The 57,671-nt window shown below is 65.1% G+C and carries 44 protein-coding genes (2 of these 44 cut by a window edge); 22 read left to right on the top strand and 22 right to left on the bottom strand.

Annotation, left to right across the window (positions count from 1 at the left end; genetic code table 11):
- The 7 genes from urtC to UNPF46_RS00795 form a co-directional block, all read left to right on the top strand.
- A protein-coding gene (gene urtC, locus UNPF46_RS00765) for an urea ABC transporter permease subunit UrtC (RefSeq protein WP_174719200.1) crosses the window boundary here: on the top strand, positions 1-26 show its 3' end. It extends 1,120 nt beyond the left edge of the window; only the last 26 of its 1,146 coding nucleotides appear in the window; its start codon lies beyond the left edge, outside the window; its stop codon occupies positions 24-26.
- Positions 27-90: 64 nt separating this feature from the next.
- Positions 91-846, top strand: a complete 756-nt coding sequence (gene urtD, locus UNPF46_RS00770) for an urea ABC transporter ATP-binding protein UrtD (RefSeq protein ID WP_142248697.1) — start codon at positions 91-93, stop codon at positions 844-846.
- A gap of 10 nt (positions 847-856) precedes the next feature.
- Positions 857-1,546: an urea ABC transporter ATP-binding subunit UrtE gene (gene urtE, locus UNPF46_RS00775; RefSeq protein ID WP_097661593.1), complete on the top strand. Its 690-nt coding sequence runs from the start codon at positions 857-859 to the stop codon at positions 1,544-1,546.
- Positions 1,547-1,574: 28 nt separating this feature from the next.
- Positions 1,575-2,804 (top strand): formamidase, encoded by a 1,230-nt coding sequence (fmdA, locus tag UNPF46_RS00780; RefSeq protein WP_018316778.1) that lies wholly within the window; start codon positions 1,575-1,577, stop codon positions 2,802-2,804.
- A 97-nt stretch (positions 2,805-2,901) separates the two neighbouring features.
- On the top strand, positions 2,902-3,279 hold the full coding sequence (locus UNPF46_RS00785) for an FmdB family zinc ribbon protein (RefSeq protein WP_100180160.1): 378 nt from the start codon (positions 2,902-2,904) through the stop codon (positions 3,277-3,279).
- Positions 3,280-3,315: 36 nt separating this feature from the next.
- A complete protein-coding gene (locus tag UNPF46_RS00790; protein WP_142248698.1) occupies positions 3,316-4,356 on the top strand; it encodes an aliphatic amidase in 1,041 nt (346 codons plus the stop codon).
- A 316-nt stretch (positions 4,357-4,672) separates the two neighbouring features.
- Entirely contained in the window at positions 4,673-7,552 is a 2,880-nt protein-coding gene (locus UNPF46_RS00795; protein WP_246668573.1) for an autotransporter outer membrane beta-barrel domain-containing protein, read from the top strand.
- A gap of 66 nt (positions 7,553-7,618) precedes the next feature.
- Here UNPF46_RS00795 and UNPF46_RS00800 read toward each other — a convergent pair whose 3' ends face one another.
- Positions 7,619-8,452 (bottom strand): MlaD family protein, encoded by an 834-nt coding sequence (locus UNPF46_RS00800; RefSeq protein WP_142248699.1) that lies wholly within the window; start codon positions 8,450-8,452, stop codon positions 7,619-7,621.
- A gap of 152 nt (positions 8,453-8,604) precedes the next feature.
- The gene (locus UNPF46_RS00805) at positions 8,605-10,824 is read right to left on the bottom strand and encodes an acetate--CoA ligase family protein (protein ID WP_142248700.1); all 2,220 of its coding nucleotides are present in this window, start codon (positions 10,822-10,824) and stop codon (positions 8,605-8,607) included.
- 213 nt (positions 10,825-11,037) lie between these two features.
- Between UNPF46_RS00805 and UNPF46_RS00810 the strand changes: the two genes are divergently transcribed.
- Positions 11,038-12,684 (top strand): glycosyltransferase family 2 protein, encoded by a 1,647-nt coding sequence (locus UNPF46_RS00810; protein WP_246668574.1) that lies wholly within the window; start codon positions 11,038-11,040, stop codon positions 12,682-12,684.
- An 11-nt stretch (positions 12,685-12,695) separates the two neighbouring features.
- Here the strand turns inward: UNPF46_RS00810 and UNPF46_RS00815 are convergent, their stop codons facing one another.
- From UNPF46_RS00815 to UNPF46_RS00825, 3 genes are all read right to left on the bottom strand, one after another.
- On the bottom strand, positions 12,696-13,688 hold the full coding sequence (locus tag UNPF46_RS00815; RefSeq protein WP_142248702.1) for a glycosyltransferase family 2 protein: 993 nt from the start codon (positions 13,686-13,688) through the stop codon (positions 12,696-12,698).
- A 162-nt stretch (positions 13,689-13,850) separates the two neighbouring features.
- Positions 13,851-14,420 carry a class GN sortase gene (locus tag UNPF46_RS00820; protein WP_142248703.1) on the bottom strand — a complete coding sequence of 190 codons (570 nt, stop codon included), beginning with the start codon at positions 14,418-14,420 and terminating at the stop codon, positions 13,851-13,853.
- Positions 14,421-14,523: 103 nt separating this feature from the next.
- Entirely contained in the window at positions 14,524-16,785 is a 2,262-nt protein-coding gene (locus UNPF46_RS00825; RefSeq protein WP_142248704.1) for a marine proteobacterial sortase target protein, read from the bottom strand.
- Positions 16,786-16,971: 186 nt separating this feature from the next.
- Here UNPF46_RS00825 and UNPF46_RS00830 point away from each other — a divergent pair, with 186 nt between their 5' ends.
- Together UNPF46_RS00830 and UNPF46_RS00835 are read left to right on the top strand one after the other, a co-directional pair.
- Positions 16,972-17,742 carry a helix-turn-helix domain-containing protein gene (locus UNPF46_RS00830; RefSeq protein ID WP_142248775.1) on the top strand — a complete coding sequence of 257 codons (771 nt, stop codon included), beginning with the start codon at positions 16,972-16,974 and terminating at the stop codon, positions 17,740-17,742.
- A 52-nt stretch (positions 17,743-17,794) separates the two neighbouring features.
- The gene (locus UNPF46_RS00835) at positions 17,795-19,327 is read left to right on the top strand and encodes a glycosyltransferase family 2 protein (protein WP_246668575.1); all 1,533 of its coding nucleotides are present in this window, start codon (positions 17,795-17,797) and stop codon (positions 19,325-19,327) included.
- 67 nt (positions 19,328-19,394) lie between these two features.
- On the opposite strand, the gene UNPF46_RS00840 is transcribed toward UNPF46_RS00835, so the two are convergent.
- Complete coding sequence (locus tag UNPF46_RS00840; RefSeq protein ID WP_142248705.1) at positions 19,395-20,618, bottom strand: ABC transporter substrate-binding protein; 1,224 nt, start codon at positions 20,616-20,618, stop codon at positions 19,395-19,397.
- 84 nt (positions 20,619-20,702) lie between these two features.
- Positions 20,703-22,253 carry an acyl-CoA synthetase gene (locus UNPF46_RS00845; RefSeq protein ID WP_142248706.1) on the bottom strand — a complete coding sequence of 517 codons (1,551 nt, stop codon included), beginning with the start codon at positions 22,251-22,253 and terminating at the stop codon, positions 20,703-20,705.
- A gap of 267 nt (positions 22,254-22,520) precedes the next feature.
- On the opposite strand from UNPF46_RS00845, the gene UNPF46_RS00850 reads away from it, so the two are divergent.
- From UNPF46_RS00850 to UNPF46_RS00880, 7 genes are all read left to right on the top strand, one after another.
- On the top strand, positions 22,521-23,657 hold the full coding sequence (locus tag UNPF46_RS00850; protein ID WP_142248707.1) for an acyl-CoA dehydrogenase family protein: 1,137 nt from the start codon (positions 22,521-22,523) through the stop codon (positions 23,655-23,657).
- Between the two features lie 124 nt (positions 23,658-23,781).
- Entirely contained in the window at positions 23,782-24,945 is a 1,164-nt protein-coding gene (locus tag UNPF46_RS00855; RefSeq protein WP_100180172.1) for an acyl-CoA dehydrogenase family protein, read from the top strand.
- Positions 24,945-25,601 (top strand): glutathione S-transferase family protein, encoded by a 657-nt coding sequence (locus UNPF46_RS00860; RefSeq protein ID WP_142248708.1) that lies wholly within the window; start codon positions 24,945-24,947, stop codon positions 25,599-25,601. Before UNPF46_RS00855 ends, UNPF46_RS00860 begins: the two co-directional genes overlap by 1 nt.
- 235 nt (positions 25,602-25,836) lie before the next feature.
- Entirely contained in the window at positions 25,837-26,637 is an 801-nt protein-coding gene (locus UNPF46_RS00865; RefSeq protein WP_100180174.1) for a helix-turn-helix domain-containing protein, read from the top strand.
- Between the two features lie 198 nt (positions 26,638-26,835).
- Positions 26,836-27,702 (top strand): beta-keto acid cleavage family enzyme, encoded by an 867-nt coding sequence (locus UNPF46_RS00870; RefSeq protein WP_142248709.1) that lies wholly within the window; start codon positions 26,836-26,838, stop codon positions 27,700-27,702.
- A 99-nt stretch (positions 27,703-27,801) separates the two neighbouring features.
- A complete protein-coding gene (locus UNPF46_RS00875) occupies positions 27,802-29,418 on the top strand; it encodes an acyl-CoA carboxylase subunit beta (RefSeq protein WP_142248710.1) in 1,617 nt (538 codons plus the stop codon).
- A complete protein-coding gene (locus UNPF46_RS00880; RefSeq protein ID WP_142248711.1) occupies positions 29,415-31,403 on the top strand; it encodes an acetyl/propionyl/methylcrotonyl-CoA carboxylase subunit alpha in 1,989 nt (662 codons plus the stop codon). Before UNPF46_RS00875 ends, UNPF46_RS00880 begins: the two co-directional genes overlap by 4 nt.
- Positions 31,404-31,408: 5 nt before the next feature.
- Here the strand turns inward: UNPF46_RS00880 and UNPF46_RS00885 are convergent, their stop codons facing one another.
- Positions 31,409-32,011 carry a hypothetical protein gene (locus UNPF46_RS00885; RefSeq protein WP_246668576.1) on the bottom strand — a complete coding sequence of 201 codons (603 nt, stop codon included), beginning with the start codon at positions 32,009-32,011 and terminating at the stop codon, positions 31,409-31,411.
- Between the two features lie 108 nt (positions 32,012-32,119).
- On the opposite strand from UNPF46_RS00885, the gene UNPF46_RS00890 reads away from it, so the two are divergent.
- A complete protein-coding gene (locus tag UNPF46_RS00890) occupies positions 32,120-32,869 on the top strand; it encodes a hypothetical protein (RefSeq protein WP_181769716.1) in 750 nt (249 codons plus the stop codon).
- 21 nt (positions 32,870-32,890) lie between these two features.
- On the opposite strand, the gene UNPF46_RS00895 is transcribed toward UNPF46_RS00890, so the two are convergent.
- The 7 genes from UNPF46_RS00895 to UNPF46_RS00925 all read right to left on the bottom strand — a co-directional run bounded on the left by UNPF46_RS00895 (position 32,891) and on the right by UNPF46_RS00925 (position 41,554).
- Complete coding sequence (locus UNPF46_RS00895; protein ID WP_142248713.1) at positions 32,891-33,886, bottom strand: ABC transporter ATP-binding protein; 996 nt, start codon at positions 33,884-33,886, stop codon at positions 32,891-32,893.
- Positions 33,883-34,890, bottom strand: a complete 1,008-nt coding sequence (locus UNPF46_RS00900) for an ABC transporter ATP-binding protein (protein WP_100180180.1) — start codon at positions 34,888-34,890, stop codon at positions 33,883-33,885. The genes UNPF46_RS00895 and UNPF46_RS00900 overlap by 4 nt, the downstream gene beginning before the upstream one ends.
- A complete protein-coding gene (locus UNPF46_RS00905; RefSeq protein WP_100180181.1) occupies positions 34,890-35,783 on the bottom strand; it encodes an ABC transporter permease in 894 nt (297 codons plus the stop codon). The genes UNPF46_RS00900 and UNPF46_RS00905 overlap by 1 nt, the downstream gene beginning before the upstream one ends.
- A gap of 9 nt (positions 35,784-35,792) precedes the next feature.
- A complete protein-coding gene (locus UNPF46_RS00910; RefSeq protein ID WP_100180182.1) occupies positions 35,793-36,740 on the bottom strand; it encodes an ABC transporter permease in 948 nt (315 codons plus the stop codon).
- 127 nt (positions 36,741-36,867) lie between these two features.
- A complete protein-coding gene (locus UNPF46_RS00915) occupies positions 36,868-38,466 on the bottom strand; it encodes an ABC transporter substrate-binding protein (RefSeq protein WP_142248714.1) in 1,599 nt (532 codons plus the stop codon).
- Positions 38,467-38,831: 365 nt separating this feature from the next.
- Positions 38,832-40,382: an AMP-binding protein gene (locus tag UNPF46_RS00920; RefSeq protein WP_142248715.1), complete on the bottom strand. Its 1,551-nt coding sequence runs from the start codon at positions 40,380-40,382 to the stop codon at positions 38,832-38,834.
- A gap of 17 nt (positions 40,383-40,399) precedes the next feature.
- Positions 40,400-41,554 (bottom strand): iron-containing alcohol dehydrogenase, encoded by a 1,155-nt coding sequence (locus UNPF46_RS00925; protein WP_174719202.1) that lies wholly within the window; start codon positions 41,552-41,554, stop codon positions 40,400-40,402.
- Positions 41,555-42,092: 538 nt separating this feature from the next.
- Between UNPF46_RS00925 and UNPF46_RS00935 the strand changes: the two genes are divergently transcribed.
- The 3 genes from UNPF46_RS00935 (at position 42,093) to UNPF46_RS00945 (ending at position 47,977) form a co-directional block, all read left to right on the top strand.
- A complete protein-coding gene (locus UNPF46_RS00935) occupies positions 42,093-43,298 on the top strand; it encodes an efflux RND transporter periplasmic adaptor subunit (RefSeq protein ID WP_181769717.1) in 1,206 nt (401 codons plus the stop codon).
- On the top strand, positions 43,295-46,462 hold the full coding sequence (locus UNPF46_RS00940) for an efflux RND transporter permease subunit (RefSeq protein WP_142248718.1): 3,168 nt from the start codon (positions 43,295-43,297) through the stop codon (positions 46,460-46,462). The genes UNPF46_RS00935 and UNPF46_RS00940 overlap by 4 nt, the downstream gene beginning before the upstream one ends.
- A gap of 321 nt (positions 46,463-46,783) precedes the next feature.
- On the top strand, positions 46,784-47,977 hold the full coding sequence (locus UNPF46_RS00945; protein ID WP_142248719.1) for an ABC transporter substrate-binding protein: 1,194 nt from the start codon (positions 46,784-46,786) through the stop codon (positions 47,975-47,977).
- A 99-nt stretch (positions 47,978-48,076) separates the two neighbouring features.
- Here UNPF46_RS00945 and UNPF46_RS00950 read toward each other — a convergent pair whose 3' ends face one another.
- Genes UNPF46_RS00950 through UNPF46_RS00965 form a run of 4 tightly spaced genes read right to left on the bottom strand, consistent with a single transcriptional unit; the run spans position 48,077 to position 52,677 of the window.
- On the bottom strand, positions 48,077-48,463 hold the full coding sequence (locus UNPF46_RS00950; protein ID WP_100180188.1) for an MAPEG family protein: 387 nt from the start codon (positions 48,461-48,463) through the stop codon (positions 48,077-48,079).
- 29 nt (positions 48,464-48,492) lie between these two features.
- The gene (locus tag UNPF46_RS00955; protein WP_142248720.1) at positions 48,493-49,575 is read right to left on the bottom strand and encodes a lipocalin-like domain-containing protein; all 1,083 of its coding nucleotides are present in this window, start codon (positions 49,573-49,575) and stop codon (positions 48,493-48,495) included.
- Positions 49,565-52,027 carry an ABC transporter permease gene (locus UNPF46_RS00960; RefSeq protein ID WP_142248721.1) on the bottom strand — a complete coding sequence of 821 codons (2,463 nt, stop codon included), beginning with the start codon at positions 52,025-52,027 and terminating at the stop codon, positions 49,565-49,567. The genes UNPF46_RS00955 and UNPF46_RS00960 overlap by 11 nt, the downstream gene beginning before the upstream one ends.
- A complete protein-coding gene (locus tag UNPF46_RS00965) occupies positions 52,024-52,677 on the bottom strand; it encodes an ABC transporter ATP-binding protein (RefSeq protein WP_142248722.1) in 654 nt (217 codons plus the stop codon). Before UNPF46_RS00965 ends, UNPF46_RS00960 begins: the two co-directional genes overlap by 4 nt.
- A 145-nt stretch (positions 52,678-52,822) precedes the next feature.
- Here UNPF46_RS00965 and UNPF46_RS00970 point away from each other — a divergent pair, with 145 nt between their 5' ends.
- On the top strand, positions 52,823-54,172 hold the full coding sequence (locus UNPF46_RS00970; protein WP_100180192.1) for an MFS transporter: 1,350 nt from the start codon (positions 52,823-52,825) through the stop codon (positions 54,170-54,172).
- 183 nt (positions 54,173-54,355) lie between these two features.
- Here UNPF46_RS00970 and UNPF46_RS00975 read toward each other — a convergent pair whose 3' ends face one another.
- The 3 genes from UNPF46_RS00975 to UNPF46_RS37245 form a co-directional block, all read right to left on the bottom strand.
- On the bottom strand, positions 54,356-56,071 hold the full coding sequence (locus UNPF46_RS00975) for an N-acyl-D-amino-acid deacylase family protein (protein WP_142248723.1): 1,716 nt from the start codon (positions 56,069-56,071) through the stop codon (positions 54,356-54,358).
- Between the two features lie 237 nt (positions 56,072-56,308).
- Positions 56,309-57,517 carry an MFS transporter gene (locus tag UNPF46_RS00980; RefSeq protein ID WP_100180194.1) on the bottom strand — a complete coding sequence of 403 codons (1,209 nt, stop codon included), beginning with the start codon at positions 57,515-57,517 and terminating at the stop codon, positions 56,309-56,311.
- Between the two features lie 125 nt (positions 57,518-57,642).
- Positions 57,643-57,671, bottom strand: the 3' portion of a protein-coding gene (locus UNPF46_RS37245) for a hypothetical protein (protein ID WP_181769718.1). It continues 139 nt past the right edge of the window; the window shows 29 of its 168 coding nt (coding positions 140-168); its start codon lies off the right edge, out of view; it ends in the stop codon at positions 57,643-57,645.

Raw genomic sequence — 57,671 nt, forward strand, 5'->3', positions numbered from 1 at the left:
CCGACGGCGCAGCACCGGCGGAGTGAGGAGATCGACATGCTCGTTGGACACCACGACGCCGATGCCACACTGACAGTAAGGAGATAGATCGTGCTCATCGGTCATCAGCCCAAGGATTTCCTGCTCGCGGTCTCCGGACTCACCGTCTCGTTCGACGGCTTCAAGGCGGTCAACGACCTCTCCTTCTACGTCGAGGAGAACGAGATCCGCGTCATCATCGGTCCCAACGGCGCCGGCAAGACCACGGTGCTCGACCTGATCTGCGGCAAGACCAGGGCGACCTCGGGCTCGATCCAGTTTCGCGGCAAGGAGCTCACGAAGATGCGGGAGAACGAGATCGTGCAGACCGGCGTCGGGCGCAAATTCCAGACGCCGTCGGTGTTCGAGGACCTCACCGTGTTCGAGAATCTCGAGATCTCGTTCCCGCGCGGCCGCACCGTGTTCGGCTCGCTGACCTTCCAGCGCGACCAGCTGGTGAAGGACCGGGTCGAGGAGGTCGCGGAGATGATCTTCCTCAAGGACAAGCTCAACACCTATGCCGACGAGCTCAGCCATGGCCAGAAGCAATGGCTCGAGATCGGCATGCTGCTGATCCAGGATCCCGACCTCCTGATGCTGGACGAGCCGGTCGCCGGCATGAGCGTGTCCGAGCGCGCCAAGACCGCCGAGCTGCTCAACCGCATCATCAAGAACCGTTCGGTGCTCGTGATCGAGCACGACATGAAGTTCGTCGAGGACATCGCGCACAAGGTCACCGTGCTGCACCAGGGCCAGATCCTCTCGGAGGGGACCATGGAGAAGGTGCAGAACGATCCCAAGGTCATCGAAGTGTATCTCGGCCACTAAGGAGCACGCGATGCTGGCAATTTCGGATCTTCACGTCGCCTACGGCCAGAGCGAGGTGCTGCACGGGCTCAACGTCAAGGTCGCGCCGAACGAGATCGTCGCGATCATGGGCCGCAACGGCATGGGCAAGACCACGCTGATGAAGTCGCTGATGGGCATCCTGCCCGCGAAGAGCGGATCGGTGACCATGGACGGCGCCGAGCTCGGTGGCCTCAAGAGTTATGAGCGCGTCGCCAAGGGCCTCGCCTATGTGCCGCAGGGCCGCATGATCTTCTCCACCATGACGGTGAAGGAGAACATCGAGACGGGCCTTGTCGTTGCGGGCGAATCCGAGGTGCCGGGCGACATCTACGAGCTGTTTCCGGTGCTGCTTGAAATGAAGGGCCGCCGCGGCGGCAATCTCTCAGGCGGCCAGCAGCAGCAGCTCGCCATTGCCCGCGCACTCGCGACCAAGCCGAAGGTGCTGCTGCTGGACGAGCCGACCGAAGGCATCCAGCCCTCGATCATCAAGGACATGGCGCGCACCTTGAAGCGCATCCGCGACGAGAAGGGGCTCTCGATCGTCGTCTCAGAACAAGTCTTGAGCTTCGCGCTCGAGATCGCCGACCGCGTGCTGGTGATCGAGAACGGCGAGATCGTCCGCGATGATCCGCGCGACGCCGTCGATGCCGCACAGGTCTCGAAATATCTGTCCGTCTAACCAACCGTAGTCAAAGGGGAGCATCTCGATGCCAGAGACACTGATCAAGGTCGATCTCACCAAGTCGGCCTATGAAAATGACATGGTGCACAACCGCTGGCACCCCGACATCCCGATCGTGGCCTGGGTCAATCCCGGCGACGATTTCATCATCGAGACCTATGACTGGACCGGCGGCTTCATCAAGAACAACGATTCCGCCGACGACGTGCGCGATATCGACCTGTCGATCGTGCACTTCCTGTCCGGTCCGATCGGCGTCAAGGGCGCCGAGCCCGGCGATCTCCTCGTCGTCGACCTGCTCGACGTCGGCCCGATGAAGGAGAGCCTGTGGGGCTTCAACGGCTTCTTCTCCAAGCAGAACGGCGGCGGCTTCCTGACCGACCATTTCCCGCTGGCGCAGAAGTCGATCTGGGACATCAAGGGCCTCTACACCTCATCGCGCCACGTGCCCGGCGTGAACTTTGCCGGCCTGATCCATCCCGGCCTGATCGGTTGTCTGCCCGATCCGAAGATGCTGGAGACCTGGAACAAGCGCGAGGCCGAGCTGATCTCGACCAATCCGACCCGCGTGCCTGGCCTCGCCAATCCGCCCTTCGCGGCGACCGCCCATGGCGGCCGCGCCAAGGGTGACGTCAAGGCCAAGATCGGCGCGGAGGGTGCGCGCACCGTGCCGCCGCGCGAGCATGGCGGCAATTGCGACATCAAGGATCTCTCGCGCGGCTCGAAGATCTACTTCCCGGTCTATGTGCCCGGCGCCGGTCTGTCGATGGGCGACCTGCATTTCAGCCAGGGCGACGGCGAGATCACCTTCTGCGGCGCCATCGAGATGGCCGGCTGGCTGCATCTGAAGGTCGAGGTGATCAAGGACGGCATGTCGAAATACGGCATCAAGAATCCGATCTTCAAGCCGTCGCCGATCACGCCGAACTACAAGGACTACCTGATCTTCGAAGGCATTTCGGTGGACGAGGCCGGCAAGCAGCACTATCTCGACGTTCACATCGCCTATCGTCAGGCCTGTCTCAACGCCATCGAGTACCTGAAGAAGTTCGGCTATTCCGGCGCCCAGGCCTATTCGATCCTCGGCACCGCGCCGTGCCAGGGCCACATCTCCGGTGTGGTCGACGTGCCCAACGCCTGCGCCACGCTATGGTTGCCGACGGAGATCTTCGACTTCGACGTGATGCCGTCGGCAGCAGGTCCCATCAAGCACATCACCGGCGATATCCAGATGCCGATCTCGCCGGACAAGTGATCCCTGCGCGACGGGATGCGGGACGGCTGGCGTTTCTGGTCGCCCCGCATCCGCCGCCAGGCGTGTTGAACAGGCAAGAGCGTTGGGGATGATGTAAATGCCGGTCTACGAATATCTCTGTGACGATTGCGGACCCTTCAAGGATCTGCGCCCGATGGCGGAATGCGACGATCCGCAAAGCTGCCCGCATTGCGAGACGATGGCGCCGCGGGTGATCCTGACCGCACCGAATTTCTTCTGCATGCCGGCGGACAAGCGCAAGGCACACGCCGTCAACGAGCGCAGCTCGCACGCGCCGCAGACGCTGGCGCAATACAAGGCTTCGCATGGTCCCGGCTGCGGCTGCTGCTCGTCGGGCAAGACGGTCAAGGACAAGAGCTCGGCGGACAAGAAGAAGCCGGCGCGGCTGGTGACGAAGACGAAGAGCGGCGCCAAGGGCTTCCCGACGGCGCGGCCCTGGATGATCAGCCACTGACGCACCTCAAACCAAGAGAAGACAGGAGCGCCCAACATGCTTCATGGTGACATTTCCAGCAGCAACGACACGGTCGGCGTCGCAGTCGTCAACTACAAGATGCCCCGCCTGCACACCAAGGCCGAGGTGCTCGACAACGCCCGCAAGATCGCCGACATGATCGTCGGCATGAAGGTCGGCCTGCCCGGCATGGACCTCGTGATCTTCCCGGAATATTCCACGCAGGGCATCATGTACGACTCCAAGGAGATGTACGAGACGGCCTCCGTGGTGCCGGGCGAGGAGACCGCGATCTTCGCCGAGGCCTGTCGCAAGGCGAAAGTATGGGGCGTGTTCTCGCTGACCGGCGAGCGCCACGAGGAGCATCCGCACAAGGCGCCCTACAACACCTTGATCCTGATGAACGACAAGGGCGAGATCATCCAGAAGTACCGCAAGATCATGCCCTGGGTGCCGATCGAGGGCTGGTATCCCGGCAATTGCACCTATGTCTCCGAGGGACCGAAGGGCCTCAAGGTCAGCCTGATCATCTGCGATGACGGCAACTACCCGGAGATCTGGCGCGACTGCGCCATGAAGGGTGCCGAGCTGATCGTGCGCTGCCAGGGCTACATGTACCCGGCCAAGGAGCAGCAGGTCATGATTTCGAAGGCGATGGCGTGGGCCAACAACGTCTATGTCGCGGTCGCCAATGCCGCCGGCTTCGACGGCGTCTACTCGTATTTCGGTCACTCCGCGATCATCGGCTTCGATGGCCGCACGCTCGGCGAATGCGGCGAGGAGGATTACGGCATCCAATACGCGCAGCTCTCGAAGCATCTGATCCGCGACGCGCGCCGCAACGGCCAGTCGCAAAACCATCTCTACAAGCTGGTCCACCGCGGCTACACCGGCATGATCAATTCCGGCGACAGCCCGCGCGGCGTCGCGGCCTGCCCGTATGATTTCTACAAGAACTGGATCAACGATCCCGAAGGGACGCGCGACATGGTGGAAGCCATGACGCGGTCGACGCCCGGCACGGCGGAATGTCCGATCGACGGCATTCCCAACGAGTCGGCTTCGTCCAACTACTGAGCGGCTGCGCGAGCCGGTCGATCGGCCCGCACCGCGTTTTGCTCGGTGAGGAGGCGTTCACCGATGTGAACGCCTGTCCATAACAATGGACGTTTTGCCGCCGCCGACCTGCGCAGATCGGGAGGCAACGCGCCAAAAGCGTGACCCGGTTGCAACATAGGCCGGCAGAGTCGGTACGATTGTGACCTGGGCAGGTCGATCGGCCGATTCCGTAGTTTCACGGGCGAGCCCAGTCCCCTAATTTGCCGGCGGCGCTGCTGAGGGCGCCGGAGTTCGGGGCTTCGTGGTGGTGTATCGATCGCGATCGAGGGGACAGTTGCGGCCGCGCATCGCGCTGGCGGCTACGTGTCTCGCGGCGGTGCTGTCCGGCGTCGGTCTTCCGACCACGCCGGCCCGCGCGCAATGCGCGCCCGATCCGGCAGCGAGCGGCCAGACCGTCACCTGCAGCGGGACCGACACCAACGGCTTTGCCGCCGGCGGCGGCGTCAACGGGCTCACCGTCAATGTGCTCGCGGGCGCCACCGTCAACGACAACGGCACCGCGGCGATCAGTGTCAACGACGGCAACACCATCACCAACGCCGGCACGCTGTCGGTCGGCGCATCGGGGACGGCTATTTTCGGTGGCCAGAACAACACCGTCACCAACACCGTGACCGGATCGATCACGGGCTTGGCCGATGCGATCGGCGTCTATCTCTTCGGCGGTGCGACCGTGACCAATGCCGGCTCCATTGCCGTCGGCAATTCGTCGGGCGGGCCGTCGGGCGGCATCCTGGCGATCAACGATAGCAACAGCGTCACCAACACGGCGACCGGCACCATCACGGTCGGGCAGAACGCCGTCGGCATCTTCATGCAGGGCAATTTCGAGACGGCGACCAGTCTCGGATCCATTACCGCAGGCACCGGCGGCGCGGGCATTGCCGTGCTCGGCGACGATGCCAAGGTGACCAATGGCGGTTCGATCACGACGGGAAGCGGCGGATCGGCCGGCATCTCGGTGCAGGGTAACCGGGCCGAGGTCAACCAGAATGGAACGATCAACGTCGGGCTGGGCGGAGCAGGCATCCTCATCACCGGAGCCAGTGTAACCATCGTCAACCGCGGGCAGATCTCGGGCGTGGGGTCGGCCGAAGGCATCGTCGTGCTCTCGGATGACGGCAGCATCGTCAACGCGGGGACGATCACTGTCGGCGCGTCCGGCGTCGGGATCGACGTTACCACGCTGAGCACGACCAACGGGATCGTGAATACCGGGACCATCACCGTCGGTGCAGGCGGCACGGGCATCATGCTCAGCGGCGGCGGAACCGTCTTCAACTCCGGCACGATCAACGCCGCGACAGGTGCTGCGGCGATCGAGCTCTGCGGTTGCGGCGGCAATACGCTCACGCTCGGTCCCGGCAGCGTCATCAACGGAACCGTGTTCGGCTCCGGCACCGACACATTCCAGCTCGGCGGCCTCGGCAAGGACAGGTTCAACCTCGACCTGATCGGACCTGGTCTCCAATATGACGGCTTCTCGACGTTCAACAAGGTCGACAGTTCGACCTGGACCGTGACGGGCACCGGCAACCAGGACTGGAACGTGCTGGGCGGCACCCTGCTGCTCTCGGGCACGATCAACGGCACGGTTTCGGTCGCTCCGGGCGGCACGTTCGGCGGAAGCGGCACGGTGACCGCCGTTTCCGTCAATGGCGGCGCGTTTGCGCCCGGCAATCCGACCGGCGCGCTGAACGTTGCGGGCAATCTCACCTTCACGTCGGCGTCCAGCTACGTCGTGCAGGTCTCGGGGGCGAGCAACGGCCTTGCGATCGTGGGCGGCACCGCGACGCTGGCCGGCGCCACCGTCGTCGTGGTTCCGACCGGCACGATCACGAAGCACTACACCATTCTCAATGCAGCCACGCTGCCCGACACGTTCAACCCCGTGGTCGCCGGACTGTCGCCCAACTTGCACGCTACGCTGAGCTACGATCCGAACAACGTCTTTCTCGATCTTGCGTTGGGTTATGGCAGCGGGCTCAACATCAATCAGCAAAATGTCGCCAACGTGCTGACCAACTATTTCAACAGTACCGGCGGCTTGCCCGTGGCGCTCGCCAATCTTTCGCCGGCGGGCCTGAGCCAAGCCTCCGGCGAGTCGGTAACGGGGTCTCAGCAGACGACCTTTGAGGCGATGAACCTGTTCATCAATCTGCTGACCGATGTGTTCGGCTCGGGGCGCAGCGGCTCGCCCGGGGCGCCCCCCTTTGCCGATGACCCGAGCGCGAGTGCCTATGCGGCGACCCGCACGAGCGCGCGCGACGCGTTCGCTTCAATTGCCCGCAAGGCTCCGGCTGCATCGTTCGAGCAGCGCTGGGATGTCTGGGCAGCCGGCTACGGCGGCTCGCAGACCACCGATGGCAATGCAGGCCTCGGCTCGAGCAACACCTCCAGCAGCGTCTATGGCACCGCCGTGGGCCTCGATTACCGCTTCTCGCCATCGACGATTGCGGGCTTTGCGCTCGCGGGCGGCGGGACCGCCTTCAATGTCAACGGTCTCGGTTGGGGCCGCTCCGATCTGTTCCAGGCTGGCGCGTTCGTGCGTCATACGGCGGGGCCGGCCTACATCACGGCGGCGCTCGCCTATGGCTGGCAGGATGTCACGACCAACCGCGTCGTGACGGCGGCCGGCTATGACCAGTTGCGGGCACAGTTCAACGCCAATGCGCTCTCGGGCCGCATCGAGGGCGGCTATCGCCATGCCATGCAGTGGGCGGGCGTCACACCCTATGCTGCGCTGCAGGCCACCTTGTTCAGCCTGCCATCCTATGCCGAATCGGCCGTGGTCGGCAGCAACGTCTTCGCACTCAACTATGCCGCCAAGGACGTGACCAGCACCCGCACCGAGCTCGGTCTGCGCGCGGATCGGTCATTTGCCGCGGCCGGCGGCCTGGTGACCCTGCGCGGCCGCCTGGCCTGGGCGCATGATTACAATCCGGACCGCACGGCAGCAGCGGTGTTCCAGACGCTGCCGGGGTCGGCCTTCGTCGTGAACGGCGCGGCCCAGGCGCGCGATTCAGCTCTGACTACTGCATCAGCACAGATGAACTGGATGAACGGCTGGTCCGCATCGGCGACCTTCGAGGGCGAGTTCTCCAACGTCACGCGCTCCTACGCCGGCAAGGGCCTCGTGCGCTACGCCTGGTGAGACATCGTCGCCGCTGGATCAAGCGGGACGGCCATCCTCCTCCAGGGGAGGATCAGAAAGAGGCCGCTACTGCTTCTTCTGCGGCGGCTTGCGCGGGGGGCGCGGGGCCGCAGCGGCGGGGGTTGGCGTCCCACTCATCTTGTTGGCGGCCTCGCTGACGTCGAGCAGCGAGCGACGAATGTCCTCGAGATAGCCCGCCGATTTCTTCTTCATGACGTCGGCAAGCTCGTGTAGCCCCTTGATCTTCTCGAACAGCTCGTCGGCCTTGCCGTCGACGAAGCCGGGCATCACACCCTCGATCTTCGTGACCGCCTTGTCGAAACCCGCGAAGGCGCTGTCGACCTTCGCCATGACGGAATCGATCTCGCCGCCCTTGCTCCGGAGATCGGCGGTGTAACTTTCGAACGTGCGCAGGCCGTCCTTGATGGCGGGGGCATTGCTGACGATCGTGCGATCGACGCTGTGCAGCGTCTCGACGATGGATTCGGCGTCGCTGAGGTCGGCGGTCAGCACGGGGATGCCGTCCGCGTCCAGCGGCACCGGGGGCGCGGTGGGAGCGCCTCCGATCAGCGAGATCGCGGCAACGCCGGTGAGACCCTGGAACTCGATGCCCGCCACGGTGTCCTTGCGGATCGGCGCGGTGTTGTCGAGCATCACCAGCGCCACGATCCTGCGCGGACTGTCCAGCTTGATCGACAGGATCTGGCCCGCGGGCACGCCGTCGAAATTGACCGGTCCGCCGCGGCGCAGGCCGCTGGCGGACCCGCCCTCGAACACCACGCGCAACTGGCTGCGGCTCTGGATGGTGCGCCATTTCTGCACGCCGAGCAGGCCACCGAACGCCACGGCGATCACCGCCAGCGTCGCCGTTCCGATCACAAGATTGCTCGCGCGTGCCATGCAGCTGAGTCTAAGGCCAAAGCAGGGAAGTTGGAAGAAGGCCGCGATGGTAAGTAGGGCGGGTTAGCGAAGCGTAACCCGCCGCCTTCTTCTCCACTCGTCAAATGCGGCGGATTACGCTTCGCCAATCCGCCCTACGGGCTTTAGGCGTCTCAATGCCCGGCCGCGCGTCTTGCCGCGGCGTTGTTGAGGACGATCAGGGCATCGACCGCGACGCCCGTCCTGGCGTTGATCAGGAACGGGTTGATGTCGATCGAGGCGATTCGGTCGCCCGCATCCGCGATCAGATTGGACAGGCCGACCAGCGCTTTCACCGCGGAGGCCTCGTGCAGGGCCGGCTTGCCGCGGTAGCCGCGCATCTTGATGCCGGCCTTGGTGCGGCCGATCAGGAGCCGTGCCTCGGCCTCGTCCAGTGGCGCGCCGGCGAGCGCGACGTCCTTCATCAGTTCGATGTCGATGCCGCCGGTACCGAACAGCACGACCGCTCCCATCTCGGCATCGAGCGAGGCCCCGACGGCGAGCTCGAGCTCGGCCTTGACCTGTTGCGCGATCAGGATGCCGTCGAGCTTCGGCTTGCCCTTCAGCTTTGCGACCCGTGCGGTGATGTCGGCGAATGCCTTCTTCACCTCGGCCGCGCTGTTCAGGTTCAACACCACGCCGCCGATGTCGGATTTGTGCAGGATCTCGGCGCTGACGACTTTCGCCACGACCGGGAAACCGATCTGCTTGGCGATCTTCGCGGCCTCCGCTGCCGTCTGCGCAATCGACTCCTTGGAGATCGGAATGCCGTAGGCCTTCAGCAGCTTCTTCGAGGCGACCTCGTCGAGCGCGGCGCCGCTGGCCGATCTCAGCGCCTTCTCCAGCACGGCGCGCGCGGCGGGCTTCGAGCTGGAGACGATGTCGGGCACTTCTTTCCGCAGCTTCGCATAGGCGAGCAGAGATTTTATCGCGGTCACCGCCCGGTCCATGCCCTGCATGACGGCGAGATGCGGCAGCGACTTGCGCAACGACTTGGTGAACTCGGTGAAGCCGATCGACATCGCGCTGACGTAGATCAGGGGCTTGCCGCCCTGGCGCGCCATCTCGTCGACGATGCGCAAATTGCGCTCGCGCAATTCGTGCGGCGCCTTCGGCAGCTCGGCATCGACGATGACGATGTCGATGTCGGGATCGTCGATCATCAGCTTGATCGACTTCATGTAGACGGAGGGATCGACCACCGCGGCAAAGCCTGCGTCGAGCGGATTGCCGACGATCGACCCCGGCCCAAGCATCTTCGCCAGCTCGGAGCCGACGTGTGGGCTGAGCGGCGCAAAGTTCAGGCCCTCGGCATAGAAGGCATCCAGCAGCATGCCGCGCTTGCCGCCGGACAGCGTGACGGCAGCGAGCCGATCGCCCCTGGGAACGGCGGAGTGAACGAAGCACTCGGTCGTTTCGATCAGCTCGTCGAGTCCGCCGACCCGGATCACGCCTTCACGCGTCGCGATCGCGTCGAACGTCTCGATCGAGCCTGCCAGCGCGCCGGTGTGCGCCATCGCCGCGGCGCGCCCGCCCTCGGAGGCGCCGAGCTTGAGCGCGATCACGGGCTTGCTCGCCGCGCGCGCCGCCTTGCAGGCTTCGCGAAAGGCCCTGGTGTTGCGCACCCCTTCGAGGTAGACGACGATCACCTTGATGCTCGGATCCTCGGCGAAATACCGCATCAGATCCGGCGTCTCGAGTCCGGCCTCGTTGCCGGTCGTCACCATGTAGCCGACGCCGACACCCCGATCTTCCAGCGCTTGCCGGATCGCCATGACGATGGCGCCTGATTGCCCGGCGATCGCCACCGCACCCTGCTCCATGGTGACGATGCGGTCGTCGATATTGGTGAAGAGCTTTTCGCCGGCGCTCAGATTGCCGAGACAGTTCGGCCCGGTGACGGCAAGCCCCGTTTCGCGTATGGCCGCCTGCAATTCGGCGGCGAGCTTCTGGCTTTCCTCATCCTGCAGCTCGCTGAAGCCCGAGGTGACGATGGTGGCCGAGCGCGCGCCGGCTGCGGCGGCATCGCGGATCACCTGGACGGCGAAGCGGGCCGGCACCAGCACCAGGACGTGATCGGGCTTCTCCGGGAGGCTGGCAAAATCCTTGTAGCAGGTGACGCCCCAGATCGCGTCGCGCTTGGCGTTGACCGGATAGAGGCCGCCCTCGTAACCGTACTTGATCAGATTATTCCAGATGCGTTCGGCATAATTGCCGGGCTTGTCGGTCGCTCCCACCAGCACGATGTTGTGCGGGTGCAGCATGGCGTGGATGCCCTTGACGATGTCTCCGGCATCGGGCGGTGGAGACCATGGGCGCCGAGAAACCGATGCGGCAGGCACTTGAGCTTCCATGCGCTTCCCTCACTTCTTGTTCTTGTTGCAACGCGCTGTCGTGCGCCGGCTTCGGAGGCTGATCGTAGCGGGCTCCATGCCGCGCGGCGGAATGGGCAAGGCCTGACGACAAGACCTGATCATGAGGCTAGCATCACGAGACTTTTGGCGAAAGTGCGAACGGTCCGGCAAGATGCTAGGAAACCGTGACGCATATTCTCTCAAATGGTGATCATGCCGCTTCTGTCCATCGTGGTGCCGACCCTCGATCGTCCCGACACGCTTCGCCACGCGCTCGCGACCATGGCGTGCCAGCCTGCGCAAGCCGATTGCGAGTTCATCGTTCAGAACAATGGCGGCAATCCCGAGATCGCGAAGATGGTCGCAGACCTCCAGGACGGGCGTTTCAGGCATTTTGCCAGCGAGACCGTCCTGACCATGACCGACAATTGGGAGGCAGCGCTCGGCCATGCTTCGGGCGAGTACATCGCCTTCCTCGGCGACGACGACGGATTGATGCCCTATGCATGCGCCACGGCGTCGAGCGTGCTCGCCGACCGAAAGATCGATCTCCTGAGCTGGGATGCCTACAGCTATTACTGGCCGGGCTACTATCATCCGGCCTTCCGCAACCGGCTGCTCGCCGAGATCGACCTGACGTCGTCGGCAAGGCGCGTCTCGTCGCGAAGCGAGCTGGCGCGCATCTTCGGCTTCCAGGCTCACTATGCGCATCTGCCGATGATCTACAATTCGTTCGTCCGCCGCAGCGTCGTCGACCGGATGCGCGCGGCCTGCGGCCGCTACTTCATCGGCCTCTCGCCCGACGTCGCATCCGGTATCGCCAACGCCGCGCTGACAGAGAGTTTCGTCCGGCTGTCACGGCCTCTGAGCATGGCCGGCTTCTCGCAGCACAGCACCGGCCACGCGCTGTTCTTCGAGACCACGAATCTGCTCGAAACGCCGCGGGGGGCGCGCGATTTCGGACCCATCGACGACGATCGTCAGCTCCCCGATCTGAATGCTCTCCAGCTCTTCATCGCCAAGGACATGCTCGACCTCAAACGTCTTCTGCTGGCGGATGACGACGGGGTGCGGCTCGATTTCAAGGCTCTGGCGCAAGCGCTCGCGACCGACATCAACAATCGGCCGCCCTTGTATGACCGGACCGTGCAGACCATCGGCGAACTCGCCCGCATGCACGGATTCGACGTCGCCGACATCATCATTCCTGCCCGTCTTGCGGATCGGCCTCCCCCCGGAAAGGGTATTTCCGTCATAGGACAGAACCGCGTGCTCTACGAGCTGGATGGTTCTGCGCTCGGGCTCAGCTCGATCGCGGATGCCGTGCGCGTGATCGCTCAGTTCGTTCCGGATCAGGCGCCGTTCGATCCGGCTGCCCTGGAGGCTGCCGTGCCCGCGCCGGTGCTCGGCCCGGAGGAGCTCGATTTCAGCCGCGGCGGGGCCGGTACCGCCGCGCTGATCGAGGGGTGGAGCGAGCCGGAGCAATGGGGCACCTGGTCCATCGCCAGGAATTGCGTGCTCCGCTTCGCGATCGATCCCCTTCCGTCACGGCCGGTCGCGCTCGTGATGGCGTGCCGGGCGTTCGTTTCGGATGGAAATCCGCGACTGCAGGCGATTTGCCGCGTCGGCGACGGACCGCAGCAGCAATTGTCGTTTTCGAAGGGTTCGTTCGCGGGCCAGCGCAGGTTGATGCTCGATCCCGCCGCGATTTCCGCCGACGGGACGCTGACCATCAGCCTGTCGCTATCCGATCCGCGCTCGCCCGCTGATCTCGGATTGAGCTCCGACGCGCGCCCCCTCGGCATCGGCCTTGAGCGGGCCTGGCTCGATGACGATGCCCGTGCGTCACCAAGCCGCTGATGGCCGCCGGCTCAGTAGCGCAACAAGCTCAGCTTGTGGGCGTAGTGGAAGACGGCCTGCCTCGCGAGATAGGGCGCGATGGCGCGGCGGATCTGCATCTGCGTCGGGTCGAAGCCGAGCACGCGGCGCCGCAGGATGCCCATCTCCCTGACACCGATCGCATAGGTCGACGCCGTCTTCTGGGCATCATGGATTCGGAAGCAGGCGAGAAATCGCGGCAGGCGCACGAACTTGAAACCCGCTTCCTGCGCCCGCAGGATGAAGTCCCAATCCATGGCATAGTGGAAGCTTTCGTCGATCGGTCCGATCTTGTCCCACACGCGCTTGCGCCAGAACATCGTCTCCTGCGGAATGTAGTCGGCATATTGCAGCGCGCGTCCGTCATGGGGCGGCAGCACGGCACGGCCGACCTCGAGCCCTTCGCGATCGACGAAGACGCGATGGCCGTAGACGATGTCGACATGCGGATGCGACATGAAATAGTTGGCGACATAGGCCAGCGTCCCCGGCAGCAGCATGTCGTCGCTGTTGAGATAGGCCATGATCTCGCTGTCGACGCCGGCGAAGCCGAGATTGATGGCGTTCGACTGCCCGCTGTCGGGTTCGCTCTTCCAGCTGATGCTCTCGCCGCGGCTCTTCAGGAGATCGACCGTGCCGTCGATCGAGGCGCCGTCCTGCACGTGATAATGCAGGTTCGGATAGTTCTGGCCGACGATGCTCTCGATCGTGGCGCCGAGATATTGCGCCTGGTTGTAGCTCGGGGTCACCATCGCGATCCGCGGCGCATTCTCGCCGATCGAGGGGGCCGGCGGGAAAGTCGTCAGGTTGAGCAGGCGCGGCGGATATTGCTCGAAGGTCCACATCGGCGGGCGCCGCCACAGGCTCCGGAGCGAGGATCGCCTTTGCCCGGCGGCGATGAGATCCAGATTCCTTTCCAGGAGCGCGACGCGATTCTCGAGCTGCTCCAATCGCTGTTCGAGGCGCTGCCTGAACTCGTCGTCCATCTATCGTTCTTTCACAAAATCACAACGTGCAAAATCAATGGGCCATTCTTACAGGTCTCCGGTCGGCAGCGCCAGTTCACGGTCCCGTCAACGTGATCTCCCGGCAGGTCCGGCGTGATTTGAGAGGACTCGATCGACCCGTAACGGGCGGATTGCGAACGGCTATTCACCTGTTTCGATCGAGGTGGCGTGCAGGACATAGCGCTCCGGGCCGGGCGTGATCGCGTCGAACGGCCAGCATGTCGTGAGCACGAGTTCCACACCCTGCGCCGAACGATCGATGCCCGACGCGTCGGCATCGACAACGGCCGAATAGTCCGCCCGGTAGCGGAAACGCTTTCCGTCGCGGCGGGTGATCTCAATGACGTCTCCGACGGAAACGTTCCGCAGGAAGCGGAAATGCGTGTCACGATGTGCCGCATATACGGCAACCCCGCGCTCGCCGGCGTCAGCCGTTTGGGGGATATGGCCGGGCCCGAAAGCGAGCGCCTGGCCGCTGGTGCCTTCCAGAACGATGGCGCTGGCGCCGATCCGCTTCACCTCGATCCGCGCGACCGGCCAGGTGTCGGCCCATGACCATGGCTTGACCACCTCGCCCGTCGCAACGCTCCTGTCGAAGGCGCGCTCCAGCAGCCTTTGGGCAAGCCACGCCTTGGCGTGGATGTAGGCGCCGTCGCCGAACAGTATGAGTCCGATCAGGGCAAGAACCAGAGGAGAGACGAGGCGGGGCATTTGTGTCTGCGCTCGCAATGACCCAAAAAAGACGCGCGCGGCCGTTGTGTACGGGACGGGCGACCGCGCGCGCTAAACAGAGGAGTTCGGGGAAGCTCCTCTCTCAAGCAGCGTCGGTGAGCAAGGGCCGACGCCGGTTGAACACGAACAGGATCAGGGCGAGCGCGATCAGGATCAGACCCGCGATCATCTTCAGCTCGGCCGAGGTTGCCGTCTTGGGTAGCCGGATCGCATCGGGCGCGGCAGGCGCCGGACGCCGCGCGGCCGGTGAAGTCGCCGCATCCGCATGGCGCTCGCGCAATTGCGTTGGGAGCTGCGGGCGCTCGCCAAACACTTTCTCGAAATCCCAGCCGGCGGGCAGGTTGATCGGCAATTCGCTGAGCTTGAGGGCTGCGCCTTCGGGGCGGCTCGGCGTCTTGTCGACGGCGACAAGGCTGGTCAGGCGCGTGACGATCTGGTGGTCGAGTGCCAGCGCCAGGATCGCCTTGTCGGCCTCCTCCGGCGTAAGCTCCCGCATGGTGCGCGCCACCTCGGCGTCACCGATCTTGCGCCTGGCCCAGAGTTTCGACAGGCCCTTGCCTTCGGCGGCATTTTGCAGCGGCAGCGTCACCGACCATGGACGGTCGCCGACGCGCCCCTTGATCTCGAGCGAGCCTGCAAGCTTGTCGAGCTTCGCCGCCAGCACCAGCGGCTCGTCGCGATAGACGTCGGGAATGATCGCAGGCGTGACGTCGGCCTTGGCCTCCGAGAATTTCGCGGAGAGGCCGGTCACGGCCGGGTTTTCGAGCTTGGCAAACAAGCCGCGCATGCGTTCCTCGACCTGCTCGACGGAGCCGATATGGGTGAAGGCGCCACGGCCGAGCTCGGCCGCACGGGTCATCAGATAGGTGTTGGGCGCCGACCCGATGCCGACCATGAAGACGCGCGAGCGGCCGCGCATCGCCGTGATGGTTTCGAACAATTGCTGCTCGTTGCCGATCGCGCCGTCGGTCAGGAACACGACCTGGCGAACCATCGCGCTGTCGCCGAGCTTGTCGGCCAGCGCGGCGCGCATCGCCGGCACCATCTCGGTGCCGCCACGCGCCTGCAACGCGCTCACGAACGAGGTGGCCTCGCCGACATGTGCGGCGTCTGCCGGCACGGAAGCTGGAAACAACACGTCCATGGTGTCGTCGAAGCGGATGACGTTGAAGCGGTCGGCCGGCTGAAGGCGGGAGAGCGCGTAAGTGAGGCTTGCTTTGGCCTGGACGATCGAGGTGCCGCCCATCGACCCCGAATTGTCGATCACGAACACGACCTCTCGCGGCAGCGGCTTTTGTGTCGTCTGCTCGGCGCTGGGCGGGGTGACGAAGGCGAGCAGATAATCGGAATCGCCGACATGCTCGCGGAACAGGCCGATCGACGGCGCCTTCTCGGCGGCGGGCTTCCAGGTCAGCTCGAAGTCGCGGTCGGCTGGGGCGACACCGTCGGCAAGCGTGACGACGCGTGCCATGTTGTCCGGACTCTCGATCTTGACCTTATGATGGGAGCTCTTGACCTCGCCCAGCGCGAAGCCTGCCTTCAGGTGCACCGTGATGGTGGTCGGATTGACCGGAGCAGTCTTGGCGGGATCAAGCACGGGCGGCGAGATGCGGTCGCGGTCCGGCACCGGGTCCGAGGTCGCCGCGCCCCAGCCCGATCCGTCCTTGCGGAAGTCGACGCTCTGGACGATCGGCGCCGGATTGTAGCGCGGTCCGACCACCAGCGGCAGACGGAGCGAATATTCGTTGCCGGATTGATGCACGGGCTCCTGATATTCGATCTGCACCAGCACGGTTTCGCCGGGACCGATATTGGCGACCGAGTTGGTGAAGATGTTCGGCCGTTCCTGCTCGGTGAGCGCGGCCTTCTGACCGGCGCGGCGCGCTTCCTCGTAGATCACGCGCGCCTGTTGACGCTCCTTGATGTCGCCGACGATGATATGATCGCCGACCACCATTTTCAGCGTATCGACGGCGCCGCCGGTCGCGAGCGGATAGACATAGGTTGCCGCGACCCAATCCCTGGTCGGGTTGCGGAAGATCTGTGTGACCCGGGCGCGCAGAGTCGGGCCCGATACCGTGACGTCGACGTCGATACCGAGGCGGATCGCCTCCGTGGTGACGCCGTCGTCCTTCAGGAGCAGCGTGCCGGACCGTGCATCGCCGGGCTGGAGCAGGCTGGCCTGATCGGTCGTTGCCGACCAGCTCGTCCCGAAGCTGACGAGCAGGGCCACGAAGGCCATCAGCATCACCGCGACGCCCTGCGCGAGAAGAAACAATCCAAGCTTGATCAGCCCCCTCAACACGGGATGATCGTCGATGTCGGCTGTGTCGTAGGTGTCCATTTGGCTTGCTCCCGAAGGACGTTTGCTGGCTCCGAGCATTCGCCGGGAGGGCCCGATGTCGCGAGCAGAATGATCGGCAATGTTCCGCCACGGCCGGCCGGGAGCACCAAAGCCGGGGCGGCCATGTGCGGTTTTGTGCTGGTTTGTCCGGCCTGCTAGAATGGCCCTCCCAAGGCAGGGCCAATGATGCAGACGCAGGACAAATTCACCGACAAGCAGCTTTCGGACGAGCAGAGCCGCGAGATCGCGGAGACCATTCGCGAGGAGCTTGCGAGGCGCCGGATCTCCCGGCAGACGCTGGCCGAGCAGGCCAAGCTCAGCCTGTCGACGCTGGAGAAGGTGCTCGGCGGCCGGCGGCCGTTCACGCTGGCGACGACGGTCCGGCTGGAGCAGGCGCTGGGCGTTTCCTTGCGCAAGAGCCCCGTCGTGGTGGCGCCTCAGCCCGCCAATGACGTCGCTCCCGACAGTCTCGGCTCCTATGCGCATCGCGCCGTGACCTGGATCGAGGACGTCTACATCACGTTGCGGCCATCGTTCGGCGACAAGGACGCCATCTTCGCCTACCGCACCGAGATCGTCTGGGAGCCGAAGGTCTCCTCACTGGTTTTCCGCGAGGGCGACCGGACCGACGCGGCCTACGAGCATACCGGCGAGGTCGCCGTCCCTCATCAGTCCGGCTTCATCTATCTCGTCATCATCAAGCACGGCCAGCACCGGGTGATCACGGTGTCACGGCCGACAGTGTCCGGCGAGATGTACGGCATCATCTCGACGCTGCGCGCGGGCCCCGGCTCGCAGCTCACGCCCATCGCGGCACCGATCGCCTACGTGCCGCTCCGGAACGTTCCGAAGCCGACATTGGGACGGATTGCAGCGGATGATGCCAACCATGCCCTGTATCGAAAACATTTGCGTCGCACGGTCGAAGAGCCTTTCGCGCTGTTTTTGACGCTATAGTCCGCAAGAAATAGTCCTGCAGCGGCGTCGCATGCGTCTATAAGGATCAACCATGCAGGACGTGCCCGCGCGACATGGCGGCGGATCACCGCTATTCTCCATCATCATCCCGCTCGAATATCACCGCGGGCAATGGGAGCAGTCCTGGCTCGGCTGGACCTCACAGACCGCGGACAAGTCCCTCTACGAGATCATCCTGGTCGTGCCGCCCGAGTTCAAGGGGCGCGAGGAGTTGAAGGCGCTGGCCGGCGACGAAGCCCGCCTCGAGTTCACCGATTCCGAGCACGACATCGGTCTGTGCGCATTCGGTGCAACCAAAGCCCGAGGCAGCCATCTGTTCTTCACGGAGTCGCATTGCTGGCCCGAGGCCGACGTGATCGAGCAGTGCATCCGTGCCATCGAGATTCATCCCGACTGGGCCGGCTTCTCCTGCCATTCGATCCCGATCTGCCACAATCGGCTCTCGAAAGCCGAGGCTGCGATGTACCAGGCCGACATCGAGTTCGGCATGACGCAGCATCCCTGGCGCAAGGTGCTCGATCAGTGCTTCGTGACGCGGCGTGACGTCTATTGGGAATGCGGGGGCCTGCGCGAGGAGCTCGGTCATTTCGCCGAATGGGTTCTGGCTGCGGCCTATCACGCGAGAGGCCATACTATCGGTTATCTGCAAGAGGCACGCTTCCACCACTATTACATCGGCGAGATCGGCGAGCTGAAGACGTTCACGCTCGATTTCGTTGAGGGCGAGATCCGCTATCTCGGCGAGGCGCGCCGCGATCCCGGCAGCGAGCTGCTCGAAGTGCCGGTCGAATGGGTCGAATGGGTGGGTTTCGACCGATCGCTCGCGCGTGCGGCGATGAATGCGCTCGCGCATTACAGCCTCGCGGGCCGAGGCTGGAAGCGGCCTGGCGAAAAACTGCTCGCGTTCTGGCAATGGGGTACACTTGCTCTATGCGGCGATCTTCCGGCGCGCCTCGCTGCGCGCCTGGCGGTGATGCAGGCGCAGGCCGGCCTGAGCGCATTGATCCTGATCGGGTCGAGCGAAGCGATCGCGAAATGGATGAGGCGCTACATCGCCTCGCTGATCCATCTGCAGAGGCTTGAATGCATCCGTCGCCTTCGCGGCCAGGCCGGGCCCGCGGCGAGATTCCTGGGAGGTCGCGTTCTCGGGCAAGCCGGTTTCCATGCGCTCGAATCGTCGGCGGGACACAGCTTCCGCTGGAGCGAGCCGCAGGCCGCCGTTCGGATCCGGGGCAGCGAAGGTCGCAACATCGTTCGGATTCGAAGCCCGGCCTTGCGCGCATCGCTGCGCGAGATCGGTCCGCATTTCTATCTCGACGGTGCACGCGTGGGTGGCGCCGCGATCGCAATCGGGACCGACGTCTACACGATCGAACTCGATCTGCCGGCCTCAGGCACCGCCATTCTGGCGTGGTCGTGCCCCCTGCTCAGGGGCATCGGTGATACCCGCCGCCTCGGCCTTGCCGTGGAATCGATCGAGGTGAGCCGGGACACCGGGTCTTCGATTCAGTCCGAGCCGGGCCAGCAAAGCCGAGTTGTCGCCGGTCCGCTGGAGCCGGATTGAGATGGCATGGCCTTCACACCGATGCGGAGCCGCTTCCCCAGGGAAGCGACTCCGCCCGTGAGGAGAGCTAGCCCCCGGTTTCGGCGCTGATGACGTCGCCGAACAGGTCCCATTTGCCGCCTTTGAACTGCATCATCTTGAGCTGCTCGATCGGAGCAAAGTCGTTCGGGCTGGTGTTGATCTTGATGCCGGGGATCAGCGTGTCGGGCGCGAAATCCTTCAGGCTTGCGGCCTGCTTCATCACGTTCTCGCGCGTCAGGTCGTCCCCGCACTGCTTCAAGGTCTGCACCAGCGTCTGGGCGGCGGCATAGCCGTAGACCAGGTTGGTGTCGGTGATGTCCGCACCCGGCATGTACTTGCCGACAAACGCCATGAATTTCTTCATGCCCTCGTCGTCCTTCCACTGCGGATCGGCCGCATCCTTCAAATAGCCGGCGGACAGCACGCCTTCCGACGCGTCGAGGCCCGCCGGCTTCATCACGGCGCCGATCGAGATCGAGACGTCGGTCATGACATGCATCGGCTTCCATTCGAGCTCGGCGATCTTCTTGATCGCCTGGGCCGCGAATTTCGGGGTCGAGATGTTGACGAAGACGTTGGCGCCGGTGCCCTTCAGCTTGACGATGTGGGAATCGATCGACGGCTCGGTGGTCTCGTAGCTCTCCTCGGCGACGATCAGCGAAGAGGCCTTGGCGCCGAAGATCTCCTTGATGCCGGCGACGTAGTCCTTACCGAAATCGTCGTTGGCATAGAAGATCGCGACCTTCGCGTCAGGCTTTGTCTGCAAAATGTACTTGGCGAAGATCCGCGCCTCGACCCGGTAGCTGGGCTGGAAGCCCATGGTCCACGGAAAGTTCTTCGGGTCGTTCCACTTGCTGGCGCCGGTAGCGAGGAACAGCTGCGGCACCTTCTTGGCATTGTGATATTTCTGCACGGCGGTCTGGGTCGGGGTGCCCAGCGCGTTGAACACCAGGAACACCTCGTCGCTCTCGATCAGCTTGCGGACCTGCTCCACGGTCTTGGGTGGCGAATAGCCGTCGTCATAGGAGATCCAGTTGATCTTGCGGCCGTTGATGCCGCCCTGGTCGTTGATCATCTTGAGATAGGCTTCCTCGGTCTTGCCGATGATGCCGTAGGCGGAAGCGGGACCGGAATAGGCCTCGACATTGCCGATCTTGATCTCGGTGTCGCTGGCGCCGGTGTCGTATTTCTTCTGCGCGAAAGCGCCCTGGGTGGAGAGCACTGTCAGGGCGGTTACCGCGGCGAGCAGGGCGAGTTTCTTGTTCTTCATGGAAATTCCTTGGGGTTTCTTTGGGTTTCTTCTGGGTTGGCAGGCACGTCAAAAACAAAAAAGCGCCCGCGAGGGGCGCTCCGATCAGGCGTTGGCGACTTTCTTGTCGACCTCGGAGGCGACCGAGAATTCCTTGCGCAAGGTCGGCTTGTGGATCTTGCCGGTGGCGTTGCGCGGCAGCGCGTCGACGAAGCGGATCTGCCGTGGACATTTGAAGCGCGCCAGATTGGCCGTGCAATGCGCGAAGACGTCGGCCTCGGTCAGCTTCTGGCCGGGCTTGACCGCGACGATGGCAAGGCCGACCTCGCCCCATTGCGCATCAGGGACGCCGATCACGGCGGCTTCGGCGATCGCGTTGAGCTGGTGCAGGACGTTCTCGACCTCGGCCGGATAGACGTTCTCGCCGCCGGAGATGTACATGTCCTTCCAGCGGTCCACGATGTAGTAGAAACCTTCTTCGTCGACGCGCGTCGCATCGCCGGTGTGCAGCCAGCCGTCGGTGAAGGAGGTCTTGTTCGCCTCCGGCCTGTTCCAGTAGCCCGGCGTGATGTTCGGACCCTTCACCCAGAGCTCGCCGAGCTCGCCGATTTCGGCATCGCTGCCGTCGGGCCGCACGATGCGCACCTCGGTGTGCAGCACGGGCTTGCCGGCGGAGCCGGCCTTGCGAGCCGCATCCTCGCGGTCGAGCACCAGCACGGCCGGCGAGGTCTCGGTCATGCCGTAGCCCTGCTGCAGCGCGACGCCGCGCGCTTCCCACACTTTGAGCAGCGGCACCGGCATCGGGGCGCCGCCGACACCGCCGACGATCAGGCGGGAGAGGTCAGTCGTCGCGAAGGCGGGGTGTTGCGCCATGAACTGGTAGATCGCGGGCACGCCGAAGAACACGTTGATGCCTTGCGCGGGATCGTTGATCAGGCCGAGCGCGATGCCGGGGTCGAAGACGCGCATGATCATCACGGTGCCGCCGGCGTGCAGCACCGGATTGGTGTAGCAATTGAGCCCGCCGGTGTGGAACAGCGGCAGCACCGTCAGCAGCACGGAGGCGGGTCCGATGCAGGCTGGGCCGCCGAGATTGACGCAATTCCAGAAAGTCATGCCATGGGTGATGGTGGCGCCCTTCGGATGGCCCGTGGTGCCCGACGTGTACATGATGGTGGAAACGTCATCGAGCGTGACCTCCTCGGCGCGGACGAGCGGCTTGGCCGCCGCGATGCCGGCCTCGTAGGATCCGCCGGGGCCGAGCAGCAGGCTGGTCGGGATGTTGCAGAGTCTTGCCACGCTCAGCGCCGTCTCGGCGAGATCGGTATCGTGGATCATCACCTTCGGTGCGCAATCGCCGGTGATGAACTGGAGCTCGGGAACGGTGAGGCGGGTGTTCAGCGGCACGAAGATCGCGCCCAGGCGGCCGCAGGCGAATTGCACCTCCAGCGTATCGGTCGTATTCAACGCCAGCACGGCGACACGGTCGCCGCGAGCGACATTGAGCGTGTGGCGCAGGAACGAGGCGAGGCGCGAGACGCGGCCATCGAGCTGCGAATAGGTGAAGCGGCGCTCGCTCGCGAGGTCGATCACCGCGACCTTGTCAGGTGTGCGGCGGCCATGGTGAATGATCCAGTCGTAGTAACGAACGGCCAAAATTCCTCCCTCGGCGGTCTTTTGCCGCCCGCCTTCTTGTTGTCCGTGCACCAAGCCCGGCGTGGCCCTGGGGCCAGCCGGAGTCTGTGCAGCAACGTTTTTTTGCGCCAGAGTTGGCCTGCGTGCGGGGAAAATCGTCTTGCGTTGAGTTGCTAGGCTGCTTCCACGCCAGGGGCCTCCGCACCAGTCAGCCACTCCGCGCAAGTGAGCCGCCAAGGTTCCAGCCATGGTTGCCGCGACGAATCCGCCCCGGAAGGCAAGTGTGCCATGATGAGCCCGTTCTATACCGCCGAGCACGACGCCTTCCGCGACGTCATGCGCCGCTTCGTCGAGAAGGAGATCACCCCCTTCGCCCATGAGTGGGACGAGGCCGGCGAATTCCCGCGCGTGCTCTATCGCAAGGCGGCCGAGATCGGCCTGTTGGGGCTGGGATTCCCCGAGGAATATGGCGGGATCGCCGCCGACCAGTTCATGAAGATCGTGGCAAGCCAGGAGCTGGCGCGAGCCGGCGCCGGCGGCGTCAGCGCCAGCCTGATGAGCCACACCATCGGCTCGCCGCCGATCGCGCGGGCCGCACGCTCCGAGGTGAAGGCCCGCGTGCTGCCGCAGGTGCTGTCGGGCGACAAGATCTCGGCGCTTGCGATCACCGAGCCCGGCGGCGGCTCCGATGTCGCCAACCTCGCCACAAAAGCGCGGCCCGACGGCGATCACTACGTCGTGAGCGGCGAGAAGACCTTCATCACGTCAGGCATGCGTGCCGATTACCTGACCGTAGCCGTGCGCACGGGCGGCGAAGGTGCCGGCGGCGTCAGCCTGCTGCTGATCGAGGGCGACACGCCCGGCCTGTCCAGGACGAAACTGAAGAAGATGGGCTGGTGGGCCTCCGACACCGCGACGCTGCATTTCGACGAATGCCGCGTGCCGGCCGAAAATCTGATCGGCGAAGAGGGCCAGGGCTTCAAGATCATCATGCAGAACTTCAACAGTGAGCGCATGGGCATGGCGGCAGGCTGCACCGCCTTCGCCCGTGTCTGTCTCGACGAGGCGATCGCTTACGCCAAGGAGCGCAAGACCTTCGGCAAACCGCTCGCCCAGCACCAGGTCATCCGTCACAAGATCGTGGACATGGCGCAAAAGGTGGCAGCTTCGCAAGCGATGCTGGAGATGCTGGCTTGGCGGCTCGAGCAGGGTGAGAGCCCGGTTGCGGAAATCTGCATGATGAAGAACCAGGCGACGCAGACCATGGCGTTCTGTGCCTCGGAGGCCGTGCAGATCTTCGGCGGCGCCGGCTTCATGCGCGGCATCAAGGCCGAGCGCATCTACCGAGAGGTCAAGGTCAACGCCATCGGCGGCGGCACCGAGGAGATCATGAAGGATCTGGCGTCGCGGCAGATGGGGTTGTGATGGACGCCGTCATTCCGGGGCGACGCGAAGCGTCGAGCCCGGAATCCATCGAGCTCCAGACACCGTAGGGAAATGGATTCCGGGTTCATCGCTGCGCGATGCCCCGGAATGACGAGAGGGCAAAATGCTATTCACCGCCGACCACGACGACATCCGCCGCAGCTTGCAAAAGTTCATCGCCAACGAGATCAATCCTCACGTCGATGACTGGGAGAAGGCCGACATCTTCCCGGCGCACGAGCTGTTCAAGAAGATGGGCAGCCTCGGCTTCCTCGGGCTGAACAAGCCGGTCGAATTCGGCGGCTCCGGTCTCGACTATTCCTATGCGCTGATGATGGCGGAGGAGCTGGGCGCCATCACCTGCGGCGGCGTGCCGATGGCGATCGGGGTGCAGACCGACATGGCAACGCCGGCGCTGGCGCGGTTCGGCTCGGACGAGGTGCGGCGCGAATTTCTGGCGCCGTCGATCGCGGGCGATTTCGTCGCCTGCATCGGTGTCTCCGAACCCGGCGCGGGATCTGACGTCGCCTCGATCAAGACGCAGGCGCGCTCCGATGGCGACGATTACGTCATCGATGGCGGCAAGATGTGGATCACCAACGGCACCCAGGCCGACTGGATCTGCCTGCTCGCCAACACCGGCGACGGCCCCGTTCATCGCAACAAATCGCTGATCTGCGTGCCCATGAAGAGCAAGGGCGTCACGATCGCCCGCAAGCTCGACAAGATGGGCATGCGCTCGTCCGACACCGCGCAGATTTTCTTCGACAATGTCCGCGTGCCCAAGCGCAACCGGATCGGCGAGGAGGGCAAGGGCTTCACTTACCAGATGATCCAGTTCCAGGAGGAGCGGCTCTGGGGCGCGGCAGCCTGCCTGAAGGCGCATGAATACATCATCGAGCAGACCATCGAATACACGCGCAACCGCAAGGCCTTCGGCCAGAGCATCCTCGACAACCAGGTCGTGCACTTCAAGCTCGCGGAGATGCAGACCGAGGTCGAGCTCTTGCGCGCGCTGATCTATCGCGCCGCGGAGCAGCTGGTCGCCGGCGAGGACGTGACGCGGCTGGCCACCATGGCCAAGCTGAAGGCCGGCCGCCTCGGACGCGAGCTCACCGACGCCTGCTTGCAGTATTGGGGCGGAATGGGCTTTACCAACGAGACGCCGGTCAGCCGCGCCTATCGCGACAGCCGCCTGACCTCGATCGGCGGCGGCGCCGATGAGGTCATGCTGATGGTCCTGTGCAAGATGATGGGTACGCTGCCCGGCAGCAAAGGAAGCTCCTGATGATCACGCTCTATCACTGCGACGCCGCACGCTCGTTCCGTCCGCTCTGGATGCTGGAGGAGATGGGGCTATCCTATGAGCTGAAGATGCTGCCGTTCCCGCCGCGGGTCTTTGCCAAGGAATATCTGGCGATCAATCCGCTCGGCACGATCCCCTTCATGGTCGACGGCGAGACGAAGATGACGGAGTCCTCCGGCATCTGCCATTATCTCGGTATCAAGCACGGGCCGACCCCGCTGATGGTCGGCCCCGAGGATCCCGCCTATGGCGGGTTCCTGAACTGGATGTATTTCAGCGATGCCACGTTAACCTTTCCGCAGACGCTGGTGCTCAGATACACCCAGCTCGAGCCGGAGGAGCGGCGCAATCCGCAGGTCGCCACCGACTATGCGAAGTGGTTCCTGGGACGCCTGCGCGCCGTCGAGGCAGCGACGGCGAATGCCGAAACCTTGTGCGCCGGCCGCTTCACCGCCGCTGACATTGTCATCGGTTATGCGCTTCGGCTGGCCGACAATATCGGGCTCGCCAAGGATTTTGGGCCAAATGTCGCAGCCTATTGGGCACGCCTCCAGCAGCGCGAGGGCTTCAAGCGCGCGGTTGCTGCGGAGCAGAAGGCCGGCGCGGAGCAGAATGTTGCGCCGAGAGTGAGGGCGTAAGGAAGTAAGGGAGGCTGTCATTCCGCGGCGCGCAATAGCGCGGACTCGGGTTCGCATTTGCGCACCCGAGAAGCTCGAAGTCGTAGCGAGAGGTTCCGGGGCCGTCCTTTGGCTGTCCCGGAACGACGTTTTTTTGCGCGTCCATGACAGCGCTATCCCGTCGTGACAGCGCCCAAATTTCCGCTAAGGTGACCTCCGTCCGCAGCGGCCAGAGAGCCGCGCGAGGAGGAGCCCAATGGAATATAACGGTCGCGAATCCGACCATCTCATGCTGATCACGCCGGAGCGGGTGTTTTACGCGGGCCTGCTCGGTCGCCCCCGCAAGCGAACCCCGGGCTGTTGCCATGTCTATGTGGCGGTGAAGGGCAATCTGCACCTGACCATCGACGACGCCCTCGCCACCGGCGAGCTGTTCGTCACCCTGCCGAACCAGCGGCATTCCATCGCCAGCGATTATCGCACCGCGATCAGCGTGACGCTCGAGCCCGAGAGCATGCCGGATGGCGTGATCGAGGCTTTGGCCAAACGGCTGACCGGGCCCGATCAGGCCGTCTACGCCCGAAAAATCCTTGCCGCTTACACATTGCTGCGCCAGCGTCGCTATGGCGACATCACCACCGCCGAGTTCGACGAGATGTGCTTTGGCGAGGCGCTGCCGCGCCGCGTGCTCGATCCTCGCGTGATGCGCGCGGTTGCGCGCATCGGGCGCTTCTCCGGCGAGCCGGTGACGGCGGACACCTGCGCGGCCGAAGCGGGCCTTTCGGCCTCGCGCTTCCTGCATCTGTTCAAGGAGGAGACCGGCATCTCGTTCCGCTCCTTCCGCGCCTGGAAGCGTGCGCGGCATCTGCTGCACTTCGCCAACCAGGATCTCAACCTCGCCCATCTTGCGCAGGACATCGGCTATCCCGACTCGACCCATTTCAGCCACTCGATCCGTCGCTTCTACGGGTTGAAGCCGCGCGCGATCTTCGTCGGCTCGCGGGATCTTGCGATCTATCGCAGCACCGAGACGGTGCGGCTCGCCGAGGCGAGCTAGCTCGCTCTCGCAGGGTGGGCAAGGGCGCGCTTGCGCCGTGCCCAACACCTCTCGGAAAACGGGTAAAGACGTGGGCACGCTTCGCTTTGCCCACCTACGAAAGCTCGTCCTGTCTTCAGCTTCTCCGCGCAAGAAGCCGCATGCCACCCATCACATGATCGCAGCCGTTGAATTCTCAACGTGCGAGATATTTTTGGCATGAGCGACAAGGCCGTCATCACCTGCGCGCTGAATGGCGTGCTCACCGATCCGAAGCAGCACAACGTGCCCGTGACGCCCGAGCAGATGGCGCGCGAGGCCAAGGCTGCGTTCGATGCCGGTGCGTCCATCATGCACATCCATCTGCGTCAGCAGGCACCGGGCAAGGGACATCTGCCGTCCTGGGAGGTCGCGGTCAGCAAGGAGATCCAGCAGGCGATCCGCGAGGCCTGCCCCGGCGTCATCATCAACCACACCTCGGGCGTCTCAGGGCCGAACTATAGCGGCGCACTCGACTGTATCCGCGAAACGAAGCCGGAGATCGCGGCCTGCAACGCCGGCTCGCTGAATTACCTGAAGGTCAAGGCCGACAACACCTGGGCCTGGCCGCCGATGATGTTCGACAACGCCGTCGAGAAGGTGAAGGACTATCTCGACGTCATGAACGCGGTCGGTACCATTCCGGAGTTCGAGTGCTTCGACGTCGGCATCGTCCGCTGCGTCGGCATGTACACCCAAGTCGGTATGTACAAGGGCCCGCTCGAATACAATTTCGTCATGGGCGTCGCCTCCGGCATGCCCGCTGATCCCGAATTGCTGCCGATCCTGATCAAGTTGAAACGGCCCGAGGCGCATTTCCAGGTCACCGCCATCGGACGCGAAGAGATCTGGCCACTGCATCAGCGCTGCGCCGAACTCGGCGGTCATCTGCGCACCGGTCTCGAAGACACCTTCTATCTCGCCGACGGCAAGAAGGTGACGTCGAACGGCCAGCTCATCGAGGCGATCGCCGCCTGCGCGCGCCGTGCCGGCCGCGAGATCGCGAGCCCCGCCGAGGCGCGGAAGATCTTTGGGACGAATCGCTGAGTAGCCCCGTCGTTCCGGGGCGATGCGCAGCATCGAACCCGGAACCTCGAGATTCCGGGTTCACGCTTCGCGTGTCCCGGAATGACATCAAGGTCTGTCATGTCCATTCTCGAAAACACCATTTCCCCCGGCAGCGCGGCCTACCACGCCAACCGCGATGGCATGCTCGGATTGATCGACCGCATGCGCGCGCTGGAAGAGCGCACGCGTGCGGCGTCAGCGGCGGCAAAGGACCGTTTCCACAAGCGCGGCCAGCTGCTGCCGCGCGAGCGCGTCGCGCTGGTGCTCGATCCCGGTGCGCCCTTCATCGAGCTGTCGACGCTCGCCGGCTACTTGTTCGACGTGCCGGACGCCAACAAGAGCGTGCCGGGCGGGGGCGTCATCGCCGGCATCGGCTTCGTCTCGGGCATCCGCTGCATGGTCAGCGCCAATGACGCGGGCATCGATGCCGGCGCGCTGCAGCCCTACGGTCTCGACAAGACGCTGCGGGTGCAGGAGCTCGCGCTCGAGAACAAGCTGCCTTATGTCCAGCTCGTCGAGAGCGCCGGCGCCAATCTCCTGCGCTACCGCGTCGAGGATTTTGTCCGCGGCGGCAACATCTTCCGCAATCTCGCACGGCTCTCGGCCGCCGGCCTGCCTGTCGTCACCGTGACGCATGGTTCATCCACCGCTGGCGGTGCCTATCAGACGGGTCTCTCCGACTACATCGTCATGGTGCGCGGTCGCACCCGCGCCTTCCTTGCCGGGCCGCCGCTGCTGAAGGCCGCGACCGGCGAGATCGCGACCGAGGAAGAGCTCGGCGGCGCCGAGATGCACACACAGGTGTCCGGCCTCGGCGATTATCTCGCCGAGGATGACCGCGATGCCTTGCGCATCGCCCGCGAGATCATGGCGGCGCTGCAATGGGAGCGGCCGGGCAAGCCGTCCCTGCAATTCAAGCCGCCGCGCTACGACCAGGACGAGCTGCTCGGCATCATGCCGATGGACCACAAGCGCCCCGTGGACATGAAGCAGGTGATCGCGCGCATCGTCGACGATTCCGATTTCACCGAGATGGCGCCGAACTATGGCCCGGCAACCGTCTGCGGCCACGCCCGCATCGAGGGCCAGGCCATCGGCATCATCACCAACAACGGGCCGCTCGATCCCGCCGGTGCCAACAAGGCGACGCATTTCATCCAGGCCTGCTGCCAGACCCGCACGCCGATCCTCTATCTCAACAACACCACCGGCTACATGGTCGGCAAGGCCTATGAGGAAGCCGGCATGATCAAGCACGGCTCCAAGATGATCCAGGCCGTGACCTCGGCGACGGTGCCGCAGATCACCATCTATTGCGGCGCCTCGTTCGGCGCCGGCAATTACGGCATGTGCGGCCGCGGCTTCCACCCGCGCTTCTGCTTCTCGTGGCCCAATGCCAAGACTGCCGTGATGGGCGGCGAGCAGGCGGCCGAGACCATGGCCATCGTGACCGAGGCCGCTGCCGCGCGCCGCGGCAAGCCGGTCGAGAAAGAAAAGCTCGACGCGATGAAGGCGCAGATCATCGGCGTATTCGACGGCCAGATGGACGTTTTCTCCACCAGCGCCCGCGTGCTCGACGACGGCGTGATCGATCCGCGCGATACCCGCGCAGTACTGTCCGAAGTGCTCGCGATCTGCCGCGAGGGTGATGCGCGTACGCCGCAGCGGATGCAGTTTTCGGTGGCTCGCCCATGAGGAACGGATCAGTGCAACACCACCCGTTCTTCAAAGTTCTGGTTGCCAACCGCGGCGAGATCGCACTACGCGTCATGCGCAGCGCGCGGCAGCTCGGCCTTGGCGTCGTCGCGGTCTATTCGGATGCCGATCGCGATGCACTCCACGTCAAGCAAGCAGATCAGGCCGTGCGCATCGGCGAAGCCCTGCCGGCGCAATCCTATCTCAACATTCCCGCCATCATCGCGGCGGCCAAGGCGAGCGGCGCGGATGCCGTGCATCCCGGCTACGGCTTCCTCGCCGAGAACGAGGACTTCGCGCAAGCCTGCAAGGATGCCGGCCTCGTCTTCATCGGTCCGTCGCCGCAGGCGATCGAGGCGATGGGCAACAAGGCCGGCGCCAAGGAGATCATGAAGAAGGCCGGCGTACCCTGCGTGCCCGGCTATCAGGGGGCAGACCAAAGCGACGAAGTCATGCTCGGGGAGGCCAGAAAGATCGGCTTTCCCGTGATGATCAAAGCGGTCGCGGGTGGTGGCGGCCGCGGCATGCGGCTCGTGGCTGACGCCGCTTCGTTTCCGGATGCGCTGCGCAGTGCGCGGTCGGAAGCCAAGGCCGCGTTCGGCGATCCCACCGTGATCCTCGAGCGGGCCATCCAGAATCCGCGGCACATCGAGATTCAGGTGTTCGGCGACAGCCATGGCAACGCCATCCATCTCGGCGAGCGCGACTGCTCGGTGCAGCGGCGCCACCAGAAGCTGATCGAGGAGGCGCCGTCGCCTGCGGTGACGCCGGCGCTGCGCGCGAAAATGGGCGAGGTCGCGGTCGCCGCGGTCAAGGCACTGCGCTACGAGGGCGCCGGCACGCTTGAGTTTCTGCTCGACGCGAGCGGTGAATTCTACTTCATGGAGATGAACACGCGTCTCCAGGTCGAGCACCCCGTCACCGAGGCGATCACCGGACTCGATCTGGTCGAGCTGCAGCTGCGCGTCGCGCGCGGCGAGGCGCTGCCGATCAGGCAGCAGGACATCAAGTTCTCCGGCCACGCCATCGAGGTCCGTCTCTGCTCGGAAGATGCGATGCAGGATTTCATGCCGCAGTCCGGCCGCATGGCGCGCTGGCAGGTGCCGGAGGGCATCCGCGTCGAGCACGCGCTGCAATCGGGAGCGGAGATTCCTCCGTTCTACGATTCCATGATCGCCAAGGTGATCGGCCATGGCACCACGCGCGAAGAGGCGAGGGGGCGGCTGATCGTGGGCCTTGAGCAGCTCACCGCGTTGGGCGTGACCACCAACCAGTCGTTCCTGATGTCGTGTCTGCGTCAGCCCGGCTTTGCCAGGGGCGAGGCGACGACGGCCTTCATCGGCGCACATCGCGACGAACTATTGGCGCCGCGGGCGGATGCGGCATTCGACACGGCGCTGGCCGGCTTGCTGCTCTATGTCACAAATCCGCGTGCACCTGCATGGCAGAGTGGGCGGAGCCTGTCGGCAACCTTCCCGCTGCCGGCGAAGATCGAGATCGGCGGCCAGGCGCTGGAGCTCGAAATCACGCGCGAACGCGACGGCAGCTACGTTGTCGCCGCCGCCGATCGTCAGGACAGGTTCGAGATCGATCAGCTCGACGCCGATACGATCCGCTTCCGCCACGACGGCGTGATGGACAACGCGAAATTCCTGCGCGACGGCGATCGGCTCTACCTCCAGCACTGCGGCATTCCGCTCGCGGTGATCGACCTGACCCTCGCTGCGCCGAAAGCCGCCGCAAGCAACGGCGGCGACGGCAAGGTGCGCGCCGCCCTGAACGGGCGCGTCGTCGCCGTGCTGGTCAAGCCGGGCGACCGCGTTGCCGCCGGTCAGCCGGTGATGACGCTGGAGGCGATGAAGATGGAGCACGTCCACAAGGCCGGCATCGACGGTGTGGTCGCCGCGATCGATGTCGCCGAGGGCGAGCAGGTCACCACGGGCAGGATCGTCGCGGAGATCGAGGTTGCTTCGCCGGCCGCGTGAGACGGCTACGAGCATTTCTTGAAGTACCGGTAGGTGTCCGGCGCCCGCATCCAGATGAAATCCTGGGTGAGGCCGCCATGGGCATTGATCCAGGAGGTGATGTCCGCCGCGTGGGCGCGACGCAGCGTCGTCGTGGCGCCAGCCCGGTGCGCAAGATGGAATCCGAAGCTTGCCTCCGGTGTCACGCAGATCCGGCCGCGGGGAATCCGGCCCAGCAGAACTGTGCAGGCGGATTGGCAGGGGCCGACGATGCGGACATTCACGCCCTGGCGGGCGAGCTCGGTCCAGCGCGCATTGTAGGCGGCGACCGATCCACCGTGATTGTCGGAGACGTCGATCGTCTCCGCGCGGGCGACGGTGCAACTGGCTGACGTGGAAAGGAGGCCGAAGAGAACGGTCAGAGGTCTGGACAGAGGCATCATCGGATCCATTCCATTAGAGGGCGCGCGTCGATCGAGACACAGGAAGCCTGACACCGAATGGCTCGAGCCTGTGTGGGCGAACTCACAAGCAAGTCTTTCGCTCCAGTCCGCCGTCTCAGGCTCGCGGCCGGAATTCTGCATGATTTCAACGGGATTCATATCCGACGGCACGCGATCAACATTCATATTGAACTTTGTTCAATTATCGTCTATGAATATTGAACGTTGTTCAATTCCGGAGTTCCGATGCGCCCCGATGACCCCACCCGAGCGAACGCCGCCGCACTCCCGTCCATGCCCCGCCGGCTCTCGTTCGGGGCGCTGCAAGCCCGCGAAGGATACCTGGTCGGCGCGATCGCCGTCCTGACGCTGACGGCATGTCTGGCGCCCCCGCTGCCCGCCGTCGCCTGGCACATCCCGCACTTCGTCGATGGCCGCACCTGGCTTGGCGTGCCCAACGCCGGCGACGTGCTCAGTAACCTCGCCTTCCTCGCGATGGGCGTCTGGGGCTCGGAGCGGCTGCGCGCCCGCCATGATGCGCCCGTCGGTGCCAGCTGGTTCTTCGTAGGGTTGATCCTCACCTGCCTGGGCTCGGGCTTCTACCATCTGGACCCCGACATGCCGCAACGGCTTGTGGCCGACCGCCTCGGTATGGCCGTAGCGTTTGCGGGATTCCTGGGCATTGCCGCCAGCGAGCGTATCAGCGTCCGCGCCGGCGAGGCGCTGCTGGTCCTGATGATGATCGCGGGTCTGCTGGCGGCCTGGGTCGCGCGCGACAATCTCACGCCATGGGTGGTCGTGCAGTTCGGCGGCATGGCGCTGGCCGTGGGGCTGGCGTTGACGCGTCCCCGGCCCGGTGCGCTCGGTGTGCCGCTCGGCGGCGTGATCTTCTTTTATGTGCTGGCGAAGCTGTTCGAGCTCGGCGATGTGATCGTGTTCGACGCGACAGCGCACATTGTCTCGGGCCACACTCTCAAACATCTCGCCGCCGCGATGGCGGCGTGGCCGGTGGTCCGGGCGTTGCGCGATCGCACGATCTCCTAACCATATCAAGGCCAGGAGCTCCTATGAGATCGTGTTGCTCCGTCCCGTCCCCTCGTTCAGCAGACACGCCACCTGATGCCCGTCGCCCGTCTCCACCAGTGCAGGCCGTTCCGTCCTGCATCGCTCCACCGCAAACCGGCAGCGGGTGTGAAACGCGCAGCCCGGCGGCGGATTGACCGGGCTCGGCACGTCGCCGTCGACCAGCGGCGTAAGCCTTTTCGCCAGCGGGTTTGCGATCGGCACCGAGGCGAGCAGGGCCTGCGTATAGGGATGGCGCGGGCTGCGGAATAGCTCGTCCTTGCCGGCGATCTCGACGATGCGGCCGAGATACATCACGGCGACGCGGTGGCTGATATGGGCGACCACGGCGAGGTCGTGCGCGATGAAGAGATAGGAGAAGCCGTGCTGGCGCTGCAGATCGATCAAGAGGTTGATGACCTGCGCCTGGATCGAGACGTCGAGCGCGGACACCGGCTCGTCGCAGACGATCAGGCGCGGCCCCAGCGCCAATGCGCGCGCGATGCAGATGCGCTGGCGCTGGCCGCCGGAGAATTGATGCGGGAAATTGCGCATCTGGTCGGGCCGCAGGCCGACCTGCTCGAACAGCCTTGCCACGCGCGCTTCCAGCTCCTTGCCGCTCGCGAGCCCGTGCACGGCAAGCGGCTCGCCGACGATGTCGCCGGCGGTCATGCGTGGGTTGAGCGAGGCAAACGGGTCCTGAAACACGATCTGCATCGAGCGGCGGTGCGGCCGCAGCGCCGTCTTGGACAGGTGGGTGATGTCCTTTCCATCGAGGCGGATCTGGCCCGAGGTCGGCTCGACCAGCCGCAGCACGCTGCGCGCCACCGTCGACTTGCCGCAACCGGACTCGCCGACCAGCCCGAGCGTCTCGCCGGCATGAAGGCAGAACGAGACGCCGTCGACCGAGTGCACGGTGCCGACCTGCCGGCGCAGCACGCCGGCGCGCACCGGATAATGTTTCTTGAGGTCGGTGACTTCGAGCAACACCTCGGTCATGCCACCTCCGCGACTTCTTCCGCGCGCCAGCAGGCGGCAAGATGGCCGCCGCCCCAATCCGCCAGCGGCGGATATTCGGCCTCGCAGCGTTTGATGGCGAGCTTGCAGCGCGGCGCAAAGGCGCACCCCCTGGGCAGCCGCACCAGCGACGGCACGGTGCCGGGAATCTCGTTCAGTCGTGCCGGCGCGGCAATGCCGGGGGTGGGGACGACGGGGATCGAGGCCATCAGCCCGCGCGTGTAGGGGTGCTTGGGTGCTGCGAACAGCGCCTCGACGCTGGCTTCCTCGACCTTCCGCCCCGCATACATCACGATCACGCGTTGCGCGGTCTGCGCGACGACGCCGAGATCATGGGTGATCAGCACGAGGCCGGTGCCGAGCTCCTTCTGAAGATCCAGGATCAGCGCCAGGATCTGCGCCTGGATGGTGACGTCGAGCGCGGTGGTCGGCTCGTCCGCGATCAGCAGCGCGGGCCGGCAGGCCAATGCCATCGCGATCATCGCGCGCTGGCGCATGCCGCCGGAGAGCTGATGCGGATATTCGCGCGCGCGTCGCGCCGGTTCGGGGATGCGCACCAGCCGCAGCATCTCGACGGCGACATCGCCGGCTTCCTTGCTCGACAGCTTCCGGTGCAGCCGCACCGCCTCGACGATCTGGTCGCCGATCCGCATCACGGGGTTGAGCGAAGTCATCGGCTCCTGAAAGATCATGGAGATGCGGTTGCCCCTGACCGCGCGCATCTCCGCCTCATCCAGGGCCAGCAGATCGGTGCCTTCGAGCGAGATGGAGCCGCCGACGATTCGGCCGGGCGGATCGGGCACCAGCCGCATCAGCGACAGCGCGGTGACGCTCTTGCCGCAGCCGGATTCGCCGACGATCGCCAGCGTCTCGCCGCGCTTCACGGTAAAGGAGACGTCGTCCACGGCCCTGAAGAGTCCCGAGTTGGTGAAGAACACCGTCTGCAGGTTCCTCACATCGAGCACGAGATCGGATTTGTCAGCCATCAGCCGCGCTGCCTCGGATCGAGAATGTCGCGCAGGGCGTCGCCGAAAAGATTGGCGCCGAACACGGCGAGACTGATGGCGATGCCCGGGAAGATTACGAGCCAGGGCGCCGTGCGGACATATTCGGCGGCGGATTCCGAGAGCATTCGGCCCCACGACGGATAAGGCTCGGGAATGCCGAGCCCGAGGAAGGAGAGCGAGGCTTCAGTGAGGATGGTGGAGCCAAGCTGGGCGGTGGCGAGCACGATCAGCGGCGCCAGCGTGTTCGGCAGCACATGGCGAAGCGCGATGCGGACCTCGCTCATGCCGATCGACTTGGCGGCTTCGACGAAGGGCAGCTCGCGCAGCGCCAGCGTGTTGGCTCGGATGACGCGCGACACCGTCGGGATCAGCGGAATGGCGATGGCGATGATGACGTTCGGCAGGGACGGGCCGAGGGCGGCCGTCATGATCAGGGCGAGCACCAGCAGCGGCAGCGCCTGAAGAACGTCGGAAACGCGCTGGAAGACGAGATCGACCCAACCGGAGAGATAGCCGGAGGTGAGCCCGACGATGACGCCGATCGTGCCGCCGAGCGCGGTCGACCCGATGCCGACCGCGAGCGAGATCCGCGCGCCGTGGATGATGCGGCTGAACACGTCGCGGCCGAACGAGTCTGTCCCCATCCAGTGGGCCCAGCTCGGACGAGCGAGTGCGCGCGCCGAATCGATCGTCAGGGGATCATAGCGCGCGATGAAATCGGCGAAGATGGCCGTGAACACGAACACGGTCATGATGATGAGGCCAGCGGCGCCCAGCACATGCCGCTGCGCCAGGAACAGCACGCGCCGCCAGCCGCCGGTGGCATGCGCACCGGCCCGCCGGAGTTCGAGATCGTAATCGATTGCGGCCAAACAGCTCTCCTAATCCGTGTACCTGATCCGCGGGTCGAACACTGCGTAGAGCATATCGACGGTGAAGTTCGCGACCACTACGACCACGGCGATGAGCATCACGAGGTTCTGCACGATCGGATAATCGCGCCACCGGATCGCCTCGACCAGGAAGCGGGCGACGCCGGGGATGTTGAACACGGTCTCCGTCACAATGAGGCCGCCGATCAGGAACGCCGCCTCGATGCCGATCACGGTGATGACGGGCAGGATCGCGTTCTTCAGCGCGTGCCGGTAGTTCACGGCGGCGTCGGACGCGCCCTTGGCGCGTGCGGTGCGGATATAGTCCTGACGCAACACCTCCAGCATCGAGGAGCGGGTGATACGCATGGTCAGCGCGGCGCTGCGGAAGCCGACGGCGGCGGCCGGGACGGCGTAGGTCGCGAACGCTTCGAGCCAGGTCTGCGGATTCGGATTGAAGATCGGCATCTGGCCGAACATCGCCACCGATGCGGTGAGGATGAGCAGGCCGAGCCAGAACGATGGCAGCGACAGGCCGCTGAGGCTGATGACGCGCAGCGTGTAATCGAGCCGCGTGCCCTGGTTCACCGCGCTGATGACGCCGAGCGGAATGCCGATCGAGGCCGAGAACAGCAGCGCGAGGCCGGCGAGCCGTGCCGTGATCGGAATCCGCGGCAGGATTTCCTGCAGCGCAGGCTTCTCGGAGACGTAGGAGTAGCCGAAATCGCCCCGCACAAAGCCGCTGATCCAGTGCCAATATTGCACGATCAGCGGCTGGTCGATGCCGAGCTCCTTCTCCAGATTGGCCTTGTCGGCGGGGTCGACATAGCCGGCGGCGGCGAACAGGATGTCGACGATGTTGCCGGGCACGATGCGCAGCAAGAGGAAGATGACGATCGATATCCCGAACAGGGTCACGAGCATCAGGAACAGGCGTCGCACCAGATAGGCAAACATCCTTCGCCCTCCGCGAGCCGCTAGAACATGATCCGGAACCGAAGGGCCGCGCTAGCGCAAAGTGCGCGGCGGTTTTCCGGCAAGATCATGCTCGACACCAAAATCCCAAAGCCTTCAGCCTGCCGCACTACTTGTCGAGCCAGACATCCTCGTAGCGAAAGCCGTTATAGGAGCTGTTCGACATGATCGTGACGCCCTTGACATAAGGCTGCCAGCAGGTGCCGGCCCGCGCATGGAAGATGATCGGACGGGCGACGTCCTCCTGCAGCTTCTTGTCGATCTCCCACACCAGCGGTTTGCGCTTGGCGATGTCGGTCTCCTGCGACTGCACGTCGAACAGCTTCTCGATCTCCTTGTTGCAGTAATTGGTGTAGTTCCGTTCCGAGCCGCAGGAATAGTTCTCGTAGAAGGACTGGTCGGGGTCGTCGACGGAATTGCCGGTCAGGTTGAGACCGAGCATGTAGTCCTTGCGCGCGACCTTCGGGAACCAGTTCGCGGTCTCCACGACGTCGAGCTCGCCGTCGATATAGATGCTCTTGAGCTGGTCGATCAGGATCACGGCGGGGTCGCGATACTCCGCGATGTTGCGCGTCGAGACTTTCACCGCCAGATGCTTGTCGGGGCCGTAGCCCGCCTTCTGCATCAGCTTCTTCGCCTCCTCGCGGTTCGCATTCAGGTTCGGGCCGTAGCCCGGAATGGTCTCGAGCTTGTCCTTGGGCATGCCCCAGATACCCTGAGGCGGCGGCAGCATGGTGCCGCCGATATCGGCCTGGCCTTCGAACAGGATGTCGACGAAGGCCTTGCGGTCGAGTGCCATTGCCATCGCCCGGCGGATATCGATGTTGTCGAACGGCGCGGAGCTCGAATTGACGATGATGTTGGTCGACACGTTGGTCGGCTCGACGACGCAGGTCGCGTTCGGCGCCTGCGACTTGATGTCCTTCAGGAGCGGGATCGTGATGTGCGTCGGGAAGGTCATGTCGAACTTGCCGGCGACGAAGGCGAGGATCGCGGTCGAGCGGTTCGGAATGATCGTGTACTCGATGCCGTCGAGATGGGGCAGGCCCTTCTTCCAATAGTCGGGATTCCGCGTCAGCTTGATCGATTCATTGGCCTTGAACTCGACGAATTTGAAGGGGCCGGTCCCGATCGGATGGGTGCGCATGTCGGCCGGCGAGACGTGACAGGGATAGACCGGCGTATAGCCGGACGCGAGCATCGCCAGCAGCGAGGGCTGCGGCCGCTTCAGGTCGAAGGACACCTCGAGATCGCCGTTCGTCGTGATCTCGTTGACTTCGCTGTACCAGGCCTTGCGTGGATTCTGCCGCAGCTTCTGCTGCGATTTGCCCATCAGCAGGTCGAAGGAGCATTTGACGTCGGCCGAGGTGAACGGCTTGCCGTCGTGCCATTTGACGCCCTGGCGCAGCTTGAACGTCAGCTTCTTGTTGTCGCCGCTCCAGGACCAGCTTTCGGCCAGCTCGGGCCTGAGGGTGTCAGGACTGTTCTGCGCGATGTGCTGGTCGTAGATGACGAGATTGTTGAAGACCCCCATGAACGGCACGTTGACCGAATAGGTGGCGCCTTCGAGGATCGACGCGTTGGCCGGACTGTCGCGGTGATACATTCGCAGGACGCCGCCCTGCTTGGGCTCGCCGGCGAGCGTGGCGGTTGAGGCCGTTAGCACAGATAGCGCCGCCATTGCGGCGAGCGCCCACACGCTCCGCATGCTCATCCTCCCTGGACATCGGCTTTTGCAGCCTGTTTGAGCTGACGATAGCACGCAAGTCAGGGGAGGCAACCCCGGTAAGGTCGCATGCAGCCTCGACAATTCGGATGACGCAAGGCCGCAAGTCTTTCATCGTCTCCCAGTGTGAGAGTGCAGGTGCGAAGAGATGGTTCCTGGCGCTGATGTTGTGCGACGCCGTTTCAACAATTCCGCTGTCGTCCCGGACGAGCGCAGCGAAGACTCGGGGTGACCTGCTCGCTCAACAACTCTACCCCGTGGTTATGGATCCCGGGTTCGCGACTTTGTCACGCCCCGGGATGACACCTTTTGTATGGAGGCATCTCGCGCGACTGGGCGGACGCCCCTCACACGATCCGCGACGCCTTGTTGCCCCAGTACCGGTCCCGCAGCAGGCGCTTGTACAGCTTCCCCGTCGGCAGCCGAGGCAACTCCTTCTCGAAATCGACCGAGCGCGGCACCTTCTGCCGCGACAGCGATTTGGCGCAGAACGCGATCAGCTCCTCGGCGAGCGCCGCGTCCGGCACGACGCCGGGCATCGGTTGCACCACCGCCTTCACCTCCTCGCCGAGATCGGCATTGGGCACGCCGAACACGGCGGCGTCGGCCACCTTCGGATGGGTGATCAGGAGATTCTCGCATTCCTGCGGATAGATGTTCACGCCGCCGGAGATGATCATGAAGGTCGCGCGGTCGGTGAGGTACAGGAAGCGGTCGGCATCGACATAGCCGACATCGCCGACCGTGCTCATGCTGCCGTCGGCCGAGCGCGCTTCCTTGGTCTTCTCCGGGTCGTTGAAATATTCGAAGGGCGAAGCGGTCTTGAACCAGACCTGACCGGGCGTGCCGATCGGGCATTCCTTCATGTTCTCGTCGAGAATGTGGAGGTCGCCGAGCAGCACCTTGCCGACGGTGCCGCGGTGGCTCAGCCATTCCTCGCTGTTGCAGGCGGTGAAGCCGAGGCCTTCGGTGGCGCCGTAATATTCGTGAATGATCGGCCCCCACCATTTGATCATGTCGTCCTTGACCAGGGCCGGGCAGGGCGCGGCGGCGTGGATCGCGATCTCCAGCGACGACAGGTCGTAGCGCTTGCGGACCTCTTCCGGCAGCTTCAGCATGCGCGAGAACATCGTCGGCACCAGCTGGGTGTGCGTGATGCCCCAGCGCTGAACCAGCTCGAGGTAACGCTCGGGATCGAAACTCTCCATGATGATCACGGTGCCGCCCATGCGGATCGTGAGGTTCACGGCGGCTTGCGGCGCGGAGTGATAGAGCGGGGCCGGCGAGAGGTAGACCATGCCCTCGCGGTAGTGCCAGAGCTTGGTCAGGAAATCGAACAGCGGCAGATTGTGCTTCGGCGGCTCCTCCGGCAGCGGACGCAGAATGCCTTTCGGCCGCCCTGTCGTGCCTGACGAATAGAGCATGGCGGTGCCGAGCCATTCACCGGCGATCGGTGTCGCCGGCATGTCCGCGGTCACGTCCGCAAGGCCGACGATGCGCTCGCTCTCGCCGGGGCCGTCGGCGACGATGCAGAGCCTGATGTCGGGACAAGCCTGGATCGCCTCGCGGGCGATGTCGAGCTTCGCCACCGACGTGATCAAGATCTTTGATTGGCTGTTGACGAGCAGATAGGCGAGCTCGCCCGGCGTCAGGAAGGAGTTGATGCAGGTGTAATACAGTCCGGAGCGCTCGCCCGCGCCGCAGGCCTCGAGGTAGCGCGAATTGTTCTCCATGAAGATCGAGTAATGGTCGAGCCGCTTCAGGCCGTGCTTGCGGAAGAGATGGGCCAGCCGGTTGCTGCGCGCTTCGAGCTCGCGATAGGTGACGGCCTCGCCGGTCGACGCCATGATGAAGGCGGGCTGCAGCGGGCGCAGGCGGGCTTGGTGACCTGTGTACATCTATCCTCCGGCTCGGATCATGCGGCGAGAAGCAGGATTTCGCGCAAATCGGCAGGACCTTCGATCTTGCGCGGATTGCGCGGAATCCAGTTCGTGCGCATCGCCTGCTCGGCGATGTCGTCGAAATGCTCGGGCGCCACATGCACCTCGCGAAGGCTGCGCGGCATGCCGAGCGCGCGGATGAAGGCATCGAGCACGTCGGCGGCGGCGTGGCCGGGATAGCCCATCGCGGCGGCGACGATCATCTGCCGCTCCGCGTTGTCGCGCGCATTCCAGCGCATCACCGCCGGCAGCATGACGCAGGAGGTGTAGCCGTGCGGCACGTCGAAGCCTGCGCCCAGCACATAGCCGATGCCGTGGCTCGCGCCCATCGGCACGCCGGCTGAAAGCGCACCCATCGACAGCCAGGTGCCGATCTGCGCGTCCATCCGCGCGTCGAGATCGGCAGGGTCCGCCTTCACCCGCGGCAGCGCGTCGGCGAGCATGGCGAGGCCCTTCACCGATTGCGCGTCGGCATAGGGATGGGTCTCACGCGAGCAGATCGCCTCGACGCAATGGTCGACGGCGCGGATGCCGGTCGACAGGAACAGCCATTCCGGCGTGTGCACGGTGATGGCCGGATCGAGGATGGTCGCGCGCGGGACGCTGAGCGGGTGCCGCAGCATCTGCTTCACATGCGCGCTGCGGTCGGTGACGCCGGCAATCGCGCTGAACTCGCCGCCGGCGATCGTGGTGGGCACGCTGACCTGCCGCACCGTCGGCGCAATCATCTCGGGCGCGACGCCCTTATGCACGCGGATGCGGTCGATGCCGTCGATCGTGTCGATGCCGTTGGCGAGACAGAGCTGCACCGCCTTGGCGCCGTCGGTGATCGAGCCGCCGCCGACGGTGACGATCAGGTCGGCAGCCGCTTCACGGGCCGCATTTGTTGCCGCGATCACCGCCTCGCGCGGCGTATGCGCCGGCATGGCGTCGAACAGGCCGGCGCAGCGGGAGCCCAATGCTTGTGTGATCTTCCCGATCTCGTCGGTCTGCCGGTTGAGCGTGCCCGACACCATCAGGAAGGCGCGGCGCGCTCCCAGCCGGTCCATCTGCGCGACGATGGCGCCTGCCGCAGGATGGCCGAACACGACCTCCTCGATCGCGCCGAAAACGACACGTCCCTGGTGCACGCCTGTCCTCCCGGACAATTCGTCTTGTTTTTGTGGAGGTAATCTAGCCGAGCCGCCGGCCTCCGTCATGCGCGAAGACGCTGGCCCTTCTTTACCCTCCCCTGGAGGGGGAGGGTCGGCTCACATTGAGCGCAGCGAGATGTGAGACGGGGTGGGGTGACGGTCTCTCCACGTCCAACAGTGCCCGTGTGGAGAGATCACCCCACCCCGCATCGCATTCCGCTGGGCTCCATGCGCTGCGACCCACGGGCGAGCTATGCTCGTCCCGGACCCCTCCAGGGGAGGGTGACACCGATCGCGCCGCAGGCATCTTGCCGTCTCCATTCATGAACCCGGCGAATAACGCCATTCGCAAACCGCCCGCTAATCGTCCCGGGCGCAGCCGGCTAGCTCTGTCAACCCGCCATCCGGCCAGGACGTCCGTCCAGGCATTGCGCGCATCGCGGTCTTGAAGAGTTCATCCTGGCCACCCATCTTGTGGCGCCCGCAGGTAGAGACGTACCCTGCGTTTTCTGCGGCTTTTATGCGAGGACCTGGGATGAGCGGACCGGATCGAAGCGAGCGGTTTGTCAAAAGGCACGATTTCCTTCTGACTCGATTGAGTGCAACCGCCGCCCTGCTGGGTGCGGCATTCGCCCTCACCGGTTGCGACAAGCCGGCCTCGCAAGCAGCGGCTCCGCCGCCGGCGCCGGTGACGGTGGCCCAGCCGGTCAAGCGCACCGTCACGGATTGGGACGAGTTCACCGGGCGTTTCGAGGCGGTCGAGGAGGTGCAGGTGCGCCCGCGCGTCGGCGGCTTCGTCAACTCGGTCGAATTCCAGGACGGCGCCATCGTGCATCAGGGCGACCTGCTTTACGTGATCGACCCGCGCCCGTTCGAGGCGGTGGCGACGCAGGCGGAGGGCCAGCTGTCGGATGCGCGGGCCAAGGTGGAGCTGGCCAAGCGCGAGCTCGATCGCGGCCTCAGCCTGGTGCAGACCAGCGCCGTCTCCGAGCAGGTGGTCGATCAGCGGCGTCAGGCCCTGCAGGCAGCGCACGCCGCCGAGATGCAGGCCGAAGGCGCGCTGAAGGTGGCTCGCCTCAACATCGAATTCACGCATGTGACGGCGCCGCTGACGGGCCGCGTCAGCCGCCATCTCGTCAGTCCCGGCAATCTCGTGCAGGGCAGCGATACCGGCACGTCGACGCTGCTGACCTCGATCGTCACGCTGGATCCGATCTACATCTATTTCGACATGGATGAGGCGACCTTCATCAAATACAGCAAGCTGTGGTTCGAAGGGCGGCGCCCGAGTTCGCGCGACACCGCGAACCCGGTACAGGTGACGCTCGCCGGTGAGACCAAGCCGTCGCATGAAGGCACCATCAACTTCCTGGACAACCGCCTCGACGTCTCGACCGGCACGCTGCGCAGCCGCGCGGTGATCAAGAACACCGATCTGTCGATCCTGCCCGGCCAGTTCGGCCGCGTCAGGCTGATCGGCAGCGCGCCCTATGAAGCACTGCTGATTCCGGACGTCGCCGTCGCGACCGACCAGTCCCGCAAGATCGTGTTCGTGGTGAAGCCCGACGACACCGTCGAGGCGCGTCCCGTGGTGCTTGGCCCGCTGGACGACGGCTTGCGCGTGATCCGCGACGGGTTGAAGGCGGAGGACCGCGTCATCGTCAACGGCATCCAGCGTGCCCGTGTCGGTGCCAAGGTCGCGCCGAAGACCGCGCAAGCTCCAGCCGGTGGCAAGTCATGAATCTCGGCCGTCTCTCCATCAACCAGCCCATCCTGGCGATGGTGCTGTCGATCGTGCTGTTGATCGTCGGCGCGCTCGCCTACACCACGCTGCCGGTGTCCGAATATCCGCAAGTGGTGCCGCCGACCGTCGTCGTCACCACGCAATATCCCGGCGCTTCCGCGCAGACCGTCTCCGACACGGTGGCAGCTCCGATCGAGCAGGAGATCAACGGCGTCGAGGACATGCTGTATCTCTACAGCCAGGCGACCTCGAACGGCCAGCTCACCATCACCGTCACCTTCAAGCTCGGCACCGATCTCGACAAGGCCCAGGTGCTGGTGCAGAACCGCGTCGCGATCGCGCAGCCGCGCCTGCCCGAGGAGGTCCAGCGCAACGGCGTCACCACGCGCAAGAACTCGCCCGACATCCTGATGGTCGTGTTCATGCTGTCGCCCGACGACACCTTCGACCAGCTCTACATCTCCAACTACGCGCTGCTCCAGGTCCGCGACCAGCTGCTGCGTCTCGACGGCGTCGGCGACATCCAGATGTTCGGCGCGCGCGATTACTCAATGAGGCTGTGGCTCGATCCCGATCGGATCGCCAATCTCGGCCTGACCTCGGCCGAGGTGCTGGCGGCGATCCGCGCCCAGAACGTGCAGATCGCCGGCGGCCAGATCGCCGAGCCGCCGATCGCCGATCGCGCCTTCCAGCCCAACCTCACCTTCACCGGCCGTCTGAAGGACCAGAAGCAGTTCGAGGACATCCTGATCAAGGCCGGCTCCGACGGCCGCACGGTGCGGCTGCGCGACGTCGCCCGCATCGAGCTCGGCGCGCTCTCCTACACCACCAACAGCTTCCTGCTGCGCAAATCCGCGGTTGCCATGCTGGTGACGCAGCGGCCCGGCTCCAACGCGCTCGCCACCGCCAAGAACATCACCGACACCATGACGAGGCTGAAGGAGAGTTTTCCGAAGGGCCTCGACTACAATATCGGCTATAATCCCACCGAGTTCATCGCCCAGTCCGTCCACGAGCTGATCAAGACCATCTATGAGGCCATGCTGCTCGTGGTCATCGTCGTGCTGGTCTTCCTGCAGGGATGGCGGCCCGCGATCATTCCGATCATCGCGATCCCGGTGTCGCTGGTCGGCACCTTTGCGGTGATGGCGGCGCTCGGCTTCTCCATCAACAATCTCACGCTGTTCGGTCTCGTGCTCGCCGTCGGCATCGTGGTCGACGACGCCATCGTGGTGGTCGAGAATGTCGAACGGCATCTCGAGCACGGCCTGAGCCGGCGCGACGCGGCGCTGAAGACGATGGAGGAGGTCGGCGGCGCGCTGGTCTCGATCGCGCTGGTGCTCTGCGCGGTGTTCGTGCCGACCGCCTTCCTCGGCGGCATCTCCGGGCAGTTCTTCCAGCAATTCGCCGTCACCATTGCCGTCGCGACCGCGATCTCCTGCTTCTGCTCGCTGACGCTGTCGCCGGCCTTGGCCTCGCAGATCCTCACGCCGCACGCGGAGAAGCGGCCGCCCGCCGCCTGGAACGTCATGGCGCGGGCGTGGGGTGCCTTCACCGGCGTGTTCAACCGCGTGTTCGACCGGCTGGCGCACGGCTATGCCGGCCTTGCCAATTTCGTCATTCGGCATTCGGTGGTGATGATCCTGATCTACGTCGTGCTGATCGGCAGTGCCGGCTGGCTGATCGCGACCACGTCGCAAGGCTTCATTCCGGCGCAGGATCGCGGCTACGTCATCGTCTCCGCGCAACTGCCCGGCGCAGCCTCGCTGGCGCGCACCACCGAGGTCGTGCGCGAGATCGAGCGGATCGCGCTGGATACGCCCGGCATCATCCGCGTCGCTGCCTTTGCCGGCTTCTCCGGCGCCACCCGCACCCAGGCCGGCAATGCGGCCGCGCTATTCCCCGTGTTCGACGAGCCCGAGGCCCGGATCAAGAAAGGGCTCACGGCGAATGCGATCACGGCCGAGCTGCGCAAGCGCCTGTCCGCGATCCAGGGCGCCTTCATCATCGTGATCCCGCCGCCGGCCGTGCCGGGCATCGGCACCGGCGGCGGCTTCACCATCCGCATCCAGGACCGCCAGGGCCGCGGACCGGAGATGCTCGCCGCAGCCACCGACGAGCTTGTCGCCGCGGCGCGCAGATCGCCCTCGCTGCTCGCTCCCACGGTGTTCTCGCCGTTCTCGGCCAACACGCCGCAGCTGTTCGTCGACATCGACCGCACCAAGGCGCAAAAGCTCGGTGTGCCCATCTCGGGCATCAACGACACGATCCAGACCTATTTCGGATCGACCTATGTCAACGACTTCAACCTGTTCGGCCGCACCTACCACGTCACGGCTCAGGCCGATTTCCCGTTCCGGAAAGAGCCGAGCGACCTCGCGCGCCTGCGCACGCGAAACGCCGCGGGCGACATGGTGATGCTCGGCAGCGTGGTCGAGTTCAGGGATGTCTCTGGTCCCGACCGCGTCGCTCGCTACAATCTCTATGCCGCGTCCGAGCTCCAGGGCGAGCCGGCACCAGGCACCAGCTCGACCACGGCGCTCAACGCCATCAAGAAGCTGGCGGACGACACCCTGCCGAGCGGCTTCACCTTCGAATGGACCGATCTGTCCTATCAGCAGATCACCGGCGGCAATGCGGGCCTCTACGTGTTCCCGATCTGCGTGCTGTTCGTCTATCTCGTGCTCGCCGCGCAATATGGCAGCTGGACCCTGCCATTCGCGGTGATCCTGATCGTGCCGATGTGCCTGCTCGCTGCCACCATCGGCGTGCGCATCATGGGCCAGGACGTCAACATCCTCACCCAGATCGGCTTCGTCGTGCTGGTGGGGCTGGCGGCCAAGAACGCGATCCTGATCGTCGAGTTCGCGCGCGACATCGAGAACGAGGGCAAGCCGCGGCTGGAGGCCGTGATCGACGCCTGCCGGCTGCGCCTGCGGCCGATCCTGATGACGTCCTTCGCCTTCATCCTCGGTGTCTTGCCATTGGTGATCTCGTCGGGCTCCGGCTCGGAGATGCGGCAGGCCGTCGGCGTCGCCGTGTTCTTCGGCATGATCGGCGTGACGCTGTTCGGACTTCTGTTCACGCCGATCTTCTACGTGGTGGTGCGGAACCTGGCGGAAGGGCGGAACGAGGGGAAGAAGCCGGAGGTGGTGGCCTGACGAGAGTCAGGTGGCCACCGGCCTATCGCCATCCTCGGTGTCGTCCCGGACAAGCGTCAGCGCAGATCCGGGACCCATAAACCCAGGGAGTGGTTTGGCGAAGAATGGCAACCACGAGTCTTCGCCTAACCAAGTCCTGTGGCTATGGATCCCGGATCTGCGCGCGCTTAAGGCGCGCCTGTCCGGGACGACAGCTCGTTTTGTCGCGCCATCCTCGGCACACCTCCATACTAACGACCAACCTGAAATGGATGGGCAGGCCCGGGGTTCTTCACTAATATCCGCGCGATTTCAAAACAGAACACTGCTGGGAGTTAACAGATGAAATCAGCACTTTTGGCCGCCGTCGCAACCTCCGCCCTGGTGCTGGCGGCGCCAGCCGCCGCACAAGGCGTCAAGATCGGCATCCTCAACGACCAGTCCGGCGTCTACGCCGATTACGGCGGCAAATGGTCGGTCGAGGCGGCCAGGATGGCGATCGAGGATTTTGGCGGCGAGGTGCTGGGCCAGAAGATCGAGCTCGTCACCGCCGACCACCAGAACAAGCCTGACCTTGCGACTTCGATCGCGCGGCGCTGGTACGACGTCGAGAACGTCGACATGATCACGGAGCTGACGACCTCCTCGGTCGCGCTCGCGATCCACGAGCTGTCCAAGGAAAAGAAGAAGATCGACATCGTCGTCGGCGCCGCGACCTCGCGTCTGACAGGCGATGCCTGCCAGCCCTACGGTTTCCACTGGGCCTACGATACCCGCGCGCTCGGCGTCGGCACCGGCGGCGCGCTGACCAAGGCCGGCGGCGACACCTGGTTCTTCCTCACCGCGGACTATGCCTTCGGCTATGCGCTGGAGAAGGACACCAGCGAGATCGTCACCGCCAATGGCGGCAAGGTCGTCGGCTCGGTGCGCGTGCCGCTCAACTCCTCGGACTTCTCTTCCTTCCTGCTGCAGGCGCAGAGCTCCAAGGCCAAGATCGTCGGCCTCGCCAATGCCGGCCTCGACACCACCAACTCGATCAAGCAGGCGTCCGAGTTCGGCATCGTCGCCAGTGGCCAGAAGCTCGCCGGCCTGCTGATGACGCTGGCCGAGGTGAACGGCCTCGGCCTGCAGGCCGCGCAGGGACTGGTGCTGACGGAAGGCTACTACTGGGACGTCAACGACAAGAGCCGCAATCTCGGCGAACGCTTCCTCAAGCGCACCGGGCGGATGCCGAACATGATCCAGGCCGGCACCTATTCGGCGACGCTGAGCTATCTCAAGGCGGTCAAGGCCGCCGGCACCAAGGATTCCGATGCCGTCGCCAAGAAGCTGAAGGAGCTGCCGGTTGACGACGATTTCGCGCAGGGCGGCAAGGTGCTCGAGAACGGCCGCATGGTCCACGACATGTATCTGTTCGAGGTCAAGAAGCCCTCGGAGTCGAAGAAGCCCTGGGACTACTACAAGCTGCTCGCCACCGTCCCCGGCGACAAGGCCTTCTTCACCGCCAAGGAAAGCGGCTGTCCGCTGACGAAGTGAGGGGAAAGGGGCACAGCGAACGCCACACTGTCGCTGTCGTCCCGGATCTGCGCTTACGCTTGTCCGGGACGACAGTGAGGGTGTGGCGGCGGCGTTGCCTCACACCAGCCGCAACACCACCGCCCCCAGCGCCCCTGCCCACAGGGCAATTGCCGCGATGCCCTGGATCGCAAAGCCCGGACCGCGCTTGGCGGCCGCCTTCGAATAGCCGATGAAATAGACGACGCGTCCGATGATCCAGACCGCGCCGATCCCTGCCGCGATGCCGTCGCCGATATAGACCGCGAACAGCCACAGCGCCGGCAGGAAGATCGGCATCCATTCCAGCGTATTCATCTGGATGCGGAAGGCGCGTTCGAAATCCGGATGGCCCGACATTGCCGGCACCTTGACACCGGTCTTGCTGCGCGAGCGCGACACGTTGATGCAGGTGAAGAAGTAAAATGCGATCGCCAGCAGCGTGACGAGGGCGGTGAAGTGATACATCGCGAAAATCCCTTGAAGAGGTCGCTGCTTCAATACCCGGTCAGCTCGAGATAGCCAACGCCGTCATGCGTCCCGGCAAAGTGGATCGGCCCTTCCCAATAGGAGAAGCCGGTCCCCATCCAGGCCTTCGGGTTGAGCGGCTTGCAGAGGATCGAGAGCGATCGCGACGGGATCGCGATCTGCCATTCCACCGGCAGCTTGCGTCCGGCGACCTCCGTCGTCGCCTTCGGTATCATTTGAATATCGCCGCCCGCGATCATCTGCGTGTCGCCGGCGGCGCTGATCCAATTGCCGAACGGATAGTCCCTGCCGTCCTTCTGCCGCAGCCGGTACAGCATCAGCTTGTCGCCGGACGCGAGATGCAGCGACAGCCAGTCCCAGCCGGTCTGATCGGTGTCGAGCGGCTGGCTGCTCCATTCGCGGTCCATCCAGGCCTGACCCGAGACATCGACCGGCTTGTCGTCGATGGTGAGCGTGCCGCGGGCGCGGTAGAACGGCTGACTGTAATAATAGGACGCCTGGCCGCGCTCCGACTTGCGGCTGTAACCGCGATCGCCCTGCAGCACGACCGGACGATCGGCCTCGAGCGTCAGCGCGTAGCTGAAATCGGTGCTGGACGCCTTCAGCGTCAGCGGCGCCAGGCTACGATCGTCGGTGCGCTCGAGACCCTTCATCTCCCAATCGTCGATCCAGGCCGCAAACGGTTTTGCCGCGACGCCGGCCTGCCCGATGCCGCCGCGTGAAAAGATCTCGTTGAAGCGGTGGGTGCCGGCGCGCGTCACGGCCGCGTGGGCCATCCAGACCTGCTGATTGGCCCAGCCCTCGCCTTGCGGGCCCGGCTGCGCCGCCTGGCGGAACAGCGTCCATTGCAGCCCGCAAGCCGCGCCGCTGGAATCGACGAGGTTTGCCGTCAGATACCACCACTCGATGCGAAACTCCGGATGCGGACCGTGATCGCCGGGGAACGTGAAGGTCTTTCCCGGCACGACCTTCGCAAATCCGTCCGCGCGCTCGCCGAGCCCGGCATAGCCTTGTGCGCCGGCGCGGCGTGCAAGCGCCAGCGCGGCGATGCCGCCGGCGAAGGCGCGGCGCGAGATGCGATCAGCGCTCATTGGCGAACACCTTGACGAGGCTGGCTGGCTGCATCCGCGCCAGCCGTATCACCGGCAGCAGCGCCGCAAGCAGCGACGCGACCAGCGCGACCGCGACCAGCTCGATCAATTGCAGCGGAAACACATGGAACGGCAGCCGCCAGCCGAACGCCTTCACGTTCACGATCGCGATCAGGCACCACGCCACCAATAGCCCGAGCGGCACGGCGAGCAGCGATGTGAACAGCGCGACCGACAGCGTCTTGGTCAATTCGATCGCGGCCAGCCGCGGCCGCGTGATGCCGATCGCCCACAGCGGCGCAAGCTGCGGCAGGCGGGAGTTGGCCAGCGTCAACAGGCTCGTGAACAGCGCGATGCCGGCGACGCCGAGCGTGAACGCATTCAGCGCCGATGTCACCGCAAAGGTGCGGTTGAAGATGCGGATCGATTCCGCCTTCACCGTGGCCTGGTCGGCGACACTGCGGTCGCCGAGCGCGAACTGCTTCTGCAGGGCCGCGATCAGGCCGGGAATCTTTTCCCGTGGGACAATAAGCCCGATCCGTGTCTGTGGCGTCTGCGGAAATTGCCGGATCAGCGCCGCGACGTTGACGGTCAGCTGTCCCCTGGGATTGCCGTAATCGGCATAGATGCCGACGATGTCGAGCTCCCAGCTTCCGCTAGGCGCCGGCACCTCGACGACGTCGCCGACGCGCACATTCAGCCGGCGGCTGAGCTGCTCGCTGATGAAGGCGGCATTGCCCGGCACCAGCCGGGTCCAGGCGCGCGGCGCGGCTTCCAGCAGCGGCCAGCGCTCGTGATAGAGCGCGTGATCCGGCAGGCCGAACAGCTCGACCGGCTGGCCCTGAAGCTGCACCTCGGCGCGGCCGCCCGACAGGACCGCCTGCACGTCGCTGCGCTCCTTCAGCCAGTTGCGGATCGCCGTGCCCTGCGCGTTGTCGGAGGCGCTGATGTAAACGTCGGCGGCAAGCCGACCGTTGAGCCAGCCGGTGAAGGTGCGGCTGAACGTCTCCACCATGGTGGAGACCCCGACATTGACGGCGAGCGCGAGCAGCAGTGCCATCAGCGCCAGCGACAATCCGGAGAGCTGCTGCCGGCTGTCCGCCCAGAACCACAGCGCAAGCGGTCTTCGCGCGGTCCATTGGCCTGCGAGCAGGAGGAGTTCGAGGAGGGCCGGCAGGATCAAGGCCGCGCCGAGCATCAGGGCCGCCAGCACGCCAAAGCCCGCAATCAGCGATTCGCCATAGCGCAGCAACAGCAGCGCAAGCGCGAACACGACACCGGCCGCACAGCTCTGCAGGATCAGCCAGCGCCGCTGCCGCTGCTGCCACGCGCGCGGCTGCGCGGTCGCCAGCACCGGCATCCTGATCGCCTTGATCAGGCTGGTCGTCGCCGCAACGAGCGCACCGGCAATGCTGATGCCGATGCCGGCGAGCCACCACTCCGGCCGCAGGCTGAGCTGCCCCGGAATCTGCGCGCCGTAGAGTCCGCGCAACGACGCCGCGACGTCGGGCAACAGCGCCGCCGCGATGAAATAGCCGCACACGAGGCCGATCAATCCTGCGACCAGCGCCAGTGCGACCAGCTCGACCACCAGCACCGTGTTGACGAGCCGTGCCGAGGCGCCGCAGGCGCGCAGCGTCCGCAGCATCGGCAGTCGCTGCTCGAAGGCGAGGCCGACGGCCGAATTGACGATGAAGAGGCCGACGAAGAACGACAACAGGCCGAACGCGGTCAGGTTGAGATGAAAGCTGTCGGTGAGGCGTTCCAGCTCGGTTTCCGCGGTCGGCTCGATCAGCTGCAACTGGTCGCCGACGATGCTTGCCAGCGGCGCGGGCTTGCTCTTCGGCTTGCCGATCAGAAGCCGCGAGAGCTGATCCGGCTTGTTCAACAGGCGCTGCGCCACGCCGATATCGACCACCAGCACGTCGGGCACGAGCTGCGGCAACACCCGCAGCGGCGGCAGCTTTGCGCCGTTGCTGATCGGCGGTGCCGCGCCTTCCGTCTCCTGCAGGTCTCTCAGCGTTTCCCGTGCCACCAATGTCTGGCCCGGCGGCGCTACGAAGCTGCCGAGGTCCGAGGCACCGAGCCGCGGCGCATTGCCGATTTCGACCGGCAGCGTCACCGGCTCGATGCCGAGCAGCCGCACCGAGCGCCCGTTGATCTGCACCCGGCCCTCCAGCGCGGGCGACACCGGCCAGCCGGCGCGGCGCAGCTTGACGAACAGGTCCTGCGAGAAGGTTGTTGCATTCGGCGCAACCAGCATCGCGGTGCGGGTGCCGCCGAACGTCGCTGCGGCGCGGTCATAGGCGCTGCGGGCCTGCTGGTTGATCGCCTGCACGCCGCTCCACAGCGCGGTCGCCGCGATCAGCCCGACCAGAAGCGTCGCGAACTGCATCTTGTGACGCCGCCAATGGCTGAGCAGCACCGCGAGGATCCAGAGCGCGCGCCTCATGCGATCCGCCCCGCATGCAGGGTGAGGTGGCGGTCGAGTGTGCCGGCCAGATGCATGCTGTGCGTCACCATCAGGAAGCCACAGCCCGTGCGCGCGACGAGATCGCGCGTCAGTGCGAGCACGTCCTCGGCGGTGGCCTCATCCAGATTGCCGGTCGGCTCGTCCGCCAAGAGCAGCGAGGGCTTTGTCGCCAGCGCCCGGCCGATCGCGACGCGCTGCTGCTGTCCGCCGGACAATTGCTCGGGATAGCGCTTCAGGAGCGGGCCGAGCCCGAGCCGTTCGATCAGCTCTTTCATCCAGGCCGCGTCATGATGGCCGGCGATCCGTGCCTGAAAGGCCAGATTGTCCGCGACCGACAGGCTCGGGATCAGGTTGAACTGCTGAAAAACCAGGCCGATCCGATCGCGCCGCAAGGCTGCGCGCCCCGCATCGGAGAGATTGGTGACCTCGACGTCCTCGAGCCGGATCGTGCCGCCATCGGCGGCGTCCAACCCTGCGATCAGGTGCAGCAGCGTGCTCTTGCCGCTGCCGGACTCGCCGGTCAGCGCGACGCGCTCGCCGGCCTTGAGGTCGAGACTAACGCCGCGCAGCACATGGACCGGTTCGCCGGCCGAGGAGAAGGTCTTGGAAAGGTTTCGGATGCTCAGCACGATGAATGGCGCCGGACGGAATTAGCGGAATTGTTGCGTAGCACACTTGCTGCGGAAATGCCGGGTTGCGTTGGTCTCGAAGGCGTTGTTAGCTTCCAGGACGGCAAAATCAAAAAAGTGCCATAAAAGACATGCGGGGAGAACGATGAGCGCTCAGGGAACGCCTGAAACGGCGGACAGGACGGCAGGGGAATCCAGGGGGTCGGCAAAGCCAACGCCGAAGGGCGCCTGGACCGTCACGTTTCTCCTCTTTCTCTTCATGGTCGTGAATTTTGCCGACAAGATCGTCGTCGGCCTCGCCGGCGTTCCGATCATGACCGATCTGAAGCTCAGCCCGGAGCAGTTCGGCCTGCTCGGGTCCTCATTCTTCTTCCTGTTCTCGATCGCCGGCATCGTGGTCGGCTTCATCGTCAACAAGGTGCCGACGCGCTGGGTGCTGCTCGTGCTCGCGGTGATCTGGGCGCTGGCGCAGTTTCCGATGGTCGGCACCGTCTCGTTCACCACGCTGTTGATCTGCCGTATCGCGCTGGGCGCGGGTGAAGGCCCGGCCTTCTCGGTCGCGGCGCATGCCATCTACAAATGGTTCCCCGACGAGAAGCGCACGCTGCCGACCGCGATCCTGTCGCAGGGCTCCGCCTTCGGCGTGATCCTGGCAGTGCCGGCGTTGAACTGGGTCATCGTCAATCATTCCTGGCACTATGCCTTCGGTGCGCTCGGCGTCGTCGGCCTGATCTGGGTCTGTGCCTGGCTCGCGCTCGGCAAGGAGGGGCCGCTGGAGGACACCCAGGTCCTGGCCGCGTCCGAGCAGAAGATCCCTTACCTGCAGCTTCTCACCTCGCGCACTTTCATCGGCTGCGTCGCGGCGACCTTCGGCGCCTATTGGGCGCTTTCGCTCGGCCTGACCTGGTTCACGCCGTTCATCGTCAAGGGACTCGGCTTCTCGCAGAGCCAAGCCGGCTTCATCTCGATCCTGCCCTGGGTGTTCGGTGCCACCACCGTCATTCTCACGGGGTGGATCTCGCAGGTGATGATGGCGCGCGGTTACAACACCCGCGCGGCGCGCGGCGTGCTTGGCTCGGTGCCGCTGGTGATCGGCGGACTGATCCTGGCGACGATGCCGCATGTTCAGGGCGCAGGCCTGCAGATCGCGCTGCTCGTGGTCGGCTCGGGCCTGTGCGGGGCGATCTATGTCGTGTGCCCGCCCATGCTCGGCGAGTTCACGCCGACGTCGCAGCGCGGCGCCGTCCTCGCCATCTACAGCGCGCTCTACACGCTCGCCGGCATCATCGCGCCGGCGGTGATGGGAGCGATGATCCAGCGCGCCGGCAGCACGCTCGACGGCTACATGACCGGCTTCACCATCAACGCCGTGATCATGGTCGGCTCCGGCCTGCTCGGCCTGCTGCTGCTCTGGCCGAACACGGAAAAGGCCAGACTGACGCGCGGTGCGGCCGCGCAAGCCACGGCGCTGAAGGGCGCGGTGTCCCCGACGTAAGGGCTCCTACCCTCCCCTGGAGGGGGAGGGTCGATCGCGCGAAGCGCGAGCGGGGTGGGGTGATCCCTCAACACGGGCACCTTCTCGTGCGGAGAGACTGTCACCCCACCCCGCTACGCATTCCGCTTCGCTGCACGCGTAGCGACCCTCCCCCTCCAGGGGAGGGTAAGCGGCAACAACCGCCTAGTTCATCCCCTGCGCACCCCGAATCAGCTTGCCCGGCCGCCGACCCGTGGCCTCGCCCTGCCGCCGCGTCACCACGCCCGAGACGATCGTGGCGTCATAACCGTCGACATCCTGCAACAGCCGCCGTCCGCCGACCGGCAGATCGTAATGCACCTTGGGCGGATGCAGGTGCAGGCGGTCATAGTCGATCACGTTGACGTCGGCCTTGTAGCCGGGCGCGATCAGCCCGCGGTCGGTGAGGCCGACGGAGAGCGCGGTCTTGCGTGCCTGCGCCGCGACCACGAACGGGATCGACAGCTTTTCGCCGCGCCTGCGGTCGCGCGTCCAGTGCGTCAAGAGATAGGTCGGGAAGCTGGCATCGCAGATGATGCCGCAATGCGCCCCGCCGTCGGAGAGGCCCGGCACCGATTGCGGGTCGGTCAGCATCTCGCGCGTCGCATCGAGATTGCCGTCGGAATAGTTGAGGAAGGGCACATAGAGCATGCCGCGGCCTTCGTCCGACAGCATCGCATCATAGGCAAGCTCTTCCGGCTGGCGTCCCTGCCTGCGCGCCTGCGGGCCCAGCGCGTTCTCCGGCGGCTGCTCGTAATCGGGGGGATCGCCGAGCAAAAACATCTTGTCGTAGTTGGGCCGGAAGAACAGCGGATCGTCGGTCGCGGTCGCCGTCTCGCTCAGGATCGCCTTGCGCACTTCGCTCTGATGCAGCCGCGCCAGCCGCTCGCCAAGCGGCAGGTGCGCGATCGCCTTGTAGCTCGGATGGGTCTGGAACGGGTTGCGCGACAGCTCTAACCCGAGCAGCAGCCCGACCGGTCGCGCGGCGATCTGTGCAGTGATGGAAAGGCCGCGCTTGGCCGCCGCATTGATCTCGTCCAGGGTCTGGCGCCAGCGGTTCGGCGATCTGTCATTCTGCGTGATCGAGAACGAGATCGGGCACTTCGTGCTGTCGGCCACCCGCAGCATCATCGGCAGATCCTCGTGGATGGTCGAGAGGTCGAGCACGAACTGCAGCACGCTGCGGCCCTGCCGGTGCATGGCGCCGGCAATGGCGGTGAGCTCGTCCTCGCCCGCCTTCAAGGTCGGCGTGAAATCGCCCGTGGACGTGCGGTGGTTGAGTGTGCGCGAGGTCGAGAAGCCGAGCGCGCCGGAGCGCACCGCTTCGCCAGCGAGCTTCGCCATCGCCGCATTGTCCTCCGCAGTCGAGGGATCGCGGCGCGCGCCGCGCTCGCCCATGACATAGACGCGCAGCGCCGCATGCGGCAGCTGCGCGCCGACGTCGATGTCGAAATCGCGTTTGCTGAGCCAGTCCATGTAGTCCGGAAAGCTCTCCCAGGCCCAGGGAATGCCGGCGCTCAGCACCGGTTCGGGAATGTCCTCGACGCCTTCCATCAGCTGGATCAGGCGGGTGTGGTCTTCAGGCTTGCACGGCGCAAAGCCGACGCCGCAATTGCCCATGATCGCGGTGGTGACGCCGTTCTGCGACGATGGCGTGATGTCCTGGCTCCAGGTCACCTGGCCGTCATAATGCGTGTGGACGTCGACGAAGCCCGGCGTCACCAGCTTGCCGCGCGCGTCGATCTCTTCGCGGCCCTTCGCGGCGACCTTGCCCACCTCACTGATCGTCCCGCCGGTGATGGCGACGTCGGCCTCGAACAGCTCGCCGCCGTTTCCATCCGCAACGGTGCCGCCGCGGATGACGAGATCAGGGGTGCTCATGGTGTTTCTTCCCGTTTTGTTGTTCTGCTTTTGCTCTATCCGTCGTCCCGGACAAGCGCGCCTTAAGCGCGCGCCGATCCGGGACCTCCGCGTGAGCGCTTGCGCTCGTCGCGATAACCACAGGGAGATGTTTGGCGAAGACTCGTAGTTATCAGCTTCGCGCGACAATCACTCCCTGTGGATATGGGTCCCTGCTTTCGCAGGGACGACAGCTGAATTCGTAGCGATACCGACCGATCAATTGGCCTTGGCCCGCTTCCGCTCCGTGAACGGCGACAGCACCACCGTCGCCAGCATGAAGATCACGGACGCACCGAACACCCAATGCGGCGCGCTCTGGTCCATGATCCAGCCGAACAGCAGCGGTGAGACGATGCCGCCGAGATTGAAGCCGGTGGAGACGATGCCGAAGGCGCGGCCCGCGGCGCCCGCCGGCGCGGCATTGCGCACCAGCATGTCCCGCGACGGCGCGATCACGCCGGAGAGGAAACCTGCCGTCGCCATCGCGGCGGTGAGCGCCCAGCCCGGCAACGTGACCAGCGCGATCAGCAGCACGAGCGCTGCATTCACGGCAAAACAGGCGGCGGCGACATAGCCATGGCGCTCGGTATGGTCGGCGAGGAAGCCGCCGGCGAGCACGCCCGCGGCGCTGCAGCCGAGGAACGCGGTCAGCATGACGTTGGCCGAGGAATAGGACGCGCCATACCCGCTCATCAGCGCAACCACGCCGAAATTGTTGATGCCGGCGACCGACAGGCTGAGCAGCATGAACAGCACGGTCAGCATCATCAATGCCGGCGTGATGACGGCCTGTTTCGGCGCGTTCTCCGCGCCCGGCTTCTTCCTGCTGGCGCCGGCGTCGGGAATGTTCATGACGAGCAGCAGCAGCGCCACCAGAATGCCGATCGCTCCCGATGCGACCAGCGCACCGACGCCGCCGGACAGGGTGACGAGCGCGGCCACGATCGCGGGCGCCACTGCGCCGCCGAGAAAGCCGGCAAAGGTGTGGATCGAGAAGGCGCGGCCCATCCGCGCCTCGTCCATGTGCTCGGCCAGGATCGCGTAGTCGGCGGGGTGATAGACGCTGTTGGCGAGCCCGAGCAGCACGGCGCAGGCGATCAACGAGGCGTAGCTGAGGTGCAGGCCGAGCATGATCAGCGCGCATCCGCCGAGCGTCAGTCCGATCAGTAGGATCTTGCGCGCGCCAAAATGGTCGACGAGATAGCCGGTCGGCGCCTGCGTCAGTCCGGAGACGACGGCAAGCGTGGTCAGCGAGAGGCCGAGCTCGACATAGCCGACGCCGAGCTTGTCCTTGAGGAACGGGAACAGCATCGGCAGGACCAGCAGATGAAAATGGCTGACCCAATGCGCGATCGAGATTCCAGTCAGCGTGCGTAGCGCGCTGTCCGCCTTGCCTTGCTGCGGTGCGGCAAGAACGTCGACCATTGCAGTCCCGTTTCACTCCCGATGGACGCGGAAACTATCGGGGAGAGCGGTTATTTGTCCATGAACAGAGGCGCATGGCAGGTAGCGCGGGCGGGGACGCACGGTTCGTGAGGCGACTTCACCCCTCACAACGGCTCGTCGTCCGGGCCGTAGC

Source organism: Bradyrhizobium sp. UNPF46 (assembly GCF_006658625.1).
Lineage (GTDB): Bacteria > Pseudomonadota > Alphaproteobacteria > Rhizobiales > Xanthobacteraceae > Bradyrhizobium > Bradyrhizobium nitroreducens.

What these genes read in the sequence shown, in the direction of transcription:
- urtE (WP_097661593.1), top strand. Translation starts at nt 857, where the DNA reads ATGCTGGCAATTTCGGATCTTCACGTCGCCTACGGCCAGAGCGAGGTG.
- fmdA (WP_018316778.1), top strand. Translation starts at nt 1,575, where the DNA reads ATGCCAGAGACACTGATCAAGGTCGATCTCACCAAGTCGGCCTATGAA.
- UNPF46_RS00785 (WP_100180160.1), top strand. Translation starts at nt 2,902, where the DNA reads ATGCCGGTCTACGAATATCTCTGTGACGATTGCGGACCCTTCAAGGAT.
- UNPF46_RS00790 (WP_142248698.1), top strand. Translation starts at nt 3,316, where the DNA reads ATGCTTCATGGTGACATTTCCAGCAGCAACGACACGGTCGGCGTCGCA.
- UNPF46_RS00800 (WP_142248699.1), bottom strand. Translation starts at nt 8,452, where the DNA reads ATGGCACGCGCGAGCAATCTTGTGATCGGAACGGCGACGCTGGCGGTG.
- UNPF46_RS00805 (WP_142248700.1), bottom strand. Translation starts at nt 10,824, where the DNA reads ATGGAAGCTCAAGTGCCTGCCGCATCGGTTTCTCGGCGCCCATGGTCT.
- UNPF46_RS00810 (WP_246668574.1), top strand. Translation starts at nt 11,038, where the DNA reads ATGCCGCTTCTGTCCATCGTGGTGCCGACCCTCGATCGTCCCGACACG.
- UNPF46_RS00815 (WP_142248702.1), bottom strand. Translation starts at nt 13,688, where the DNA reads ATGGACGACGAGTTCAGGCAGCGCCTCGAACAGCGATTGGAGCAGCTC.
- UNPF46_RS00820 (WP_142248703.1), bottom strand. Translation starts at nt 14,420, where the DNA reads ATGCCCCGCCTCGTCTCTCCTCTGGTTCTTGCCCTGATCGGACTCATA.
- UNPF46_RS00825 (WP_142248704.1), bottom strand. Translation starts at nt 16,785, where the DNA reads ATGGACACCTACGACACAGCCGACATCGACGATCATCCCGTGTTGAGG.
- UNPF46_RS00830 (WP_142248775.1), top strand. Translation starts at nt 16,972, where the DNA reads ATGCAGACGCAGGACAAATTCACCGACAAGCAGCTTTCGGACGAGCAG.
- UNPF46_RS00835 (WP_246668575.1), top strand. Translation starts at nt 17,795, where the DNA reads ATGCAGGACGTGCCCGCGCGACATGGCGGCGGATCACCGCTATTCTCC.
- UNPF46_RS00840 (WP_142248705.1), bottom strand. Translation starts at nt 20,618, where the DNA reads ATGAAGAACAAGAAACTCGCCCTGCTCGCCGCGGTAACCGCCCTGACA.
- UNPF46_RS00850 (WP_142248707.1), top strand. Translation starts at nt 22,521, where the DNA reads ATGATGAGCCCGTTCTATACCGCCGAGCACGACGCCTTCCGCGACGTC.
- UNPF46_RS00855 (WP_100180172.1), top strand. Translation starts at nt 23,782, where the DNA reads ATGCTATTCACCGCCGACCACGACGACATCCGCCGCAGCTTGCAAAAG.
- UNPF46_RS00860 (WP_142248708.1), top strand. Translation starts at nt 24,945, where the DNA reads ATGATCACGCTCTATCACTGCGACGCCGCACGCTCGTTCCGTCCGCTC.
- UNPF46_RS00865 (WP_100180174.1), top strand. Translation starts at nt 25,837, where the DNA reads ATGGAATATAACGGTCGCGAATCCGACCATCTCATGCTGATCACGCCG.
- UNPF46_RS00870 (WP_142248709.1), top strand. Translation starts at nt 26,836, where the DNA reads ATGAGCGACAAGGCCGTCATCACCTGCGCGCTGAATGGCGTGCTCACC.
- UNPF46_RS00875 (WP_142248710.1), top strand. Translation starts at nt 27,802, where the DNA reads ATGTCCATTCTCGAAAACACCATTTCCCCCGGCAGCGCGGCCTACCAC.
- UNPF46_RS00880 (WP_142248711.1), top strand. Translation starts at nt 29,415, where the DNA reads ATGAGGAACGGATCAGTGCAACACCACCCGTTCTTCAAAGTTCTGGTT.
- UNPF46_RS00885 (WP_246668576.1), bottom strand. Translation starts at nt 32,011, where the DNA reads ATGAATGTTGATCGCGTGCCGTCGGATATGAATCCCGTTGAAATCATG.
- UNPF46_RS00890 (WP_181769716.1), top strand. Translation starts at nt 32,120, where the DNA reads ATGCCCCGCCGGCTCTCGTTCGGGGCGCTGCAAGCCCGCGAAGGATAC.
- UNPF46_RS00895 (WP_142248713.1), bottom strand. Translation starts at nt 33,886, where the DNA reads ATGACCGAGGTGTTGCTCGAAGTCACCGACCTCAAGAAACATTATCCG.
- UNPF46_RS00900 (WP_100180180.1), bottom strand. Translation starts at nt 34,890, where the DNA reads ATGGCTGACAAATCCGATCTCGTGCTCGATGTGAGGAACCTGCAGACG.
- UNPF46_RS00910 (WP_100180182.1), bottom strand. Translation starts at nt 36,740, where the DNA reads ATGTTTGCCTATCTGGTGCGACGCCTGTTCCTGATGCTCGTGACCCTG.
- UNPF46_RS00915 (WP_142248714.1), bottom strand. Translation starts at nt 38,466, where the DNA reads ATGCGGAGCGTGTGGGCGCTCGCCGCAATGGCGGCGCTATCTGTGCTA.
- UNPF46_RS00920 (WP_142248715.1), bottom strand. Translation starts at nt 40,382, where the DNA reads ATGTACACAGGTCACCAAGCCCGCCTGCGCCCGCTGCAGCCCGCCTTC.
- UNPF46_RS00935 (WP_181769717.1), top strand. Translation starts at nt 42,093, where the DNA reads ATGAGCGGACCGGATCGAAGCGAGCGGTTTGTCAAAAGGCACGATTTC.
- UNPF46_RS00940 (WP_142248718.1), top strand. Translation starts at nt 43,295, where the DNA reads ATGAATCTCGGCCGTCTCTCCATCAACCAGCCCATCCTGGCGATGGTG.
- UNPF46_RS00945 (WP_142248719.1), top strand. Translation starts at nt 46,784, where the DNA reads ATGAAATCAGCACTTTTGGCCGCCGTCGCAACCTCCGCCCTGGTGCTG.
- UNPF46_RS00950 (WP_100180188.1), bottom strand. Translation starts at nt 48,463, where the DNA reads ATGTATCACTTCACCGCCCTCGTCACGCTGCTGGCGATCGCATTTTAC.
- UNPF46_RS00955 (WP_142248720.1), bottom strand. Translation starts at nt 49,575, where the DNA reads ATGAGCGCTGATCGCATCTCGCGCCGCGCCTTCGCCGGCGGCATCGCC.
- UNPF46_RS00960 (WP_142248721.1), bottom strand. Translation starts at nt 52,027, where the DNA reads ATGAGGCGCGCGCTCTGGATCCTCGCGGTGCTGCTCAGCCATTGGCGG.
- UNPF46_RS00970 (WP_100180192.1), top strand. Translation starts at nt 52,823, where the DNA reads ATGAGCGCTCAGGGAACGCCTGAAACGGCGGACAGGACGGCAGGGGAA.
- UNPF46_RS00975 (WP_142248723.1), bottom strand. Translation starts at nt 56,071, where the DNA reads ATGAGCACCCCTGATCTCGTCATCCGCGGCGGCACCGTTGCGGATGGA.
- UNPF46_RS00980 (WP_100180194.1), bottom strand. Translation starts at nt 57,517, where the DNA reads ATGGTCGACGTTCTTGCCGCACCGCAGCAAGGCAAGGCGGACAGCGCG.